General features: G+C 67.9%; 48 protein-coding genes and 1 pseudogene (1 of these 49 cut by a window edge). 15 read left to right on the forward strand and 34 right to left on the reverse strand.

Annotated features, from left to right (window positions below):
- Nucleotides 1–171: 171 nt before the first annotated feature.
- The 7 genes from BME24068_RS28065 to phnS are packed head-to-tail and all read right to left on the reverse strand — an operon-like array spanning nt 172 to nt 7,463.
- A complete protein-coding gene (locus tag BME24068_RS28065) occupies nt 172–723 on the reverse strand; it encodes a phosphonate degradation HD-domain oxygenase (RefSeq protein ID WP_174927993.1) in 552 nt (183 codons plus the stop codon).
- A gap of 4 nt (nt 724–727) precedes the next feature.
- Nucleotides 728–2,179 (reverse strand): phosphonoacetaldehyde dehydrogenase, encoded by a 1,452-nt coding sequence (phnY, locus tag BME24068_RS28070; protein ID WP_239008071.1) that lies wholly within the window; start codon nt 2,177–2,179, stop codon nt 728–730.
- Nucleotides 2,179–3,489: a phosphonoacetate hydrolase gene (gene phnA / locus BME24068_RS28075; RefSeq protein WP_096506642.1), complete on the reverse strand. Its 1,311-nt coding sequence runs from the start codon at nt 3,487–3,489 to the stop codon at nt 2,179–2,181. The genes phnY and phnA overlap by 1 nt, the downstream gene beginning before the upstream one ends.
- Nucleotides 3,486–4,346, reverse strand: a complete 861-nt coding sequence (phnV, locus tag BME24068_RS28080; RefSeq protein WP_174927995.1) for a 2-aminoethylphosphonate ABC transport system, membrane component PhnV — start codon at nt 4,344–4,346, stop codon at nt 3,486–3,488. Before phnV ends, phnA begins: the two co-directional genes overlap by 4 nt.
- Nucleotides 4,336–5,256 carry a 2-aminoethylphosphonate ABC transporter permease subunit gene (locus tag BME24068_RS28085; protein WP_174927996.1) on the reverse strand — a complete coding sequence of 307 codons (921 nt, stop codon included), beginning with the start codon at nt 5,254–5,256 and terminating at the stop codon, nt 4,336–4,338. The genes phnV and BME24068_RS28085 overlap by 11 nt, the downstream gene beginning before the upstream one ends.
- A complete protein-coding gene (phnT, locus tag BME24068_RS28090) occupies nt 5,234–6,337 on the reverse strand; it encodes a 2-aminoethylphosphonate ABC transport system ATP-binding subunit PhnT (protein ID WP_174927997.1) in 1,104 nt (367 codons plus the stop codon). Before phnT ends, BME24068_RS28085 begins: the two co-directional genes overlap by 23 nt.
- Nucleotides 6,338–6,371: 34 nt before the next feature.
- Nucleotides 6,372–7,463, reverse strand: a complete 1,092-nt coding sequence (gene phnS, locus BME24068_RS28095) for a 2-aminoethylphosphonate ABC transporter substrate-binding protein (protein ID WP_096506638.1) — start codon at nt 7,461–7,463, stop codon at nt 6,372–6,374.
- A gap of 253 nt (nt 7,464–7,716) precedes the next feature.
- Here phnS and BME24068_RS28100 point away from each other — a divergent pair, with 253 nt between their 5' ends.
- Nucleotides 7,717–8,826, forward strand: coding sequence for a 2-aminoethylphosphonate--pyruvate transaminase (locus tag BME24068_RS28100; protein ID WP_096506637.1), 1,110 nt, complete (start codon nt 7,717–7,719; stop codon nt 8,824–8,826).
- Nucleotides 8,827–8,914: 88 nt separating this feature from the next.
- Here the strand turns inward: BME24068_RS28100 and BME24068_RS28105 are convergent, their stop codons facing one another.
- The 3 genes from BME24068_RS28105 to aroQ are packed head-to-tail and all read right to left on the reverse strand — an operon-like array spanning nt 8,915 to nt 11,607.
- Nucleotides 8,915–10,264, reverse strand: a complete 1,350-nt coding sequence (locus tag BME24068_RS28105) for an MFS transporter (RefSeq protein WP_174927998.1) — start codon at nt 10,262–10,264, stop codon at nt 8,915–8,917.
- A gap of 36 nt (nt 10,265–10,300) precedes the next feature.
- Complete coding sequence (locus tag BME24068_RS28110; protein ID WP_174927999.1) at nt 10,301–11,155, reverse strand: shikimate dehydrogenase; 855 nt, start codon at nt 11,153–11,155, stop codon at nt 10,301–10,303.
- Nucleotides 11,152–11,607 carry a type II 3-dehydroquinate dehydratase gene (aroQ, locus tag BME24068_RS28115; RefSeq protein ID WP_174928000.1) on the reverse strand — a complete coding sequence of 152 codons (456 nt, stop codon included), beginning with the start codon at nt 11,605–11,607 and terminating at the stop codon, nt 11,152–11,154. Before aroQ ends, BME24068_RS28110 begins: the two co-directional genes overlap by 4 nt.
- Nucleotides 11,608–11,863: 256 nt before the next feature.
- Between aroQ and BME24068_RS28120 the strand changes: the two genes are divergently transcribed.
- Together BME24068_RS28120 and BME24068_RS28125 are read left to right on the forward strand one after the other, a co-directional pair.
- Nucleotides 11,864–13,756 carry a bifunctional sugar phosphate isomerase/epimerase/4-hydroxyphenylpyruvate dioxygenase family protein gene (locus tag BME24068_RS28120; RefSeq protein ID WP_174928001.1) on the forward strand — a complete coding sequence of 631 codons (1,893 nt, stop codon included), beginning with the start codon at nt 11,864–11,866 and terminating at the stop codon, nt 13,754–13,756.
- Nucleotides 13,757–14,040: 284 nt separating this feature from the next.
- On the forward strand, nt 14,041–14,304 hold the full coding sequence (locus BME24068_RS28125; protein WP_096506632.1) for a hypothetical protein: 264 nt from the start codon (nt 14,041–14,043) through the stop codon (nt 14,302–14,304).
- A gap of 69 nt (nt 14,305–14,373) precedes the next feature.
- Here the strand turns inward: BME24068_RS28125 and BME24068_RS28130 are convergent, their stop codons facing one another.
- Nucleotides 14,374–15,168: an AraC family transcriptional regulator gene (locus BME24068_RS28130; protein WP_174928002.1), complete on the reverse strand. Its 795-nt coding sequence runs from the start codon at nt 15,166–15,168 to the stop codon at nt 14,374–14,376.
- A 650-nt stretch (nt 15,169–15,818) separates the two neighbouring features.
- Here BME24068_RS28130 and BME24068_RS28135 point away from each other — a divergent pair.
- Together BME24068_RS28135 and BME24068_RS28140 are read left to right on the forward strand one after the other, a co-directional pair.
- The gene (locus BME24068_RS28135; protein ID WP_096506656.1) at nt 15,819–16,955 is read left to right on the forward strand and encodes a branched-chain amino acid ABC transporter substrate-binding protein; all 1,137 of its coding nucleotides are present in this window, start codon (nt 15,819–15,821) and stop codon (nt 16,953–16,955) included.
- 321 nt (nt 16,956–17,276) lie between these two features.
- Nucleotides 17,277–18,587 (forward strand): MFS transporter, encoded by a 1,311-nt coding sequence (locus BME24068_RS28140; protein ID WP_174928003.1) that lies wholly within the window; start codon nt 17,277–17,279, stop codon nt 18,585–18,587.
- Between the two features lie 101 nt (nt 18,588–18,688).
- On the opposite strand, the gene BME24068_RS28145 is transcribed toward BME24068_RS28140, so the two are convergent.
- From BME24068_RS28145 to BME24068_RS28165, 5 genes are all read right to left on the reverse strand, one after another.
- Entirely contained in the window at nt 18,689–19,126 is a 438-nt protein-coding gene (locus tag BME24068_RS28145) for a DoxX family protein (protein WP_096506655.1), read from the reverse strand.
- A 191-nt stretch (nt 19,127–19,317) separates the two neighbouring features.
- Nucleotides 19,318–19,773, reverse strand: coding sequence for an RbsD/FucU family protein (locus BME24068_RS28150; RefSeq protein WP_174928004.1), 456 nt, complete (start codon nt 19,771–19,773; stop codon nt 19,318–19,320).
- A gap of 79 nt (nt 19,774–19,852) precedes the next feature.
- Complete coding sequence (locus BME24068_RS28155) at nt 19,853–20,245, reverse strand: nuclear transport factor 2 family protein (protein ID WP_174928005.1); 393 nt, start codon at nt 20,243–20,245, stop codon at nt 19,853–19,855.
- A gap of 134 nt (nt 20,246–20,379) precedes the next feature.
- Nucleotides 20,380–21,870, reverse strand: a complete 1,491-nt coding sequence (locus BME24068_RS28160; RefSeq protein WP_174928006.1) for an aminotransferase class IV — start codon at nt 21,868–21,870, stop codon at nt 20,380–20,382.
- On the reverse strand, nt 21,867–22,997 hold the full coding sequence (locus BME24068_RS28165) for a branched-chain amino acid ABC transporter substrate-binding protein (protein WP_174928007.1): 1,131 nt from the start codon (nt 22,995–22,997) through the stop codon (nt 21,867–21,869). The genes BME24068_RS28160 and BME24068_RS28165 overlap by 4 nt, the downstream gene beginning before the upstream one ends.
- Before the next feature lie 126 nt (nt 22,998–23,123).
- On the opposite strand from BME24068_RS28165, the gene BME24068_RS28170 reads away from it, so the two are divergent.
- Nucleotides 23,124–23,606, forward strand: a complete 483-nt coding sequence (locus BME24068_RS28170) for an Lrp/AsnC family transcriptional regulator (protein ID WP_174928008.1) — start codon at nt 23,124–23,126, stop codon at nt 23,604–23,606.
- Between the two features lie 82 nt (nt 23,607–23,688).
- On the opposite strand, the gene garD is transcribed toward BME24068_RS28170, so the two are convergent.
- Nucleotides 23,689–25,242 (reverse strand): galactarate dehydratase, encoded by a 1,554-nt coding sequence (gene garD, locus BME24068_RS28175; RefSeq protein ID WP_174928009.1) that lies wholly within the window; start codon nt 25,240–25,242, stop codon nt 23,689–23,691.
- A gap of 229 nt (nt 25,243–25,471) precedes the next feature.
- Here garD and kdgD point away from each other — a divergent pair, with 229 nt between their 5' ends.
- Nucleotides 25,472–26,386 carry a 5-dehydro-4-deoxyglucarate dehydratase gene (gene kdgD, locus BME24068_RS28180; protein WP_096506625.1) on the forward strand — a complete coding sequence of 305 codons (915 nt, stop codon included), beginning with the start codon at nt 25,472–25,474 and terminating at the stop codon, nt 26,384–26,386.
- Nucleotides 26,387–26,522: 136 nt separating this feature from the next.
- Here the strand turns inward: kdgD and BME24068_RS28185 are convergent, their stop codons facing one another.
- Both BME24068_RS28185 and BME24068_RS28190 read right to left on the reverse strand, forming a co-directional pair.
- Nucleotides 26,523–27,074, reverse strand: a complete 552-nt coding sequence (locus BME24068_RS28185; RefSeq protein WP_096506624.1) for a hypothetical protein — start codon at nt 27,072–27,074, stop codon at nt 26,523–26,525.
- Between the two features lie 194 nt (nt 27,075–27,268).
- A complete protein-coding gene (locus tag BME24068_RS28190; RefSeq protein WP_174928010.1) occupies nt 27,269–28,846 on the reverse strand; it encodes an aldehyde dehydrogenase (NADP(+)) in 1,578 nt (525 codons plus the stop codon).
- Between the two features lie 248 nt (nt 28,847–29,094).
- Here BME24068_RS28190 and BME24068_RS28195 point away from each other — a divergent pair.
- Together BME24068_RS28195 and BME24068_RS28200 are read left to right on the forward strand one after the other, a co-directional pair.
- Nucleotides 29,095–30,413: pseudogene (locus BME24068_RS28195) on the forward strand (MFS transporter).
- 154 nt (nt 30,414–30,567) lie between these two features.
- Entirely contained in the window at nt 30,568–31,416 is an 849-nt protein-coding gene (locus tag BME24068_RS28200; RefSeq protein WP_174928050.1) for a helix-turn-helix domain-containing protein, read from the forward strand.
- Between the two features lie 60 nt (nt 31,417–31,476).
- Here BME24068_RS28200 and BME24068_RS28205 read toward each other — a convergent pair whose 3' ends face one another.
- From BME24068_RS28205 to zigA, 5 genes are read right to left on the reverse strand one after another with little or no spacing between them, the layout of a single operon-like run.
- Nucleotides 31,477–32,877, reverse strand: coding sequence for a dihydroorotase (locus tag BME24068_RS28205; RefSeq protein WP_096506620.1), 1,401 nt, complete (start codon nt 32,875–32,877; stop codon nt 31,477–31,479).
- Nucleotides 32,878–32,880: 3 nt separating this feature from the next.
- Nucleotides 32,881–33,441 carry a gamma carbonic anhydrase family protein gene (locus BME24068_RS28210; protein ID WP_096506619.1) on the reverse strand — a complete coding sequence of 187 codons (561 nt, stop codon included), beginning with the start codon at nt 33,439–33,441 and terminating at the stop codon, nt 32,881–32,883.
- Nucleotides 33,438–34,019, reverse strand: coding sequence for a 6-pyruvoyl trahydropterin synthase family protein (locus BME24068_RS28215; protein WP_174928011.1), 582 nt, complete (start codon nt 34,017–34,019; stop codon nt 33,438–33,440). Before BME24068_RS28215 ends, BME24068_RS28210 begins: the two co-directional genes overlap by 4 nt.
- Entirely contained in the window at nt 34,013–34,933 is a 921-nt protein-coding gene (gene folE2, locus BME24068_RS28220) for a GTP cyclohydrolase FolE2 (protein ID WP_174928012.1), read from the reverse strand. Before folE2 ends, BME24068_RS28215 begins: the two co-directional genes overlap by 7 nt.
- A gap of 58 nt (nt 34,934–34,991) precedes the next feature.
- Nucleotides 34,992–36,200: a zinc metallochaperone GTPase ZigA gene (zigA, locus tag BME24068_RS28225; RefSeq protein ID WP_174928013.1), complete on the reverse strand. Its 1,209-nt coding sequence runs from the start codon at nt 36,198–36,200 to the stop codon at nt 34,992–34,994.
- Nucleotides 36,201–36,406: 206 nt separating this feature from the next.
- On the opposite strand from zigA, the gene BME24068_RS28230 reads away from it, so the two are divergent.
- Nucleotides 36,407–37,222: a hypothetical protein gene (locus BME24068_RS28230; protein WP_174928014.1), complete on the forward strand. Its 816-nt coding sequence runs from the start codon at nt 36,407–36,409 to the stop codon at nt 37,220–37,222.
- Nucleotides 37,223–37,234: 12 nt separating this feature from the next.
- On the opposite strand, the gene BME24068_RS28235 is transcribed toward BME24068_RS28230, so the two are convergent.
- From BME24068_RS28235 to BME24068_RS28260, 6 genes are read right to left on the reverse strand one after another with little or no spacing between them, the layout of a single operon-like run.
- Nucleotides 37,235–38,446 (reverse strand): acyl-CoA dehydrogenase family protein, encoded by a 1,212-nt coding sequence (locus tag BME24068_RS28235; protein WP_096506615.1) that lies wholly within the window; start codon nt 38,444–38,446, stop codon nt 37,235–37,237.
- Entirely contained in the window at nt 38,443–39,300 is an 858-nt protein-coding gene (locus tag BME24068_RS28240) for a hypothetical protein (RefSeq protein WP_174928015.1), read from the reverse strand. Before BME24068_RS28240 ends, BME24068_RS28235 begins: the two co-directional genes overlap by 4 nt.
- A 54-nt stretch (nt 39,301–39,354) precedes the next feature.
- Nucleotides 39,355–40,011, reverse strand: a complete 657-nt coding sequence (locus BME24068_RS28245; protein ID WP_096506613.1) for a methionine ABC transporter permease — start codon at nt 40,009–40,011, stop codon at nt 39,355–39,357.
- On the reverse strand, nt 40,004–41,182 hold the full coding sequence (locus BME24068_RS28250) for a methionine ABC transporter ATP-binding protein (RefSeq protein WP_174928016.1): 1,179 nt from the start codon (nt 41,180–41,182) through the stop codon (nt 40,004–40,006). The genes BME24068_RS28245 and BME24068_RS28250 overlap by 8 nt, the downstream gene beginning before the upstream one ends.
- Nucleotides 41,183–41,200: 18 nt before the next feature.
- Nucleotides 41,201–42,619 (reverse strand): LLM class flavin-dependent oxidoreductase, encoded by a 1,419-nt coding sequence (locus BME24068_RS28255; RefSeq protein WP_174928017.1) that lies wholly within the window; start codon nt 42,617–42,619, stop codon nt 41,201–41,203.
- Between the two features lie 11 nt (nt 42,620–42,630).
- On the reverse strand, nt 42,631–43,491 hold the full coding sequence (locus BME24068_RS28260; RefSeq protein WP_096506610.1) for a MetQ/NlpA family ABC transporter substrate-binding protein: 861 nt from the start codon (nt 43,489–43,491) through the stop codon (nt 42,631–42,633).
- A gap of 445 nt (nt 43,492–43,936) precedes the next feature.
- Here BME24068_RS28260 and BME24068_RS28265 point away from each other — a divergent pair, with 445 nt between their 5' ends.
- The 5 genes from BME24068_RS28265 to BME24068_RS28285 all read left to right on the forward strand — a co-directional run bounded on the left by BME24068_RS28265 (nt 43,937) and on the right by BME24068_RS28285 (nt 50,152).
- The gene (locus BME24068_RS28265; RefSeq protein ID WP_096506609.1) at nt 43,937–45,301 is read left to right on the forward strand and encodes a 2-hydroxycarboxylate transporter family protein; all 1,365 of its coding nucleotides are present in this window, start codon (nt 43,937–43,939) and stop codon (nt 45,299–45,301) included.
- 136 nt (nt 45,302–45,437) lie between these two features.
- A complete protein-coding gene (locus BME24068_RS28270) occupies nt 45,438–47,324 on the forward strand; it encodes a sensor histidine kinase (protein ID WP_096506608.1) in 1,887 nt (628 codons plus the stop codon).
- Nucleotides 47,314–48,675, forward strand: coding sequence for a sigma-54-dependent transcriptional regulator (locus BME24068_RS28275; protein ID WP_174928018.1), 1,362 nt, complete (start codon nt 47,314–47,316; stop codon nt 48,673–48,675). The genes BME24068_RS28270 and BME24068_RS28275 overlap by 11 nt, the downstream gene beginning before the upstream one ends.
- Nucleotides 48,676–48,700: 25 nt before the next feature.
- Nucleotides 48,701–49,042 (forward strand): DUF3579 domain-containing protein, encoded by a 342-nt coding sequence (locus BME24068_RS28280; protein ID WP_174928019.1) that lies wholly within the window; start codon nt 48,701–48,703, stop codon nt 49,040–49,042.
- Between the two features lie 258 nt (nt 49,043–49,300).
- A complete protein-coding gene (locus BME24068_RS28285) occupies nt 49,301–50,152 on the forward strand; it encodes an alpha/beta fold hydrolase (RefSeq protein WP_174928020.1) in 852 nt (283 codons plus the stop codon).
- 227 nt (nt 50,153–50,379) lie between these two features.
- On the opposite strand, the gene opcM is transcribed toward BME24068_RS28285, so the two are convergent.
- The 4 genes in view from opcM to BME24068_RS28305 are tightly spaced (at most 46 nt apart) and all read right to left on the reverse strand, a layout consistent with a single transcriptional unit that may run on beyond the window.
- On the reverse strand, nt 50,380–51,921 hold the full coding sequence (gene opcM / locus BME24068_RS28290; protein ID WP_096506604.1) for a multidrug efflux transporter outer membrane subunit OpcM: 1,542 nt from the start codon (nt 51,919–51,921) through the stop codon (nt 50,380–50,382).
- A gap of 10 nt (nt 51,922–51,931) precedes the next feature.
- Nucleotides 51,932–55,132 carry a multidrug efflux RND transporter permease subunit CeoB gene (gene ceoB / locus BME24068_RS28295; RefSeq protein WP_096506603.1) on the reverse strand — a complete coding sequence of 1,067 codons (3,201 nt, stop codon included), beginning with the start codon at nt 55,130–55,132 and terminating at the stop codon, nt 51,932–51,934.
- Between the two features lie 46 nt (nt 55,133–55,178).
- A complete protein-coding gene (ceoA, locus tag BME24068_RS28300) occupies nt 55,179–56,396 on the reverse strand; it encodes a multidrug efflux RND transporter periplasmic adaptor subunit CeoA (protein ID WP_174928021.1) in 1,218 nt (405 codons plus the stop codon).
- A 31-nt stretch (nt 56,397–56,427) separates the two neighbouring features.
- A protein-coding gene (locus BME24068_RS28305; RefSeq protein WP_096506601.1) for an alpha/beta hydrolase crosses the window boundary here: on the reverse strand, nt 56,428–56,815 show its 3' end. Its footprint extends 473 nt past the window's final position; the window shows 388 of its 861 coding nt (coding positions 474–861); its start codon lies off the right edge, out of view — the gene reads right to left on this strand; it ends in the stop codon at nt 56,428–56,430.

The following is a 56,815-nucleotide window of genomic DNA, read 5'->3' on the forward strand; positions in this document are numbered from 1 at the left end:
CCTCAACAACACCGCTTCCCTTCCTTCCTCTCCCGCGCTGCGTTTCCGTTAGCGCGAAAGAGGCGTGATTCTAAGCAGTCGCCGCCGAGCGCGCAAGGGGTTTCTCGAAAAAATTCAAGGCCCCGCACGCTGCCGCGTGCGGGGCCTCGAAAAATAGAGATAACCGAATCGTCAGGCCACGCGAACCTGGCGCGCGACTATCTCCATATAGTGATCGAGACTCGGCGTCGCCTTGCCTGCTTCCTTGGCCGTATCGTCCCAGCGGCGCAGACGCAGCGCATCCTCCGCGAACGGGCGCTGCAGGAATGCCGCCGTCTCCTCTTCACTGAAGATGCCGCCCTGCAGCCCGAGACTGCGCACCGAGTCCGGCGACAAGCTCTCGAAGTAGCCGGCGTCCGTCCGGCACAGGCACCGCTTCGCATCGACGTGCAGCCGGATCGGCTCCAGCACCGCATCGGTGAACAACGGTCGCAGGAACGGCAGCACGTAATACTGATGTAGGTCGTCGATTCCGCGGGCGCTCGGCGTCTCGCCCTGCCGGTTCAGCAGATGCCCGAGGTCGTGCAGGAATGCCGCCGCGACCAGCGCTTCGTCGGCGCCCGCTTCTTCCGCCAGCAAGCCGCTCTGCAACGCATGTTCCAGCTGCGTGACCGGTTCGCCGCTATAGGCGACGTGGCCGTGCTCGCGATACAACCCGTGAATCTCTTCGACAGTCAATGCCATCCGCTTACTCCCAAGGCAGCGAAAACGTCTTCAGGTTCGTGAAGCTCTTCATCGCTTCCTGAACGCCTTCCTTATAACCAAGCCCCGAATCCTTGATCCCGCCGAACGGCGACAGCTCGATCCGGTATCCAGGCACTTCCCAGACGTTCACCGTGCCGACGTTCAGCTCGTTCACGAATCGCACGACCGCGGCCGTGCTGTCCGTGCAGAGCCCCGACGACAGCCCGAACGCCGTCCCGTTGCTGATCCGGATCGCGTCGTCGATCGTGTCGAACGCGATCACGGGCGATACCGGGCCAAAGGTCTCCTCGCGCACGATCGTCATCGACGGATCGACGTTGTCGAGCACGGTCGGCGCATAGAGCGCGCCGCGCCGCACGTTGCCGGTCAGCAGGCGCGCGCCCTGCGCGACCGCCTCGTTCACCCGCGCCTCGAACAGCCGCGCCGCCGCGGCGTCGATCACCGTGCCCATCTCGTTCGCGGGATCGAACGGATCGCCGTACGTCCAGGCGCGCGTCTTCTCGACGAGCAGCTCGGTGAATGCCGGCGCAATCGAGCGCTGCACCAGCATCCGCTTGACGGCCGTGCAGCGCTGGCCCGAATTCCGGTACGAACCGAACACGGCCAGCGACGTCGCCCGCTCGAGATCGGCATCGTCGAGCACGATCAGCGGATCGTTGCCGCCCAGCTCAAGCACGATGCGCCGGTAGCCGGCCCGAGCGGCGATCGCCTTGCCGATCGACACGCCGCCCGTAAAGGTAATCAGCGACGCATGCGGATGCGTGACGAGTTCGTCCGCGATTTCGCGCGGATCGCCGGTCAACACCTGCAGCATCGGCTCGGGCAAGCCGGCCTCGTAGAGCAGGTCCGCCAGATAGAACGCCGACAGCGGCACCTTCTCGGACGGCTTCACGATCACCCGGTTGTTGGTCGCGATCGCCGGCGCGATCTTGTGCGCAACCTGGTTCATCGGATGGTTGAACGGCGTGATCGCGACGATCACGCCGTCGAGCGGCTGCCGCTGCGAGAACACGCGGCGCGCCTTGCCGTGAGGCGTCAGGTCGCACGAGAAGCTCTGCGCGTCGTCGCGCAGCGCTTCGACCGACGCGAACTTCAGCACGTCGGCAACGCGGCCGATTTCGTAGCGCGAATCCCGTTTCGACAACCCCGATTCGAGCGTGATCAGATCCGATGCTTCCTCGGTACGCTCGCGCAGCAGCGCGGCCGCGCGCTCGAGGATCTGCGAACGTTCGTAGCGCGTGAGCGTCGGCCGGTACGCCATCGCGTAGTCGAACGCGGCGCGCACGTCGTCGACGCTCGCCAGCGGCGCCGTTCCGACACGCGTGCCGGTATACGGATCGGTGACGTCGAACACGCGCTCGCGCGTCGCGCGCGTGCCGCACCAGCGCAGCGCCTCGGCGCGAAACGCGGGGTGATCCTGTCGGGGATGAGCCATCACGATGGGATCCGGTTCAGCACGAAATCGAAAACGTCGAAGTTGCGCGGACGACGCGCAGGGTCGTCCCGCTCGATCCGGCGGTTGAACAGCAACGGCACTTCCTGCTCGGACACGCCGCCGTGCGAACGCAGCGGGACGGTCAGGCCGGACAGATCGTGTTCGCGCTCGCGCGTGCCGAGCGTCATGTCGCGCCGCGCGATCACGACGAGGTCGCCGATCCGGTCGGACGGCAACTCGAAGCGCGCGGCCGCTTCCGCGTTGTCGAGCACGAGTTCGACGCCGTCGAGCCCGCCCACGCGCCACATCGCGTCAGCCCGGTCGACGCCGGGCGCCAGGTACACGGTGGCGAACGAGCCAAGCGCGCCGTGGTGCACGACGTACGGGTCGGTGATCGGCAGGATCACGCGCGCGGCCTGCGCGCCATACCAGCCGTCGAACGCATCCTGCAGATAGATCACGTTCGGGCGGCCCGTCGCAGGATCGTGCTTCGCGTTCATCCCGTGATCGGCAGTCAGCCCGATCGCCCAGCCGAGCGCGTCGAGTTGCGCGAGGTAACCGTCCATCATCGCGTAGAACGCGTTCGCGCCGGCGCTGCCCGGTTCGCACTTGTGCTGCACGTAGTCGGTGGTCGACAGGTACATCAGATCGACCTGACGCGTCTGCGCGAGCCGCACGCCGGCCGCGAACACGAATTCCGACAACGCGGCGCTGTATACGTCCGGCGACGGCAGTCCGACCCAGTCGAGCACGTCGACGATCCCGTTTTCCGCGAGGTTCGCCTGCGCGGCCTTCTCCGCGGAGAAACAGATGCCTTTCATCTGCCAGCCGAGCAATCGGCGCAGCTTGTCCTTCGCGGTGACCACCGCGACCCGCGCACCGGCGCCGGACGCCGCCGCGAGCAGCGTGCCGGCCCGCAGGTAGGCCGGGTCGTTCATCATCACTTCGGCGCCGCGACCGCCGTCGGCGGCCGGATCCCAGAAGTAGTTGCCGCAGATCCCGTGGACCGACGGCGGCACGCCGCAGACGATCGACAGGTTGTTCGGGTTGGTGAAGGTCGGCACGACGCAGTCCGCGCGCCACGCGGTGCCTTCCGCGATCATCCGGCCGATGAACGGCGCGACGCCTGCTTCCACCGCACGTTCGAGATAGTCGTACTCGCAGCCGTCGACGCAGACGACGACGGTCGGTTCGACCGGCAGGCGGTAGCGCCGGCCGTTCACGTCGACGGAACGTCCCGCGAGATCCGTCGACGCCTTGCCCGTAGCGGCTTGCTCGCCGGGCTGCCGCAATGCGAACGCGGCGTTCATGATGCCGCCCGCTTGCCGCGCGGCACGCGCGCAGCGATCAGCAGCAGCGCCGCGAGCGACGCGCCGAGCATCAGCAGCGACAGCGCCGATGCGGGCAGGTAATAGCCGCGCTCCACCTGGCCGATCACGACGATCGGCACGGTCGCGAAACCGGGCGGATAAACGGTCAGCGTCGCACCGAGTTCGCCGAGCGACAGCGCGAAACCGAGCGCGAGGCTCGCGCGTAGCGCCGGCACGAGCTGCGGCAGCAGCACGCGGCGCAGCACCATCGCGGGCGGCGCACCGAGGCTCGCCGCGGCTTCGCGCAGCACGGTCAGCTCGGGACGCAGCGCGGCGGCCGCGCACCGATAGCAGAACGGCAGGATCAGCGCGAGCTGCACGAGCACGACGATCGCCGCCGAGCTCGACAGATCGAGCGGCTTCTGGTGATACGCGATCAGCACCGCGAGCCCGAGCACGACGCTCGGCACGCCGTTCGGCACCATCACGAGCGCGTCGACGACCGCACCGAGGCCGCGCCGGTCGCGCCCTTCGAGCGCAAGCGCGAGCCACAGCCCGAGGATCGTGCCGATCGCCGACACGCCGAAGCCGATTTCGAGGCTCGTCAGCAGCGCATCGTATTCCGGCGACCCGAGCCGTTCGAACCAGCGCAGGCTGTAGCCGGCCGGCAGGATCGTGCCCGACCATTGCGTCGATACGCTCGACAGCGCGACCACCACCACCGGCAGCACGAACAGCCAGAAGCACGCGAACGCGGCCAGCGCGAGCGCCGCACGCGACGCATGCTTGAGCAGCGTGTCGCCCCAGCCGATCTGGCGGCGCGGCACGGCTTGCCCGATACGGAATTCAGCGGACATCGTTCCCTCCCGTCGCACGCCGGTTCACCCGGCGATAAACCGCATACAGCGCCAGCGACAGCGCCAGCATCACGACCGCGCCAGCCGACGCGGTCGGCAGATCCAGGTCGACGGTCGCGCTGCTGTAGATCGCGACCGGCAGCGTCACGAGCCGCGCGCTGCCGAGCACGAGCAGGATCCCGAACTCGTTGAGCGTCAGCAGGAAGCACAGCACGGCGCCGGCGGCGATGCCCGGCCACGCGATCGGCAGCACGACGCGGCGCGCGAGCATCCAGCCGGACGCGCCGAGGCTGCGCGCCGCTTCGATCAGGCGCAGGTCGAGCGTCGCGAACGACGCGAGCGTCGGCCGCACGACGAACGGCGTGTAGAACACGGTCTGCGCGAGAATCACGCCGCCGATGCCGAACAGGAAGTCGAGCGGCGGATTCTCGAGATGGAACAGGTGCTGCAGCCCGATGCTGATCGAGCCTTGCGAGCCGTACAGGAAGATCAGCGTGAACGCGACGAGGAACGACGGGAACGCGACGTACAGTTCGAGGAAGCGCGTGACGAGCGACGCGCCCGGAAACGGCTTGAAGAACAGCAGCGCGGCGAGCAGCACGCCGAGCACCGACGCGGTGCCGGCGCTCGCGAACAGCACGCCGATCGTCGTCAGCAGCACGTTGCGCGTATCGGGATTGCCGAAGAACGTCCGGTACGCGGCGAAACTCAGCCCGTGATCGCCCGACACGCTCAGCAGCACGAGCCGGATCAGCGGATAGACGACGAGCGGGCCCAGCACGACGATCGCGAGTGCGGCCAGGTGCAGGTCGCCCATGCGCTTGCGGCGCCGCGCGACGGCGGCGTGCGCCGCGGCCGACGCGAGCACGTGCGGCGGCAGGCCGGCTTCAGGGCTCGATAAGGACGACATCGTCTGCCTCGCAATGCAGGGAAACGCGCGCACCGCGCTCGGGAGCCTCGCCGCGGCCGCGTTGCATCGTGACGCGCACGGGTTCGCCGGGCGCCGCGTCGATCACGACCGAGATCGACAGATCCGCGCCTTGCCACTCGACGGACGACACCGTGCCGTGCAGGCCGCCGGCCGCCGGCGGCATGACGGTCAGGCGCTCGGGGCGCACGCATGCCACCTTGTCGCGCACCTCGTGGCGCGGATCGCCGAGCGGGAAAATCACGCGCGGCGGCAACAGGTTGGCCGGGCCGAGATAGCGCGCGACGTAGCCGTCCTGAGGCGCGTCGTACAGCTGCTGCGGCGTGCCGAGCTGCGCGATGTGACCGTCGCGCATCAGCAGCGCGCGGTCGGACAGCACGAGCGCGTCGTCGCGATCGTGCGTCACGCAGACGACGGTCAGGTTCGGCAGGCGCTCGTGCAGCGCCTTCAGTTCGCTGCGCACGGATGCGCGCAGGTTGGCGTCGAGCGCCGACAGCGGCTCGTCGAGCAGCAGCACGTCCGGCTCGATCACGAGCGCGCGGGCCAGCGCAACGCGCTGCTGCATCCCGCCCGACAACTGCGCGGGCAGGTGGTGGCCGGCATCGCCGAGCTGCACGAGCTTCAGCGCGTCGGCGACGCGGCGCGTCACTTCCGACGAGGCCATGCCGCGGGCGCGCAGCCCGAAGGCGACGTTCTCGAACACCGACAGGTGCGGGAACAGCGCGTAATTCTGGAACAACAGACCGAGATTGCGCTTGTGCGGCGGCGCATAGGTCAGGTCGCGTCCGGCCACGGTCAGCGTGCCGGTCAGGCCGTCGGCCTTCACGAACCCGGCGATGAAGCGCAGCAGCGTGGTCTTGCCGCAGCCGCTCTTGCCGAGCACGGTCAAAAATTCACCGGCGCCGATCGACAGCGACAGATCTTCCAGCACCGTGCGTGCGCCGTAGCGCACGCTCAGGTGTTCGATCTGCACGCCGCCCGGCGCGCCGGACCGCAGCGTTGCATGCGGCTCGGCGGCGCCGAATGCGCCGGGATGGGTCAGGGTGGTTTCCACCGGGTTCATCCTCTCGCTCACTATTACAGGCGGCGTACGCCGATCACTTCGGCTTGACGACGTCGAGCTGCTTGCCCGAGCTGCCGATCACGTCCTTCTTCCAGCGCTCGATCCACTCCGGCTTCTTCGCCATCACCTGGTTCCAGTCGACCGGGATCAGCTTCACGCCCGCGATCGCCTTCTTCACCGCTTCGCCGTTCTTGCCGGTCAGCGGCACGTCGGTGCGGCCCGGGATGCCGTACATGTCCGGCACCTTCGACTGCACTTCCGTCGACATCAGGTAGTCGATCAGCTTCTTGCCGGCGTCCTGGTTCGGGCCGCTCTTGATCAGGCCGATGCCGTACGGCAGCTGGAACGTGGTCGGCTGGTCGCCGGCCTTCGCGGCCAGGAAGATCGGCTTGACGGACAGCGCGCCATGCTCGGCGTCGTCGAGGTCCATCTGCAGGTCGCCGTTCGCGACGCTGATCTCGTTACGCGACAGCAGCACGTTCAGGTAGCCGGTGCCCTTGGTGTGGAACTTCACGCTCTGCGAAAGCTTCGCGAGATAGTCGAACGCCTTGTCCTCGCCCATCAGCGTGGTCGTCAGGATCAGCACGGCCATCCCGTCGCCGGCGGTGGCCGGGTTCGAATACGCGACCTTGCCGGCATAGCTCGGCGACAGCAGGTCGGCGAACGTCTTCGGCTGGTTCTTCACGACGTCCGGGTTGATCGCGAACGAGAAATAGTTGTTCACGAACGTGGCCCACGTGCCGTCTTCCGCCTTCGCGATCGCCGGCACGTTCTTGTAGTTCACGCTCTGGTACGGCTGCAGCAGGCCCATCTGGCCGGCTTGCTGGATGAACGGCGGCAGCGTGACGATCACGTCCGCCTTCGGCGAATTCTTTTCGATGTTCGCGCGGTTGACGACTTCGCCGCTACCCGCCGTCACGATGTTGACCTTGACGCCTTCCTTCTTCTCGAATGCCGGCAGCACGTCGCGATACAGGTTCTCGAGACCGTCCGCCGTATACAGCACGACCGCGTTTGCCGCATGCGCGGGCATCGCCACGCCTTGCAGCAGACCGGCGGCGCAGGCGGCCAGCGCGAGCTTGCGGAACGCGCCGGCAGCGGCGCGCGAGGAATTCTGCAGTGTCATCTCACTTCTCCGTAGGCGGAACACCAAGCGGCCGGGGCACGATCCGGCTCTTTCAGTCGGGCAGGCCGACAACCGGCCGGCCTCGCTGCCGCGCTGCAGGTGGTTTCGCGCGGCAACCGAAGGATCACAGCGTTCGATGACAAACCCGTGACGAGTGCCACAATTTCCAAAAAATGACACATTTTGCCAATATCATGCAAGTCATTCAGAAATGCCGACCGGCGTTTCGTCCGACCATTGCTGGAGAAAAACCATGTCCGACCCGATTCTGCTCACGCCCGGCCCACTCACCACCTCCGCCACAACACGCCACGCAATGCAACATGACTGGGGCTCGTGGGACGCCTCGTTCAACGCGTTGACCGCCAGCGTCTGCGCGGATCTCGTCGCGATCGCGCGCGGCGGCGACGAGTACGCATGCGTACCGATGCAGGGCAGCGGCACGTTCTCGGTCGAAGCCGCGCTCGGCACGCTGGTGCCGCGCGACGGCGTCGTGCTCGTGCCCGACAACGGCGCGTATTGCGCGCGCATCCTGAAGATCCTCGGCCGGCTCGGCATCGACGCGATCGCGCTGCCGTTCGGCGAGGACGCGGCCGTCGACCCGGCGGCCGTCGAAGCGGCGTTCGCGCGCGAGCCGCGCATCACGCACGTCGCGCTCGTGCACCTGGAAACGAGCGCCGGAATCCTGAATCCGCTCGACGCGATCGCGGCCGTGTGCCGGCGGCACGGCAAGCGGCTGATCGTCGACGCGATGAGTTCGTTCGGCGCGCTGCCGATCGCGCTGGCGGACAGCGGGATCGACGCGCTGATTTCGGCAAGCGGCAAATGTCTGGAAGGCGTGCCGGGGATGGGGTTCGCGATCGTGCGGCGCGACGCGCTCGACGCCTGCGCAGGCAACTCGCCGTCGCTCGCGCTCGATCTTCACGACCAGTACGCGTATCTGCGCAAGACGGGCCAGTGGCGCTTCACGCCGCCGACGCACGTGATCGCCGCGCTGCGCGCCGCGCTCGACCAGTACCTCGCCGAAGGCGGCCAGCCGGCGCGCGGCGCGCGTTATGCGGAGAATTGCCGGACACTGGTCGAATCGATGCGCGCACTCGGCTTCGCGCCGTTCCTCGACGCGAGCGTGCAGGCGCCGGTGATCGTCACGTTCCACGCGCCCGACCATCCGGCCTACGATTTCCGCCGCTTCTACGACGCGGTGCGCGACGCGGGCTTCATCCTGTATCCGGGCAAGCTGACGCAACTCGAGACGTTCCGCGTCGGCTGCATCGGCGCGATCGATGCCGGCGACATCCGGCGCGCGGTGGCGGCGATCGCGCAGGCGGTCGAATCGCTCGGGATTGCCGTGCAGCGCGCGTGATGCTCGCGCCGGCCGGGCGCGCAAACAAAAAAGCCCGGCGGCCTTCGAGGCCGCCGGGCGAACGCACCGGGAGTGCGTGGAGCCGTGCTTACAGTTCGATCCGCCTGATGTCGCCGACGACGAAGATGTACGACAGCGCGCCGATCAGCGCGATCACGCCGATGAACACGAGCGCGCCGACGAACGACCCGGTCGATGCAACGATGAAGCCGACGGCGAGCGGCGTCACGATCCCCGCGAGGTTCGCCGCCAGGTTGAAGATGCCGCCCGTCACGCCGAGCAGGCCGTCCGGCGCGATGTCCGACACGAGGGTCCAGCCGAGCGCGGCCATCCCCTGCGCGAAGAAGGCGACCGACATGATCGCGATCACGGCCTCATTGCTCTGCACGTAGTTCGCGAGAATGATCGTCGAAGCCAGCAGCAGGCCCGCGATGATCGGCAGCTTGCGCGCGATGTTCGCCGACTTGCCGCGACGCAGCAGCCAGTCGGAGAAGATCCCGCCGAACATCACGCCGACCGACGCGGCGATGAACGGCATCACGGCGAAGAAGCCGATCTTCAGCCAGCCCATGTGGCGTTCGGTTGCAAGATAGGTCGGAAACCAGGTCAGGAAGAACACGAGCGTCGAGTTGCCGGCGAACTGGCCGAGGCAGATGCCCGCGAGCTGGCGCTTCTTCAGCAGCCGGCCGGCCATCGACCAGCTGAACTGCTTCTGCGCGCCCTTGCCGCCCTTTTCAGCCGCACCGCCCTTGCGTGCGCCGTGCACGAGACCGCCGCCCGCTTCGATGTACGCGAGCTCCTCGGCATTCGCGCCCGGATGGTTGCGCGGCTCGTGATAGAACTTCCACCAGACGAGGCCGAACACGATGCCGACCGCGCCAACGACCCAGAACAGCGAGCGCCAGCCGAACGCGCCCATCAGCGCGAACAGCACGGGGCTGAAGAACGCGAGGCCGATGTATTCGCCGACGGTATAGGTGCCCGTCGCCATCGCGCGCTCGCTCTGCGGAAACCACGTCGCGACGACGCGGCTGTTGGTCGGGAAGCACGGCGCCTCCGCGACGCCGAGGCCGAGCCGGCACGCGAGCAGCGTCCCGACGCCGGGCACGAAGCCCTGCAGGAACGTGCACAGCGACCACAGCGTCATCGACCAGTAATAGGTGACCTTGCTGCCCAGGCGGTCGAGAAAGAGACCGCCCGGCACCTGCGCCGCGACATACGTCCACGAGAACGCGGAGAACATGACGCCCATCACCGCCGCATTGATGCCGAGCTCCTTGGTGAGCTGCGGCGCAGCGACCCCCAGCACGGTCCGGTCGAGATAGTTGATCATCGTGCCGATCGCGAGCAGCGCGAGAATCTTGTAGCGCGCCGACGTTCGCCGGACCGTGCCGGCCGCCTGCGCGGGTGCGGCGTTCGTGGGAGTGGTGTGCTGCATGGTCGTCTCCTGGTCTCTTTTTGCGTATCGATGGGGTCAGCGCGCGACGAGCGACTGAAAGTGGTCGAACATCCGCTCGGCGTCCGGCGTGCGTCCGGTAAAGATCTCGAATGCGTCGACCGCCTGATACACGGCCATCCCGCCGCCCGGCAGCGTCGCGCAGCCGGCCGCGCGCGCGGCATGGATCAGTTCGGTTTCGAGCGGGAAATACACGATGTCGGCCACCCACATCCCCGCGTGGAGCAGCTCGGCCGGCAACGGCAGGCCGGGGTGCTTCGCCATGCCGGTCGGCGTCGCGTGGATCAGGCCCGTGGCCGCCTGCATCGCGGCCGCGAGATCGCCGCCCGGCGTGACGCGCGCCGCGGGAAAGCGCTGCTGCAGCTCGGCCGCGAGGCCGGCGGCGCGCGTACCGTCGACGTCGAAAACCGTCAGCTCGGCCGCGCCCATCTGCAGCGCGGCATGCGCGACGGCGGCACCCGCGCCGCCCGCGCCGAGCTGGACCACGCGTTCGAGCGACGCACCGGGCAGCCCGCGGCGGAACGATTTCGCGAAGCCCGACCAGTCGGTGTTGTAGCCGATCCGCTTGCCGTCCTTGAACAGCACGGTGTTCACCGCGCCGAGCGCGCGCGCGTCGTCCGACAGCGCGTCGAGGTGCTCGATCACGCGCTGCTTGCACGGATGCGTGATGTTCAGCCCGGTGTAACCCATCCGCTGCGCGGCATCGAGCAATTGCGGCAGTGCGTCGACGGTCAGGCCGAGCGCGTCGAGATCGATGCGCCGGTAGACGTAGCCGAATCCCTGGCGGAATCCTTCTTCCTCATGCATCGCGGGCGACAACGAGCCGCCGATACCCTGGCCGATCAGGCCGATCAGAAAGGACGGGCGGCTCATCGTGCGGCTCCTCGGGCAAACAGGGCCGACAGGCGCTGCAGCGCAAACAGGTAGCCGTCGGTACCGCAGCCGCAGATCACGGCTTCGGCGACCGCCGATACGTACGAGTGGTGACGGAACGCCTCGCGGCGATGCACGTTCGAGATATGCACCTCGATCACGGGCTTCGCGATCGCGGAAAGCGCGTCGGCCAGCGCGACCGACGTGTGCGTGTAGGCAGCCGGGTTGATCACGATGCCGTGGGTGCCGTGGCGCGCGGCATGCAGCCAGTCGATCAGCTGGTGCTCGGCGTTCGACTGGCGGAAGTCGACCTCCAGCCCGAGCCCCTCGGCCGCCGCATGGCAGCGCTGCTCGACGTCGGCCAGCGTTTCCGCGCCGTAGATATGGGGCTCGCGGGTCCCCAGAAGATTGAGGTTCGGGCCGTTCAGCACCAGCACCTTGTACTTGCTCATGACGATTCTGCTCCAAAAACAGGGGCCGAACATGATCGGCTCAACCCCGTGACATCGGGAAGTGGCGCTAGTGTGCGCCGGCACGCGTACGCTGTCTTTTCGGGTTTTCGCTAATTTGTACCATCTAGTTAGTTTGTATAATTCGCCTCACTTCCCTAGTAAATTCGGGATATGGCGCTCGCCCGGAACTCAACGACTGGTTCATTCTGATCCGATTCGGCCGGCGCCGTGCCCCGCTCATCCGCAGGATTCGCCCATGCAGCGCTCGATCGCCACCGTGTCACTGTCCGGCACGCTCGCCGAAAAGCTCGCCGCCATCCAGGCCGCCGGTTTCGACGGCGTCGAAATCTTCGAGAACGACCTCGTCTACTTCGACGGATCGCCCGCCGACGTCCGGCGCATGGCCGCCGATCTCGGCCTCGACATCGTGCTGTTCCAGCCGTTTCGCGACTTCGAAGGCGTGAGCGCCGCCCAGCTCGCCCGCAATCTGGACCGCGTCCGGCGCAAGTTCGACGTGATGCACGCGCTCGGCACCGACCGCATCCTGGTGTGCAGCAACGTGTCGCCCGACACGATCGCCGACGATGCGCTGCTGGCCGACCAGCTCGGCGCGCTTGCCGAAGCGGCGCGAGAAGCCGGCGTGATCGTCGCCTACGAGGCGCTCGCGTGGGGCCGCGTCGTGAACCGGTACAGCCATGCATGGCAGCTCGTGAACGCGGTGAACAGCCCGCACCTCGGGCTCGCGCTCGACAGCTTCCATACGTTGTCGCTCGACGATTCGCCCGACGCGATCGCCGACATCCCCGGCGACCGGATCGCGTTCGTTCAGATCGCCGACGCACCGAAACTGGCGATGGACGTGCTCGAATGGAGCCGCCACTACCGCTCGTTCCCCGGCCAGGGCGACTTCGACCTCGCGCGCTTTACGGCCCGCGTGATCGAGTCCGGCTATACGGGGCCGCTGTCGCTCGAGATCTTCAACGACGGTTTCCGCGCCGCACCGACCGCGATCACGGCCGCCGACGGCCATCGTTCGTTGCTCTATCTGGAAGAACTGACGCGTGCGCGGCTCGCACAGGACGGCCGTGCGCCGGCGGCCAGCCAGCCGCTGTTCGCGCCCCCGGCACCGGCCGCGCACGTCGGATTCCAGTTCATCGAATTCGCGGTGGACACGCAGGCGGCGGCCACCGTCGGCGAATGGCTCGGCCGGATGCGCTTCCGGCTCGCGGGCCGCCATCGGTCGAAGGACGTGACGCTGTTCCAGCACGGCGCCGCGTCGATCGTGCTGAACGCCGAGCGCGACTCGTTCGCCGACGCGTTCTTCCAGCAGCACGGGCTGTCGCTGTGCGCATCGGCGTTCCGCGTCGACAACGCGAAAGTGGCGTTCGAGCGCGCGGCCGGCTTCGGCTACGCGCCGTTTTCCGGGCGCGTCGGCCCGAACGAGCGCGTGCTGCCGAGCGTGCAGGCGCCGGACGGCAGCCTCGAATATTTCGTCGACGAAGCGCCGAACGCGCCGACGCTCTATGAATCGGATTTCGTGCTGACCGACATCGACGGCCCGAGCGAGGTCGGCCCGCTGACGGGTATCGACCACGTGTGCCTCGCGCTGCCAGCCGACGCGCTCGACACGTGGATCCTGTTCTTCAAGACGGCATTCGGCTTCGAAGCCGAGCGCAGCTGGCTGGTGCCCGACCCGTACGGGCTGATGCGCAGCCGCGCGGTGCGCAGCGCGGACGGCTCGGTGCGGATCGCGCTGAATGCGTCGGTCGACCGCCATACGGCCGTCGCCGAATCGCTCGACCGCTATCACGGCACGGGGCTGAATCACGTCGCGTTCCGGACCGACGACATCGTGAAGACGATCACCGCGTTCGCCGCCGACGGCGTGCCGTTCCTGCGGATTCCGGCGAACTACTACGACGATCTCGCCGCGCGCTACGCGCTGCCGGACGAACTGATCGACACGCTGAGCACCCACCACCTGCTGTACGACCGCGACGAGCACGGCGGCGAATTCCTGCACGCGTACACGGAACTGGTCGACAACCGCTTCTCGCTCGAAATCGTCGAGCGGCGCGGCGGCTACGACGGCTACGGCGCGGCGAACGCGGCCGTGCGGCTTGCCGCGCAGGCTCAGCGCAGGAAATAAGGGAAGGAATGGTGTGTCGTTTCGGCACCGAACCGGCTGAAAAACCGGTGCGGCCCGGTGACGCACGCCGCCTCGCGCACCATCATGGTGAATGCCGGGGTTTCGCCCGCCCGGCAAGGCGCCCCGCTTGCGGCCGGAGACGGCCGCCCGGCGGGGGTTACATCCGGTAACGCTCGCCGCGGTGCAGCATCCGCGGCAGCACCGCGGTTTTAAGAATCGCTTAAGTCTTCGTCGGCACCATCCGCAACCAGTACCCGATGGATATCCCGAAATGGAGGACAGCGATGAGCGCCGTAGAAGCACCCGCGGGCCGCCCGGCCGCACCCCCTGCGAAGAAGACGATGCTGCGTCGTCTCCTCAGCCATCATGAAATCGCGACGCTGCTCGTGCTGCTGCACGCGCCGATCAGTGCGAACGCCAAACCCGAATTGCCTGCGTTGCAGGAAGCCGGCCTCGTCGAGATGATCAAGCTCGACGCCGATACGGCACCGAGCTTCCGGCTCACCGAAGACGGCACGGCCATCCTGAAAGGGCTCGGCTACCGCTGAGCCGCCGCTTTCCCGTTCCAGCCCCACCCCGATCCTTCCGACATGCCGGCGCGCGGCCGGTGCGTCGCGTCATCCCGTCCGGTCCTGCAGCATCAGCCGGTATTCGGTCGGCGTCACGCCGACCGTCGCCTTGAACTGGCGCGTAAACGCGCTGTGATCCGTATAGCCGCATAACGCCGCGACGTCCGTCACCTTGTCGTGCGTGACGAGCAGCGCCGTGGCCGCGTCGAGCCGCGTTTTCAACAGCACCTGGCGCGGCGTCAGGTGAAACACCTTGTGGAAGTAGCGTTCCAGCTGCGCAACCGACATCCCGGCCATCTGCGCGAGCTGCTTCAGGTTCAGCGGCTGAACATAGTGATCCTGGATGTGCTGGACCACGTCGGCGAGCTTGCTGTACGCCGGATGCGACCCTTCGTGCGCCTTCAGGTCGCGCGAGATGCCCGCGAGCCCGACCACCTTGCCGGCCGCGTCGCGCAGCGGCTCCTTGCAGGTCAGGCACCAGCCCGGCTGACGCCCCGGATACAGGTGCAGCTCGAGCTGGTCCATCAGTTGCTGGCCGGCGTTGATCGTCGCCATGTCCTGCTCGAAATAGGTGCGGCCGAAGCGGCGCGGAAACGCTTCGTCGGTCGTCTTGCCGAGCAGGTCGCGCTTGTCCTTGTAGCCGCAGCGCATCGCGAGCGTGCGATTGACGAGCGCGTAGCGACCGTTCGCGTCCTTCACGAAGAACGCGACGTCGGGCAGCGCGTCGAACACCGGTTCGAGCAGGCGGAAGTGCGCGAGCATCGCGCCGAAATCGGCATTGTCGGGCTGGTAGCGCAATGTGTCGGACAGGCTCATGGGCGGTACGGCAAGCAAGGTCGTCATCCCGGCATCTGCAAAGCGAATGGCTGATGGCGTCGATTATAGAAGCGCCCCCTCGAACGCGTGGCGGCGATCCCGGGAGGCAGTGCAATCCGCGGGCACGGCGGATCGCGGTGGATAGTCGTCGGCTGGCGACGGCCGACGGGGCGGCGTGCCGCATGCGGTTGTGTGCGCAACGACTACGCCGCGTGTGTGCCGCGCTTTGACGCACGCTTCGCACATTCCGCACGTTTCGCCACGTCGCACCGCCGCCGCGATGCGATGCGCCGCGATGCCGGCGTACCGCATCGGCGCTCGGCCGCGCGCCCCCGAACCCGCCATCCTAAAAATGCCGGCGCATCGCGTCTTGGCGCGTTTGCGCATGGAGAATGACGATTTCAGCATATATCAGGGTATTCGACGATATGCCGAAATCGTCGCCGGCTGCGTACCGAACGCGCAAGACGCGCGTATTTTCGCTATCTAGACTTCGCTCAACGGTCACGAGACGACATCCCGCCGCCGCCCCGCACGCCGATTCCGGCACAGCGCGCGGCGTCCGGCGAGCCCGCACGGCTTTCATCCAGGCCGGCCAACCGATACGTCTCGCCCGGCTTACCGCACCGGCCAGCCAGCCGGCGGCGGCCCAACCACGCCATCAAGGGGAAGTGAAAGTGAAGCTGAAGGTATCGCACGTCGCGCTGGCTGCCGCCTGCGCACTGTCGGGCGCACACGCCATCGCCGCCGACGTCGTCAAGATCGGTTTCGCCGCACCGCTGACGGGGCCGCAGTCGAACTACGGCACCGACATGCAGAAGGGCGTGCAACTCGCGATCGCCGACTTCAACGCAACGCATCCGACGATCGGCGGCAAGCCGGTCACGTTCCAGCTCGACTCGCAGGACGACCAGGCCGATCCGCGCACCGGCACCACCGTCGCGCAGCGGCTGATCGACGACAACGTCAGCGGGATCATCGGCCACTTCAACTCGGGCACGAGCATTCCGGCGTCCGACCTGTACGATCGCGCGGGGCTGCCGCAGATCTCGATGGCGACGTCGCCGCAATACACGGCGCGCGGCTACAAGACGACCTTCCGGCTGCTGACGAGCGACGCGCAGGCCGGCCGCATCGTCGGCACATATGCGGTGAAGACGCTGCACTTCAAGCGCGTCGCGATCATCGACGACCGCACGGCCTACGGCCAGGGCATCGCCGACGAATTCGCGAAGGCCGTGCAGGCCGCGGGCGGCACGATCGTCAAGCGCGACTTCACGAACGACAAGGCGCTCGACTTCTCGGCGATCCTGACCAACCTGAAGGGCATCAACCCCGACGCGATCTTCTACGGCGGCGGCGATGCGCAATCGTCGCCGATGATCCGCAAGATGCGCCAGCTCGGCATGAAGTCGGCCTTCGTGACCGGCGAGATGTCGCGCTCGCCGACCTTCCTGAAGGTGGGCGGCGAAGCGGCCGAAGGCGCGATCGTCTACATGGGCGGGCTGCCGAAGGAGAAGATGCCGGGCTTCGCCGGCTACGCGGCACGCTACAAGGCACGCTTCAACGAAGACGTGATCACCTACTCGCCCTACTCGTACGACGGCACGATCGCGCTGCTCACCGCGATGAAGAACGCGAACTCGACCGACCCGAAAGTCTATACGCCGTATCTCGGCAAGGTGTCGGTCAAGGGCGTGTCGGCGCCGAGCATCGCGTACGACGCGAAGGGCGACCTGAAGGATGCGCCGGTCACGATCTACAAGGTCGAGCACGGCGCGTTCAAGCCGGTCGATACGATCGCCGGCAACTGATAACCCCGAACCTCCGTCCCGCGCGGCGCGGCAAGCGGTTCATCCGCCTGCCGCGCCGCGTGCATTTCACGCCCGGCGAAGTCCGAAGCGTTCCTCGGCGCAACCCCGCGCGCGCGTATTTCGCGCTCCTGTAGAATCCTCCCACCCGCTTTCACGCTTCGTCTGCGTTGCGCCCCATCCCGGTGCAATGGCGCGTGTCGCGCGCCCTATCCGGCGCCCGGCACACTTTCGACGATGCAGGCGCGCCTAGCCAGTCCAGCCAATAGCGGGCCCTGGAGACGCAGCACCGACAACAACATTCGAATACCGATCGTTCTGACCATGCAAGCATCCGAATTGAGCGGCGTGCCCCGCGCCGCCGAACGCGCGCTCACGCGCAGCGACTACAAAACCCTTGGCCTTGCCGCACTCGGCGGCGCGCTCGAGTTCTACGACTTCATCATCTTCGTGTTCTTCGCGCCCGCGATCGGGCAGCTGTTCTTCCCGCACGACATTCCCGACTGGCTGCGCCAGTTGCAGACGTTCGGCATCTTCGCGGCCGGCTATCTCGCGCGTCCGCTCGGCGGCGTGATCATGGCGCACTTCGGCGACCTGTTCGGCCGCAAGCGGATGTTCACGCTGAGCGTGCTGATGATGTCGGTGCCGACGCTGCTGATGGGCCTGCTGCCGACCTACGACACGGTCGGCATCCTCGCGCCGGTGTTGCTGCTGCTGTTCCGCGTGCTGCAGGGCGCGGCGGTCGGCGGCGAAGTGCCGGGCGCGTGGGTGTTCGTATCCGAACACGTGCCGTCGCGCCACATCGGTTATGCGTGCGGCACGCTGACCGCGGGCCTCACGGCCGGCATCCTGCTCGGCTCGCTCGTCGCGGCAGGCGTCAACAGCCGCTACTCGGGCGCCGAAGTCACCGCATTCGCGTGGCGCATTCCGTTCCTGCTCGGCGGCGTGTTCGGCCTGTTCTCCGTATACCTGCGCCGCTGGCTGCACGAGACGCCGGTGTTCGCCGAGATGAAGGCGAAGAAGGCGCTCGCGGCCGAGATCCCGCTGAAGGCCGTGCTGCGCGACCACGGCCGCGCGGTGATCGTGTCGATGCTGCTCACGTGGATGCTGTCGGCGGCGATCGTCGTCGTGATCCTGATGACGCCCGCGCTGCTGCAGAAGCAGTTCCACCTGGCGCCCGCGACCACGCTGTTCGCGAACAGCATCGCGACGCTGTGCCTGACGGCCGGCTGCATCACCGCCGGCTCGCTCGCGGGCCGGATCGGCGCGAAGCGCGTGCTCGGCATCGGCGGCATCGTGCTGGCCGCGTGCTATTACCTGCTGTTCGTGCAGGTCGCGGCCGACGCGTCGACGCTGCCGCTGTACTACGGGATCGCCGGCTTCATGGTCGGCACGATCGGCGCGGTGCCGTTCGTGATGGTGCGCAGCTTCCCGGCCGTCGTGCGCTTCTCGGGCATCTCGTTCTCGTACAACGTCGCGTATGCGATCTTCGGCGGCCTGACGCCCGTGATCGTGTCGCTGATGATGAAGTCGAATCCGCTCGCGCCGGTGGTGTACGTCGCCGTGATCTGCGTGCTCGGCGGGATCGCCGTGCAGTTCTCGAAGGATGCGAAGGACCTGAAGGACGCACGCTGAACGCCGGCGCGCACGCGCCGCGTCATGAACAAAGGGCCGAATCCCGCACGCCGCGGGATTCGGCCCTTTTGATTGGCTTCAGCGCGGCCGCGCGGGGCAGCTCAGCGCAGCACGCCGTACGACGAACTCGGACGGCGCAGCGCATCGATGCTCGCGCCACCCGCGCCCGTGACGAACAGCAGCAGGAAACCGCCGGAGATCGCGACGTTCTTCCAGAAGTGGATCACCATGTCGTGCTGGACGGCGGCGTTGGTCGCGTCCCAGAAATTGTGACCGACCATCGCGGTCGCGATCGTGTAGACCGCCATCAGCAGCGCGAGCGGCCGCACCTTGTAGCCGACGATCAGCAGCAGGCCGCCCAGCCCCTCGATCGCGACGACGATCGGTGCGACGACTTGCTGATAGGGCACGTTCAGCGCGTGCAGATACGCGACGAAGTCGCTGTAGCCGAGCAGCTTCATGATGCCGCCCCACAAGAACAACGCCGCCAGCGCCAGGCGTGCGAAAAAAATGACGCCGGAATCGACGGTACGCGTCATGCCTTTCTCCTCGTATGCAATTCGGCCGTCCGCACGGCGCGTGCCCGTGCGGTTCGGGCCGCGCAACCCTGCGGGGCCCGCGGCAAATGGGCCAGCATAGAGGGTCTTTCCGCGGTGTCCAAGCAAAAGGTTGTAGCAAATCTTTACACTGCGGCGGGCGTACCGGCCGGCCGGTACGACGAAAAAGGCGTTTAGCCCGCGTCGCTCAACAGCACGCCCTTCTTGAACAGGAAGCAGCCGTAGCCGCGCGACTCGCCGGTGACGATCACCGCATACGCATGCTGCGCGCGCTCGTAGAACGCGAACCGGTCGATGCCCGCGAGCGGCACCGCGCGCCCTTCCGCGCGATCGATCTCGGCCTGCACCTCGCGCTGCACGGGCGGCACCGCGGCCGGATCGCCGACGACTTCCATCCGCCATGCGGGCGTGTCGACGAACGTGTCGAGCGGCAGCACGGACAGCACCGCGCGCGCGACGCGCGCCGAGTCCGCGCCGTCGATGCGCAGCGCGCGGCCCACGACGGTGTGCTGCGCGACCGATTCGGCCGGAAAGTTCGCATCGCAGATCGCGACTTCATCTCCGTGGCCCATCGCGCGCAGCGCGTGCAGGATGTCGGCGTGCAACAGCGGATCGAGATTTTTCAGCATGTCGGCAAGTCTCCGGGATCGGGAACGAATCGCATAACGTTACCCGATCCCGGCGGCGGCCGGGCGTGCGTCGTTCGCGTCACGCCGCCGCGGCCGGCATTTCGTCGATGAAACCCGTGACCGATTGCAGACGGCCGGATGCATCGACGGTGCCGAAATCCGAGCCCTTCACGATCGCCGCGCCGTCGGGCGACACGAGCGCCCACGAAAACCGCAGGTGCTGGCCGAACCCGTCGACGTCGGTCGTGCGGTGAAAGCGGTACGCGGGGAAACGCGCCTGCACCGCGGCGATCATCGTGTCGATGCCGGCGTGGCCGTCGCCGGCCATCAGCGGATCGCGATAGGCCGCATCGCGCGCGTAGGTCGCATCGATCAACACGCGACGGCGCGCGACGTCGGATTCGTTCCATGCATCGAAGTAGCGGTCGATCAGGTCGGCGTGAGCGGACCGGGCGGTTTGGGCGGTATTCATGGCGAGGCTCCTTGTGTCGGTGAGAGACGATGTCGCGAACCTGTCGTGTCCGCGTGCCGCCATCGTCGCCGGCCTCGCGCGGACGGTCGATTACGTGCGAGGTAACGAAATCGCGCCCGCGCCGCCCGCCGCGTTCAGCCGTCCGCGTAATCGACTGCGAGGCTCCACGCCGGATCGCCGTGCTTCGCCCAGTACGCGTCGAACAGCCGGCGCGTGAGCGCGCCCGGTCGTCCATCGCCGATCGCCACGTCGTTCAGCCGCGTGACCGGCATGATCCCGCCCGCCGTCGACGTGATGAACACTTCGTCCGCGTCGCGCAACTGCGCCTCGTCGAGGCGGACGGCCTGCGCGTCGATGCCCATCGCCGCCGCCAGCTCGAACACGGTCTGTCGCGTGATGCCGTGCAGCACGCCGCGCTCGGGCGTGTACAGCCGGCTGTCGCGCACGACGAACACGTTGAATCCGGGCCCTTCCGCGATACTGCCGTCCGTGCACTTCAGCAGGACCGACTCCGCGCCCGCGTCATAGCCCTTCAGCAGCCCGGCGACGAGGTCGAGCCAATGGTAGTTCTTGATCTGCGGATCGACCGATTCGGGCGGAATCCGCCGCACGTCGTCGATCACGTGCAGGTGCAGCCCTTCGCGCAACTGCCGCTCGTTCGCGACCGAACCGTACGGCACCGCGAACGCGACGAACTGGTTCACGGCATCGCGCGGGTCGCGGCTGAAGGTGGGCGACACGCCGCGCGTACACAGCATCTCGACGTAGGCGTGGCGCAGCCCCGAGCGACGCACGCACTCGACGAGAATGTCGCGCAGCGCATCGTCGGTCAGCGTCACATTCAGCCGCAACCTCGCGAGCGAGCGCCTGAACCGCGCGATATGCCGGTCGAGCCGGAAGAACCGGCCGTTCCAGACGTGCACGGTGTCGTACGTGACGTCGGAATGCAGGAAGCCCCAGTCGAGCACCGATACGCGCGCATCGGCGATCGGGATGAAGCGGCCGTTCATGTAGGCGGCGCCCTGCGGAAACGCGGGCGCTTCGACGGACGGAATGCCATGCGGCGCCATGCGCGTCTCCTCGGGCGCGTGCGGCGTGTAGTCGACCTGCGCGGCGAACGACGCGCGATCGGCGTCGAACGCGCTGCGATGCACGACCGCATTCGACCCGGCCGCCCGATCGAACGACAGCGTGCCGTCAAGATGATCGATCTCGTGCTGCATCAGCTCCGATTCGGCGGGCGACAGCGCGTCGCGCCGATGCGGCTCACCATCGAGCGTGGTGTAGCGCACGCTCACCGATGCATGGCGCTCGACGCGCACGAACAGGTCCGGAAAGCACATGCAGTCGTCCCACAGTGTCATCCGCGCGTCGCTGCGCCACACGATCTCGGGGTTCACGATCACGTCGGGCCAGCCGTCCAGCGCGAGCGCGATCATCCGCTGCCCGATGCCGATCTGCGGCGCGGCGATTGCGCGACCGAAGCCGTGCTCGTCGCGAAATGCGCGCAGCGCAGCGCGCAATGCGCAGGCCGCGTCGTGCACGGCCGGCGCCGCAACGTCGTCGACCGGACGTGCGGTATCGCGCAGCGATGCCGTTCCCACCGGGAGAATCCGCGTACTCATTTGACCACCTCCGACAAAGTCACCTTGTTGCCTCCTTTGAACGTCGAAATCGTTGCCGCCGGGTTGCGCAGTTCGCCATGCGCATCGAATGCGATGCGGCCGGTCACGCCCTGGAAGTCGACACGATGCAGCGCATCGGCGATCTTCGCGGGATCGGTGGACTGGGCGAGCATCACCGCGTGATAGACGGCCATCATCGCGTCGTACGCATACGGCGCGTAGAGCTGCACGGGTGCGCCGTATTTTTGCGTGAAGCGCGCCGCGAACGCCGGGCCGCCCGGCATCTTCGCGAGGCTGCGGCCGCCGTCGGCGCACACGAGATTGCCATCGAGCGCATCGCCCGCGAGCGCCAGGATCTCGTGCGTGCACAGCCCGTCGCCGCCCAGCAGCGGCACGTCGATCCGCAGCTTCTTCATCTGCTTGAGCATCGGGCCGCCCTGCGTGTCCATCCCGCCGAAGAAGATCGCGTCGGGCGTCTTGCCCTTGAGCAGCGTCAGCGACGCGGCAAAGTCGAACGCCTTGTCGGTCGTGTATTCGCGCGCGACGACGGCCGAGCCCGACTTCGCGAGCCCGGCGACGAACACGTCCGCGATGCCTTGCCCGTAGGCCGTGCGATCGTCGACGACCCCGATCCGGCGCGCGTGCAGTTGCTCGACCGCGTAACGGGCGACGGCCTGCCCGAGAAAATCGTCGTTCGCGAGCAGCCGGAACGTGGTGCGGTAGCCGAGCCGGGTGAACGCCGGATTGGTGGCCGACGGCGTCAGCTCCGCGATGTTCGCCGTCGCATAGAGCCGCGCGACGGCGATCGACGTGCCCGAGTTCTGGTGCCCGATCACTGCGCTGACGTGCGTGTCGACGAAGCGCTGCGCAACCGTCGTCGCGACCTTCGGATCGGCCTGGTCGTCCTGTGCGTCGAGCGCGAACGTGACCGGATGCCCGGCGACGCTCGGATGCATTGCGTTGATTTCGTCGATCGCGAGCCGGATGCCGCGGGCGCTGTCCTCGCCGAAATGGGCCTGCGCGCCCGTGAGCGCACCGGCAAAACCCACGACCACCGTGTCCGCGCCGAACGCGGGAATGGCCAGTACAAGCGGCGCAAGCGCCAGCAGCAAACGTCGGGAACCCATGATGTTTTCCTCGCGGCTTCATCGTTGACGGATGCTACGATTATCGATATCCCTCACGAAATCCGATAAACATCGACCGGCTCGTTTCGTGAATTCGTTTCGTTTTTTCTTCCCGAAGGAAATCCGATGAACACCGCCGCCGCGCCGCTCGACGACTTCGACCTGCGCATCCTCGCCCGCCTCCAGCACGACAACCAGATCACCAACCAGGCGCTCGCCGCCGAGATCGGCCTGAGCCCGCCCGCGTGCCTGCGCCGCGTGAAGCGGCTGCGCGACGAGCGCTATATCCAGCAGGACGTGGCCGTCGTCGACCCGAACAAGGTCGGCCTGCCGTTGACGATGCTCGTGCTCGTGCAGGTCGAGCGCGAACGGGTCGACCTGCTCGACGAGTTCAAGCGGTTTCTGAAATCGCTGCCGGAAGTCATGCAGTGCTATGTGGTGACGGGCCGCGCCGATTTCGTGCTGATGATCGCGATGCGCGATATCGACCACTACGAGGAATTTTCCACGCGCGTATTCCGGCAGCACCACAACATCCGTCACTTCGAAACGATGGTCGTGATGTCGCGCGTGAAAGTCGGGCTGTCGCTGCCGATCGGCTGCGACTGACGCGCGCGGCCGTGACCGCGCGCCGCAACGAAAAACGGGCACCCGAAGGCGCCCGCATCGTCGGCCACGACCACCACGCGTATCAGGTCACCGGCGCCGGGTTGAACAGCGTCAGCGCGTTCGCGAGCTTCCATTGCTCGGCCCACGTGCGGCGCTTGCCGCTCGCGACGTCGAGCATCAGCCGGAACAGCTCCCAACCCACGTCCTCGATCGTGGCCGCGCCGGTCGCGATCTGCCCCGCGTCGAGATCCATCAGGTCGTGCCAGCGGCGCGCGAGATCGCTGCGCGTCGCGACCTTGATCACCGGCACCTGGGCGAGGCCGTACGGCGTGCCGCGGCCGGTCGTGAAAATGTGCAGGTTCATCCCGGCCGCGAGCTGCAGCGTGCCGCAGATGAAGTCGCTCGCGGGCGTCGCCGCGTACAGCAGCCCCTTGCGCCGCGCGCGGTCGCCCGGACGCACGACGCCGGCAATCGACGCGCTGCCCGACTTCACGATCGAGCCCATCGCCTTCTCGACGATGTTCGACAGCCCGCCCTTCTTGTTGCCGGGCGTCGTGTTCGCGCTGCGGTCGACGCGGCCGCGCTGCAGGTAGCGGTCGTACCAGTCCATCTCGCGGATGATCTCGCGGGCGACGTCCTCGTTCGCCGCGCGCGACGTGAGTTGCGCAACGCCGTCGCGCACTTCGGTCACTTCGGAGAACATGATCGTCGCGCCCGCGCGCACGAGCAGGTCGGCCGCGAAACCGACCGCCGGGTTCGCGGTGAGCCCGGAGAACGCATCGCTGCCGCCGCACTGCACGCCGACGACGAGCTCCGACGCCGGGCAGGTTTCGCGACGGCGGCGGTTCAGCCGCTCGAGATGCGATTCGGCCATCTTCATGATCGAGTCGATCATCGAATTGAAGCCGACGTGCGCGGCATCCTGCAGGCACACGACGCCGCCGTTGTCCGTCGCGCCGTCGGCCGCCACCGGAATCGCGCCGGGCGGCAGCAGGCGCTCGGGCTGCAGCTTCTCGCAGCCGAGGCTGACCGTCATCACCTCGCCGCCGAAGTTCGGGTTCAGGCTGATGTTGCGCAGCGTGCGGATCGGGATGTCGGCATCGGGCGCATCGATCGCGACGCCGCAGCCGTACGTATGTTCGAGCCCGACCACGTCGTCGACGTTCGGGTAGCGCGGCAGCAGTTCGTCCTTGATCCGCTTCACCGCATGCTCGACGACGCCCGACACGCATTGCACGGTCGTCGTGATCGCGAGGATGTTGCGCGTGCCGACGGAGCCGTCCGCATTGCGGAAGCCTTCGAACGTATAGCCTTCGAGCGGCGCGAGCGCCGGCGCGGCGCGCGTCGCGAGCGGCAGGTCGTCGAGCCCCGGCGGCTCGGGCATGCGCATCGTGCGTTCATTGACCCAGCTGCCGCGGCGCAGGTCGGTGAGCGCGTAGCCGATCACGACGTTGTAGCGGACGATCGGATCGCCGGCCGCGAGATCGGCGAGCGCCACCTTGTGCCCTTGCGGCACGCCTTCGCGCAGCGTGAGCCCGTCGGCGAACGTCGCGCCCTCGGGCAAGCCGCCGTCGTTGACGACGATGGCGACGTTGTCGTCCGGATGCACGCGGATATAGAGAGGAGAAGCAGTCATCGGAATTCCTGGAAGCTACCGGTGATATCGTTAGTCATCATACGACATTCAACGCGCATCCGGGATAGTACGTAAACCCTTATCCGGAAAGACCCTACCTACAATCTGAGAGCAAACCGCTTGCGTCACCCTTCCCCTCGTTGTACGATGACATACAACGACATCGCCAATGTGGCTCGTATGCCGTTCCCGACGAACCCAGCACTCGCGCTAGACGGACGACCCAACCATGACCTCACCGCAAGAACTCAAACAGATCATCTCCCACGGCCTGCTGTCGTTTCCGCTGACGGACTTCGACGCGGACGGCAGCTTCCGCCCGACCACCTACGCCGAGCGCCTCGAATGGCTGGCGCCGTACGGCGCGACCGCGCTGTTCGCAGCCGGCGGCACCGGTGAATTCTTCTCGCTCACGCAGCGCGAATACTCGGACGTGATCCGCGTCGCGACGGAAACCTGCAAGGGCAAGGTGCCGATCCTCGCCGGCGCGGGCGGTGCCACGCGCGTCGCCATCGAATATGCGCAGGAAGCCGAGCGCCTCGGCGCGAGCGGCGTGCTGCTGATGCCGCACTACCTGACCGAAGCGAGCCAGGAAGGGATCGCCGAGCACGTCGAGCAGGTCTGCCGTTCGCTGAAGATCGGTGTCGTGGTGTACAACCGCGCGAATTCGAAGCTGAACGCCGACATGCTCGAGCGGCTGGCCGACCGTTGCCCGAACCTGATCGGCTTCAAGGACGGCGTCGGCGAAATCGAGGGCATGGTCACGATCCGCCGCCGCCTGGGCGACCGCTTCGCGTACCTCGGCGGCCTGCCGACGGCCGAAGTCTACGCCGCCGCGTACAAGGCGCTCGGCGTGCCGGTGTACTCGTCGGCGGTGTTCAACTTCATCCCGAAGACGGCGATGGCATTCTACGAAGCGATCGCGAAGGACGACCACGCAACGGTCGGCCGCCTGATCGACGAGTTCTTCCTGCCGTACCTGCAGATCCGCAACCGCCGCGCGGGCTACGCGGTCAGCATCGTGAAGGCGGGCGCGAAGCTCGTCGGCCACGACGCGGGCCCGGTGCGCGCACCGCTCGTCGACCTGACCGACGCCGAAGTGGCCGAGCTGGACGTGCTGATCAAGAAGATGGGCCCGCAGTAAGCGGGGACGGCCGGCGCGGCGCCCTCTGCGGCGCGGCGGCCGGCTGGTTTGCCTGTTTTGCATCGCGGCCGGCTTTTGCCGGCCGCGGCCGTTTGCGGCGACAGCCGCGCGACGCACCCCGCCGCGCAGCGCGCCTTCACATCTGCGCGATGACGCCGATGATCCGGTGGCGCACGTTGCCGAGCTTGATCCGGGTCGCCTCGATCTGTCCCTGCGCACCCGCACGCGCGCGCGCGTTCGATTCGCCGCCGAGAATCTGCCCCAGCACGTCGCGGTCGACGACCGCATCGAAGAACCGGCCGACCGTGATCGTCGCGGACTGCTTCGCGGTGGTGAGCTGGCTGTTGGCCTGCATCAGCGCTTCGGTGCGCAGGTTCTGGTCGCGTTCGTCGATGCTGCGGCGATGCTCCAGCGCGAACACCAGCGCCTCCATGTCCTGCCTGAAACGGCGGACGGCCAGGCCGAACATGAGCGAATGCGCGTCCGAGTCCGTCACGGGCCGCCCCTGGTTGATCGTCACGTCGAATTCGCTGCCGCCCAGGTCGCGCTGGAATTCGAGCAGCGCATTCGCGAGCACGCGCCCTTCGCTGTACTGACCGATCCGGCTGCGCACGGAATGCGCGACGTCGCCGATCGCTTTCCACAATCCGGCGGCGAACAGGTGATCGCCGCGCTTGCTGATGTTCATCGGGTGGCTCCTTGTTGATCTTTTGCCGGGCTCTCAGGCTCGCCCGCGAGCCGGCCGGCCCGGGGCTTCGCTACTGTAGGAGAAATTCCGGCAACGCGGAAGCCGCCATGAAAAAAGCGGAGGCAGCCAGCCGGCCGCCCCCGCTTTCATTCGTCCGGCAAGCGGCCCGGGCTTGCGCCCCGCGCCACCGCCCCTTACTCCGCCTTGCCGTCCCGCAAACGCGGAATCGCGAGCAGATTGCTTTCCTGTAACCCTTCGGGCAGCAGATCGTCCGGGAAGTCCTGGTAGCACACCGGCCGCAGGAAACGGTCGATCGCGGTCGCGCCGACCGACGTGACGGCCGGGTTCGACGTGGCCGGGAACGGCCCGCCGTGCACCATCGCATCGCACACCTCGACGCCGGTCGGGTAGCCGTTGACGAGCAGGCGCCCGGCCTTGCGTTCGAGAATCGGCAGCAGGCGGCGCGCGAGCGGCTTGTCGTCGGCGTCCATCTGCAGCGTGGCCGTCAGCTGGCCTTCCAGCGCGTCGAGCACGCGCGCGACTTCGTCGAGATCGCGGCAGCGCACGATCAGCGATGCCGGCCCGAACACTTCGTGGCTGAACGCCGGCTCGGCCAGGAACGCCGGTGCGGCGACTTCGTACAGCGCGCCGCCCGCCTGGCATTCGGTCTGCGCAGCCTCGCCCGCGCCGATTTCACGCACGCCCGGCAGTTCGGCCAGCTTGCCGCGGCCGTTGCGGTACGCGTCGGCGATGCCGCGCGTGAGCATCACGCCGGCCGGCTTCTTCGCGAGCGCCTGCGCGGCGACGGACTCGAAGCGGTCGAGATCGGGGCCGTCGATCGCCAGCACGAGGCCGGGGTTCGTACAGAACTGGCCGACGCCGAGCGTCAGCGAATCGACGAAGCCCGTCGCGATCGCGTCGCCGCGCGCGGCCAGCGCGGACGGGAACAGCACGACCGGGTTGATGCTGCTCATTTCCGCATAGACGGGAATCGGCTGCGGGCGCGCGTTCGCGAGCTGCACGAGCGCCATGCCGCCCTGGCGCGACCCGGTGAAGCCGACGGCCTGGATCGCCGGGTGGCTGACGAGCGCCGCGCCGATCACGCGGCCGGGGCCCATCAGCAGCGAAAACACGCCGGCCGGCATCCCGCATTTCGCGACGGCGGCGCGGATCGCGCGTCCGACCAGTTCGGACGTGCCGAGGTGCGCTTCGTGCGCCTTGACGATCACCGGGCAACCGGCCGCCAGCGCCGACGCGGTATCGCCGCCGGCCACCGAAAACGCGAGCGGGAAGTTGCTCGCGCCGAACACGACGACGGGCCCGAGCCCGACTTTCTGCAGCCGCAGGTCCGAGCGCGGCAGCGGCGTGCGCGCCGGCTGCGCCGGATCGATCGACGCGGCGAGGAAACGCCCGTCGCGCACGACGCGCGCGAACAGCCGGAGCTGGCCGACGGTGCGGCCGCGCTCGCCCTGCAGGCGTGCGACGGGCAGGCCCGTTTCGGCGTGTGCGCGTTCGATCAGCGCATCGCCGAGCGCGACGATTTCGTCGGCGATCGCTTCGAGAAACGCCGCGCGGGCCGCGAGCGGCTGCGCGCGGTACGCGTCGAAGGCGTCGCGCGCGAGTTCGCACGCGCGCTCGACGTCGGCCTGCGTCCCGACGCCGAACGCCGGCGCATCGATCGGCGCGCCCTTCGTCGGGTCGAACGCGCGCAAGGTACCGGCCGAGCCGGCCACCGCGTCGGCGCCGATCAGCATCTCTCCAGTCAGTTGCATGGGGTGTGCTCCGTGGTTCGGGAATGATGGGCTCATTGTAGCGCAACAGATACGATGTCTGCCGACGCCATTTCAATATTCGCATGGCGTGCCGAACCTGCCATCACCATCGCGGAAGCCTTATGCATCTAGTGTACCCGCGTGTTTCTTACCTTTTCACGTCATCTTTCAAAGGGAAAACCCGAGGTTTCTGCTGCCTGTCATTACTCATAAAATTCCGTCCATGTCATACGACGACGTACATTAAAGTGCCTAATCAGACCACTTCTCGCGATCTCCCGATCGATCTCGCCGGCGCCGCGCGACGCTGTCGATCACCGGCACGCCGATCCGCAAGGCATTCGGCATCGATCCGGTGACGATGGGCTACATCTTCTCGGCGTTCAGCTGGGCATACGTGCTCGCGCAGTTGCCGAGCGGCTGGCTGCTCGACCGCTTCGGCGCGCGGCGCGTGTATGCGACGAGCATCTTTCTGTGGTCGGCGTTCACGCTGCTGCAGAGCACGATCGGTCTCGGCGGCAGCGCGGCATTCGCGGTGACGGCGCTGTTCGTGATGCGCTTCGCGGTCGGCATCGCCGAAGCGCCCGCGTTTCCCGCGAATGCGAAGGTCGTCGCGAGCTGGTTCCCGACCGCCGAGCGCGGCACGGCATCGGCGATCTTCAACGCCGCGCAGTATTTCGCGGCGGTGGTGTTCTCGCCGCTGATGGCGTGGCTCACGCATGCGTACGGCTGGCATCAGGTGTATCTGTGGCTCGGCCTCGCCGGCATCGCGCTCGCATTCCTGTGGCTGCGCGTGATGAAGGATCCGGCCGACCATCCGGCGGTGAATCGCGCGGAACTCGAGCATATCGAGCAGGGCGGCGGCCTCGTGCGCACGACGCGCCGGCCGACCGGGGTGCGCGGCAACGGCACGGCGTTTGCCGGCAATCGCGTCGCGGGCTGGTACTACGTGCGCCAGCTGCTGTCGAACCGGATGCTGCTCGGCGTCTATCTCGGCCAGTACTGCGTGAACGTGCTCACCTACTTCTTCCTCACGTGGTTCCCGATCTACCTCGTGCAGGCGCGAGGAATGTCGCTGCTGAAGGCCGGTTTCATGACGTCGCTGCCGGCGATCTGCGGGTTCCTCGGCGGCGTGCTCGGCGGGATGCTGTCGGATACGCTGATCCGTCGCGGCGTGTCGCTGACGCTCGCGCGCAAGATTCCGATCGTCGGCGGGATGCTGCTGTCGATGGTCATCATCGGCTGCAATTACGTCGACAGCGAAGCGCTCGTGATCGTGCTGATGGCCGTGTCGTTCTTCGGCAAGGGGATCGGCTCGCTCGGCTGGGCGGTCATCGCGGACACCGCGCCGAAGGAAGCGATCGGCCTGTCGGGCAGCCTGTTCAACATGTTCGGCAACACGGCCGGCATCGTCGCGCCGATCGCGATCGGCTACCTGGTCGGCGCGAGCGGCTCGTTCAACGGCGCGCTCGTGTTCGTCGGGCTGAACGCGCTCGTCACGGTGTTCAGCTATCTCGTGATCGTGAAGGACATCAAGCGCGTCGAGCTGCGTCATCGCGACGCCTGACCGCACTGCGGCGACGCATCCGCCGTCCACCGCCTGGAACCGGCGATGAAGGCGCGCCGCGGGCGCCGGCGCGCAGTCGGCGCTGCCGGCCGCCCCGGAATGCTTACCTCGCAGGTAATGCCCGACGCGCGCAGGATTGCCTATCATCGTGGGCATGAACCCGACCGCCACCCTTCATTCGCTCCCCCCGTCCGCCGGCCGCGCGTCCGGCATCGGCCCGCTGCTGCGCACGTGGCGTCAACGCCGGCGCCTGAGCCAGATGGCGCTCGCGCTCGAAGCGGAGGTGTCGGCGCGGCACCTGAGCTTCGTCGAATCGGGGCGTGCGCAGCCGAGCCGCGACATGGTGCTGCATCTCGCGGAGCGCCTCGACGTGCCGCTGCGCGAGCGCAATGCGCTGCTCGTCGCGGCCGGCTATGCGCCGCTCTTTCGCGAGCGGCCGTTTTCGGATCCGCAGCTCGATGCGGCGCGCGGCGCGGTCGAAGCAGTGCTGCGCGGCCACGAGCCGTATCCGGCGCTCGCGGTAGATCGTCACTGGACCTTGCTCGCCGCGAACCGGATGCTCGGCGCGCTGGTCGCGCAGGCCGATCCGGCGCTGCTGCAGCCGCCCGTCAACGTGCTGCGCCTGAGCCTGCATCCGGACGGCCTTGCGTCGCAGATCGTCAACTGGCACGAATGGCGCGCGCATATCCTGCATCGGCTGCAACGGCAGATCGACGCGAGCGGCGACCGCACGCTGCATACGCTGCGCGACGAACTCGCCGCGTACCCGGCGCCGGCCGGCCAGCCCGACGACCCGGCCGCGCGCGCCGACTACGCGGACATCGCGGTGCCGCTGCGGCTGCGCACGGCGGCCGGCGAGCTGACCTTCTTCAGCACGACGACGGTGTTCGGCACGCCGGTCGACGTCACGCTGTCGGAGCTGGCGATCGAGGCGTTCTTCCCGGCGAATCCGCAGACGGTGGAGGCAATGCGCGCGCTGGCGGACGCGTTGCCGGCGCGGTGAGCACGCTCACGCAAATCGACGGTGTGCACGCCGCCGAAACCGGGATTCCGCCGAAACGCGTCAAGCCGGCGGCGCATCCGCATCCAGAAACGCAACCGGCCGCCCCGCCGGCTGCCCGTTCAGCGCACCGTCGCGCACGGCAACCTGCCCGCGCACGACGGTATGCACGGGCCAGCCGGTAACCGCGCAACCGTCGTAAGGCGTCCAGCCGCTCACGCTCGCGATCCATTCATTGCGGACGATCCGGCGCGCACGCAGGTCGACGATGCTGAAGTCGGCGTCGTAGCCGAGTGCAATCCGCCCCTTGCCTTCGATGCCGAAGATCCGCGCCGGGCCCGCACTCGTGAGATCGACGAGCCGTTCGAGGCTCAGGCGGCCGGCATGCACGTGGTCGAGCATCAGCGGCAGCAGCGTCTGCACGCCGGTCATCCCGCTCGGCGACTGCGGATACGGGCGGCCCTTTTCTTCGCGCGTATGCGGCGCGTGATCGCTGCCGATCACGTCGACCAGGCCGTCGCGAACGGCCTGCCACAGCGCGTACTGATGATGCCGCTCGCGCACGGGCGGATTCATCTGCGCGAACGTGCCCAGCCGCTCGTAGCAGTCGGGCGCATGCAGGCTCAGGTGGTGCGGCGTGACTTCGACCGTCACGCGCCGCCGATGCCGCGCGAGAAACGCCATTTCCTGTGCGGTGGAGACATGCAGCACGTGCAGACGCCGCCCCGCCTGCGCAGCCAGCCCGACGATGCGCCGCGTCGCGATCAGCGCGCTTTCGTCGTCGCGCCAGCGCGGATGGTCGCGCACGTCGCCGCTCGCTTCGACGATCGCCTTGCGCGCGCGCAGCCGCGCTTCGTCCTCGGCGTGCACGGCCATGCGCCGGCGGCCGTGCCGCAGGATGCGGCGCAATACGGTGTCGTCGTCGGCCAGCAGGTCGCCGAACGAACTGCCCATGAACACCTTCACGCCCGCGCAGCCGGGCAGGCTTTCGAGCGACGGCAACCGTTCCGCGTTCACGGCAGACCCGCCGACGTAGAACGCGTAATCGCACCACGCCCGGCCGCGCGCAAGATCCAGCTTCGCACGCAGAGCGTGTTCGTCCAGCGTCAGCGGCTGCGTATTGGGCATCTCGAAGACGGCCGTGACGCCGCCGAGCACCGCGCCGCGCGTGCCGGCCTCGAACGTCTCCTTGTGCATCAGGCCCGGTTCGCGGAAATGCACCTGACTGTCGACGACACCCGGCAGCACGTGCAGTCCGCCGGCATCGAGCAACACGTCGGCATGCCAGCTTCCGCGCAATGCGCCCAGCGCAACCACGCGGCCGCCCGCACACGCCACGTCGATCCGCTCGGCGCCGCCGGGCGTCATCACCGTGCCGCCGTGCACGAGCAGATCCGCATGACGCCGCGCTGCCGCGTCGAATGCGTCACCGTCGCCGGCTGGCTGTCGCATGCGTTCGGTCATCGGTCAGAACTCGTTCTGGATGTGCTTGTAGCCAAGCACCAGCGCATTGTTCGTGCGCGCGACGTCCTCGGAGAAGTCGCTCGCATCGGCGCTGACCTGCGGCAACGCCGCGAGGTCGGTTTCCGGCCCGATGCGCTCGGTCGAGCGCACGTAGAAGCCCGGCGGCAGACGGCAGCCGTCGACGACCGCGTTGTAGCGCACGACGCAACCGTCGTCGATCGTGCAGTTGAACAGCACGCTGTTGAACCCGACGAACACGCCGTCGCCGACCTTGCATGGCCCGTGCACGATCGCGCGATGCGCGATCGACGTATGCCGGCCGATGGTGACGCTCGCGCCCGACTTCGAATGGATCACGACACCGTCCTGGATGTTCGAATGCGCGCCGATCACGATCGGCGCGATCTCGCCGTCGGCGTCCGTTTCGTCGGCGCGGATCACCGCGTACGGGCCGATGAACACGTTCTCCTCGACGATCACGCGGCCGCACAGAATGGCGGTCGGATCGACGAACGCGTTCGGGTGGATCCGCGGCAGGTCGCCGCGCGGGTTCTTTCTGATCATCGGGATTCCTGCATAGATGGGACGCGATCGCGCGCGAGCCGGTCGAACAGGCCGGGATCGCGCCACTGCGCGGCGATGGCCGGCGAGAACACGATCGCGTCGAGATCGATGCGGCCCATGCGCGGATTGAACGCATCGTCGCGGAAACACTGCGCGTAGCCGGTCTCGGTTTCGTGAACGATCACCGAATGCAGATGTACGTCGGCCTCGCCGTTCGACATCGCGGTGCCGGACAGCACCGCGTCGACGAGACGAAACAGCACGCGCGAGAACTGCTCGGCACTCGGCGAAACGGGCAGCAGCACCCAGCGCTCCGAGTGCCGGCGCATGCTGTCGACGTAGTCGCGATCGTCGCCGGACCACAGCGTCACCGCATGGTCGAACGCGTCGATCAGGTCGCGCACGTCGCCTTTGAGCAGCCCGAAGTCGTACACCATCTGCCCGTTGTCGAGCGCATGCGCTTCGAGCAGCAGTTCGACCTTGTACGAGTGACCGTGGATCGAATGCGAGCAGCGCCGCGTGCTGCAGCCGCGCACGATGTGCGCGTTCTCGAACCGGAACAGCTTGCGGATCAGCATGCGGGAAACGCGTCACGCGCCGGCGCCGCCCACGCGACCGCATCGTGCGGATGCAGGCTTTCCAGATGACGCACGTGAACGCGCGGATTCGCATAGGCCCCGTCCAGCGCCGCCTGGACGCGCCGCGCGGCATCCTCGACGAACATCAGGTTCTCGCCGTTCAGCACCGCGAACGCCTGTTCGTCCGCGCGCTTCACGGCGGTCTGCACCGGCGTGCCGAGCGCATGCTCGACGCGATCGATCAGCGCGATCAGCCCGAGGGGCGCGTGGCCGGCGGCAAGCCCGACGTCGACGACCGCTTCGCTGCGCTGACTGTGCGGCGTCGCGGCGGTCGCGTGTCGCTGCAGCCATGCGGCGACGGCGGCCGGTTCCACGCGATCGTCGCGGCCGAACACGGCGAGAAACGCCTGTTCGACCCAGTGCCGCGACAGTGCGGCCGAGCACGGGCACGTCGACGCATAGACGATCGTCACCTGCGCGTGCAGCGCGAACAGGTCGCCCGTCAGCGTCGCGTCGAGCCGCACCGGATACGACTTCCAGCCGGCCAGCCCTGCGGTGACGAGCGCCGGACGGCGCGCCAGCAGGTCGAAATGCAGCCGCAGCCGTGCGCTGCGCGTGCCGCAGTCGCGATGGCTGTCGACCATCTCGTGCAGCAAGCGCCGCAGGCCGGCCGCCGACAGCGCGTCGCCGTCGCCCAGCGTGTCGAGCAGCCGGTACAGCCGCGACATGTGGATGCCTTTCACGTGCGGCGCGGGCAGATCGACCTGGATGTCGGCGCGCGCATGCACGTCGCGCCGGCAGCCGGGTTCGGCCACCGCAACGGGCAGGTCGATGCCCTGCATGCCGACCCAGTCGAGCGGGCGGTGCCGCGGCGCGGCGTCGGTCACGGAAATATCGGGAAGCGGTGCATTCATGCTCGGAGTCCGGTGGAGCGCCTTCTCCATCCGGTTCGATGCAGGAAGCGCATTCGGGTCAGGCCCAGTCGTGAAACGGGTTGTCCCACGTGATCCAGTGTTCAGGGCCTGCGGCCATCTCGGCGTCGGTCAACAGACACGCATCGAAGCGCGCGCGCAGCGCCGGCTCGTCCATGTCCATGCCGATCAGCACGAGCTCCTGCCGCGCGTCGCCGACGCGCTCGTCCCACCGCGCGCGAATCTGCGCGATGGCCTCCGGGTCCTGCGGCCAGCGCTCGGGCGGCACGGCCGCCCACCAGTGACCGGCCGGCCCGTGCCGCGCGACCGCGCCGGCCTGCGACCACGAACCGGCGAGGGTCGGATGCGTGGCCATCCAGAAGAAGCCCTTCGAGCGAACGACGCCCGGCCATTCGCTTTCGACGAGATCGAAGAAGCGCCGCGGATGAAACGGCCGCCGCGCCCGATAGACGAAGCTGCGGATCCCGTATTCGTCGGTCTCGGGCGTGTGCGTGCCGCGCATTTCCCGCAGCCAGCCCGGCGCGAGCGACGCCGCATCGAAATCGAACAGCCCGGTGTCGAGCACGCGCTCGAGCGGCACCTTGCCGAATTCGGCGATCTCGATCCGCGCGCGCGGATTCAGGCCGCGCAGCAGCGCGATCAGCCGCTCGCGGGCCGGCGCGTCGATCAGGTCGATCTTGTTGACCACGATCACGTCGCAGAACTCGATCTGGTCGATCAGCAGATCGACGACCGTGCGCGCATCCTCGTCGCCCATCGATTCGCCGCGCGCCTGCAGGCTGTCGCGCGACGCGTAGTCGCGCAGGAAGTTGAACGCGTCGACCACCGTCACCATCGTGTCGAGCCGCGCGACTTCGCCGAGGCTGCGGCCGTCCTCGCCTTCGAACGTGAACGTCTCGGCCACCGGCAGCGGCTCGGAGATGCCGGTCGACTCGATCACGAGCTGGTCGAAGCGCCCTTCGCGCGCGAGCCGGTCGACCTCGATCAGCAGATCCTCGCGCAGCGTGCAGCAGATGCAGCCGTTGCTCATCTCGACCAGCTTCTCGTCGGTGCGCGACAGCCCGGCGCCGCCGTCGCGGACGAGCGCGGCGTCGATGTTGACCTCGGACATGTCGTTGACGATCACCGCGACGCGGCGGCCTTCGCGGTTATTGAGGATGTGGTTGAGCAGCGTGGTCTTGCCCGCGCCGAGAAAGCCGGACAGGACGGTCACGGGAAGCCGCGCGGACGGCGGGTGGGCGGTGTTCATCGGGCGATTCCGGAAGCGGGACGTTGGACAGGGGATGATATATTGTATCGCTACGATATAACATATCATTTCAGACGTCCAGCACGACGGCAATGTGGCAACGCGTCAACGAACGCACGGTCGCGGCGGCGGCGTACGCGTCATGCCGTTTGAAAGGTGGGGTTGATAAGCTGCCCGGCGAGACCGTCGGCCCCCCTCCAGACACCATGAAAAACAACACGCTTGCCACGCTGTTACTGTGCGCTGCCGTCCCCGGCGTCGCACTCGCACAATCGGTCGCGGCGCCCGCGCTGAAGCCGGGCGATACCTGGACCTACATCGACACGGTCGAAATCGGCCCGAACGGCTGGCGCCAGACGCGCGACCAGATTTCCGTGCAGCGCACCACGTCGGATCACATCTACGTCGAAACCCGGCAGAGCGGCACGACGCAGGCGCCGCGCGAGTTGATCGTCGACGCGGACTGGAGCCGTTCGCGCAACGTCAACGGCACCGAAACCGTGGTGAACCGGCCGCTTGCGTTTCCGCTGACGGCCGGCAAGACGTGGACGGTCAAATACAGCGAGGCGCACCCGAATCCGCAGCACGCGTCGGAAGCGTACGACACGCATTACAAGGTGGTCGGCCCCGATACCGTCACCGTGGCCGGCGGCAAGTTCGATGCGATCAAGATCGAGGCCGAAGGGACGTGGAACGCGCAAACCGCGCCGGGACAGTCGATCACGTCCGGCGTGTCCCGCAACGCCGGCGGCTCGACGATCGTGATGCAGAGCCGCAACAACGGGACGGTGGCACAGACCGGCAAGACCTACAAGGCGTTCTGGTACGTGCCGTCGGTGGGCCGATGGGTCAAGTCGGTCGAGGAGTACTACGACGTGAACGGCGTGCGGACCGCGCGCTATTCGAACGAACTGGCGTCGTACCAGCGCGCCGGGACGGCCAGCGGCAGCGGCGCGCCGTTGGCCGGCGGGCCCGCGACCGTGACCGCGTCGCCGGAAGGCCCGCCGCCCGGCGATCAATGACGTAGCGCTCCGTTACGTATAAAGCGACGCCGGCGGCAACTCCCCCGTCAGCGCAAACCGGCCGACATCGCGCAGCCGATAGTCGAGCGGATCGTGCAGCGTATGCGTGCGGGCATTCCGCCAGAAGCGGTCGAGGCCGAGCGTCGCGGCCGTCGCACGCGCGCCGCACGCATCGAACAGCGCCTCGCCGTTCTCGAGCGCCGCGCGCTGCGCGACGATCTTCGCTTCCGACACGGCGAGCGCCGCTTCCGCGCGTTCGTCGGCCGTCAACGCGTGACGACGCGTCCACGCGCGCTGCAGTTCGACGGCCGCGCGATCGGCCAGCGACGCGGCGGCAACGGCCTGCACGCGCATGTCGCCGAAGCGCTGCAGCGTATAGGGATCGTCGCTCGCCTGTGCGACGCCCGAGTGTATCCACGGCCGGCCCTGTTGCTGCACGTAGTCGCGCGCCTCGGCGAGCGCGCCTTCCGCGAGCCCGACGAACAGGTTCGTCAGCACGAGCTGCGACACGAGCGTGCGCAGCGTCGCGCGCGGCGTCGGCGGCGCTTCGGAGCGATGCAGCACTTCGTCGGGCGCGAGCGTCACGCCGTCGAAGCGCACGCTGCCGCTGTCGGTCTGGCGCTGGCCGATCGGATCCCAGTCTTCGTTGACGGCAATCCCGTCGCGATCGGTCGGCACCACGCCGAACACGGCGCGGCCGGTTGCCGGATCGTGCGCGGACACCGTCATCCGCTGCGAACCGCGTGTGCCGGAGCAGAAGCCCTTCACGCCGTCGAGCCGGTAGCCGCCGTCCGGCGTCGCGGTGGCCACGAGACGCGTGTCGAGCGGATTGACCGCATTGCCCCACCACCAACGGTGCTCGACCGTGCCGCGCAGATAGCGTTCGCGCTGTGCCGCGCTGCCCCACACGTCGACGCTCACCACCTGCAGGATCTGGAACCCGACCAGATGCGCGAGCGCGCTGTCGACGCGCGCGATCCGCCGGATCGTGTCGTAGACCTCGGGCCACGCGGCTTCCTGTCCGCCGAATTCGCGCGGCACAGCGAGCGTCAGCAGGCCCGCGTCGGCGAGCCACTGCTTCTCGTCCGCCGCGTGCCCGCCCGCGCGATCGCGCGCGGCGGCCGTCGCGCGCAGCGCGTCGATGGCACGCGTCAGCGCAGCGGCGTCGACGCCGTGCGCCCCGGTATCCGGCGCAAGCGCTGCCGGGCCACGTGGATCGTTCATGCAACAGCTTCCTGTTCAATGGTTTCGAGCGCAACGGCCGCATCCGACAACGGCACGAGCGCGTCGAGGCGGCGGCCGGTCAGCCGCGCCAGGATCTCGCGCCGCCAGTCGTCGTAGATCGCGCGATATTCGGCGATATCCGCGCCGAACACATGCGCAGTATGCGCGTATTCGTCGTGCAGATAGCCGTCGAGCCGCGCCTGCGTTTCCTCGTCGGCGGCGATCACGCGATCGATCAGCGCATCGCGCTCCGCGGCCGGCAACGCGTTCAACGTGTCGAACCACCACTGGACGATCTGCACGCGGTGCCACTCCTCGTCCGGCCGGATCCGGTTCTCGCCATGCTCGCGCATCGCGCCGTCGGCGATGCCGCCGGTCTTGCGCTGGATCCACAGCTTCGCGAGGATGTGCAGCTCGTAATGCCATTCGAACGCGAGGAAGCCGGCCACGTCGCGCACCGCGATATCGCCGATGCGTTCCCAGTGCGCGGCGACCAGCTGCTCGACTTCCGGCAGCGGATCGCGGCCCGTCAGTTCGGTCACGCGCTCGCGGCCGATCGCCGCGTGCGCGCCGTCGTCGCCGAGCTGGCGCGACAGGATCAGCTGAAAATGCGGATCGTCGCGAAACAGCGTGTCGATCGCTTTCGCGACGACCTGCACGATGAACAGGTCGTGCGACGCCATCTTCGTGTAGTAGTCGGCGACGGCGGCCCGTTCGTCGTCGTTGCGCGGTTCGCGCGGCGGCGTTGCCAGCTTGTCCGGAAAGCCGGGACGATGGCGTCGCGCGACCGCCAGAAACAGCGCTTCCTCGAATTGTCCGTTCCACTCGCGCGGCGCGCCGATGGGTAGGGTCATGGGTATCGTTCTCTCAGGGTCTTCGATGAAAAGAGCCGGCGCTCGTGGCGCCGCTCAGGTACGCCGGGTCACGTGTCGGACCAGGCGGTCGCCGGTGATTTGCACGGCGGAAACGAGGGCGATCAGGATCACGATCACGGTCGCCATGACAGTGGTGTCGAAACGCTGGTAGCCGTAGCGGATCGCGAGATCGCCGAGCCCGCCCGCGCCGACGGCGCCCGCCATCGCGGTCGAGCCGATCAGCGCGACGACGGTGATCGTGAAGCCGCCGAGCATGCCGGGCAGCGCTTCGGGCAGCAGCACGTGCCACACGATATGGCGGCGCTTCGCGCCCATCGCGAGCGCGGCCTCGATCAGCCCGCGATCGACTTCGCGCAGGCTCACTTCGGCGATCCGCGCGAAGAACGGAATCGCGGCGATCGACAGCGGCACGACGGCCGCCCAGACGCCGATGGTCGTGCCGATCAGCACGCGCGTGAACGGCAGCAGCGCGACGAGCAGGATGATGAACGGCGTCGAGCGGAACACGTTGACGAGCGCGCCGAGCACCGCGTTCACGCCGCGCCGCGCGTAGATGCCGCCGGGCGCGGTCGTCACGAGGATCACCGCGAGCGGGATGCCGATCAGCGCGGCGATCGCGGCCGATGCGGCGACCATCGACAGGGTGTCGCGAATCGCGTCGAGCAGCTCGGGCCACCAGAGATCAAACATACCCGAGCACCTCCGCGTGATTCGCGTGGCGACGCGCCCGTTCGAGCAGCGCGGCGACCGCGCCGCCACGTGCCGACGACGGGCCCGCTTCGTCCGCGCGCGGCAACGCCGCGATCACGAGACGCCCCTGCGCATGCCCCTGGATGCGTTCGATCCCGCCGTGCAGGAAACGCACCGAGCCGCCGAGCGCCGCCGCGAGCGCGCCGACGTCCGGCTCGCCGCCGCTTTCGCCCGTATAGCGGACGTCGAGCACGACCTGCGCGCCGTCGGGAAGCGCGGCCAGCTCGGGCAACGGCTGCACGCGCGCGGCCAGTTCGGCCGGCAGGTCGTGCACCAGCGTGCTGAGCAGCGCGCGCGTCGCGCCATGCCGCGGCGCGCCGAACACGCGCCACACGGGGCCGGTTTCGACGACCTCGCCCTGTTCGATCACCGCGACCGTGTCGCACACCGCACGGATCACTTCCATCTCGTGCGTGATCAGCACGATCGTCAGGCCGAGGCGGCGATTGATGTCGGCGAGCAGTGCGAGGATCGACTGCGTCGTCTCGGGATCGAGCGCCGACGTCGCCTCGTCGCACAGCAGCACCTCCGGATCGTGCACCAGCGCCCGCGCGATGCCGACGCGCTGCTTCTGGCCGCCCGACAGGCTCGCCGGATACGCGTCGCGCTTCGCGGCGAGCCCGACGAGTTCGAGCAAGGCATCGACCTTGCGCACGCGCTCGGCCTTCGGCACGCCGGCGATCTTCAGCGGCAGCGCGACGTTCTCGAACACCGTCTTCGCCGACAGCAGGTTGAAATGCTGGAACACCATCCCGGTGCGGCGGCGCAGCGCGACGAGCCCGTCCTCGTCGAGCGCGCCGACGTCGACGCCCTGCACGCGCACGCTGCCCGAGCTCGGGCGTTCGAGCCCGTTCACGAGCCGCAGCAGCGTCGACTTGCCGGCGCCGCTGCGGCCGATGATGCCGAACACCTCGCCGCGCCGCACGTCGAGCGTCACGTCGCGCAGCGCGGCGGCCTGGCCGCGCGGCGTCGCGAACACCTTGCCGACGTGCGCGAGCGACACGGCCGCGCCGCCGGCCGACGCAACCGCTTCTTCATGAGCGGCCGGACCGGCGCCGGCCCGCACGGCCGATGCCTCGATGAAACCCAGCGTATCGAACAATTGCGTCATCGCTTCGCTCCGTCACGTTCATGCATGCGCGGGATGCGCCGGTTCGGCGTGCGGCGCGGCAGCCGTCCGGTACTGCGCGCCGGTATGCCACGCGGGCAGTCGCGCGCCGCCGCCGAACAGCTTCTCGCGCAGCGTCGGCGCGGGATCGTAGTCTTCCTTGTAGACGCCGCGGCTCTGCAGCTCGGGCACGACCCAGTCGACGAAATCCTCGAACGACTCGGGCATCACCGTGCGCGTCAGATTGAAGCCGTCGATGCCGGTCTCGTCGATCCACGACTGCAGTTCGTCCGCGACCTGCGACGGCGAACCGACGATCGGCGCATAGCGGCCGCCGAGCGACATCTGTTCGAGCATCCGGCGCACGGTCCACGTGCCGGTCGTGCTCTTGCGCGAGATCGCGTCGACGGCCGACTGGATCGAATCGGTCTTCACGTACGAGATCGGTTCGTCGAGGCCGTACTTCGCGAAGTCGATGCCGGTCGAACTCGCGAAGTGCGCCAGGCCGGCTTCCGGGCTCGCGTAGCGCCGGTATTCGTCGAACTTCTCGCGAGCGAGCAATTCGGTCTCGGCCGTCACGACGCTCACGCCGGCAAAGATCTTGATCGACGCCGGATCGCGGCCCTGCCGCGCGGCAGCCGCACGAATGTCGAGCGCGGCCGCACGCGCGGCGGCCTTGCTCTGGCCGTTCACGAACACGCACTCCGCGTGCCGCCCCGCGAACTGCACGCCGCGCGCCGACGAACCGGCCTGGTACAGCACCGGCGTGCGCTGCAGCGACGGCTCGCTCAGATGGATCGCGTCGACCGAATAGAACGGCCCGTCGTGCTTCACGCGCCGCACCTTGCCCGGCTGCGCGAACACGCGCGCGTGCGCGTCGCGGATCACCGCGTCGTCGTCCCAGCTCTGCTCCCACAGCTTGTAGACGACGTCCATGTAGTCGTCCGCGCGCTCGTAGCGGTCGTCGTGGCCGATCTGCTGCGCGAGGCCCATCCCGCGCGCGGCGCTGTCGAGATAGCCGGTCACGATGTTCCAGCCCACCCGCCCCTTGGTCAGGTGATCGAGCGTCGACATCCGGCGCGCGAACAGATACGGCGGCTCGTAGGTCAGGTTCGCGGTCACGCCGAAGCCGAGATGCCGCGTGACCTGCGCCATCGCCGGCACGAGCAGCAGCGGATCGTTGACGGGCACCTGCACCGATTCGCGCAGCGCGGTGTCGGGGCTGCCGCCGAACACGTCGTACACGCCGACGATGTCCGCGAGAAAGATCCCGTCGAACTTGCCGCGTTCGAGCGTCTTCGCGAGATCGGCCCAGTAGTCGAGATCGGTGTAGTGCGCTGAGCGGTCGCGCGGATGGGTCCACAGCCCGTGGTTGATGTGCCCGACGCAGTTCATGTTGAACGCGTTGAGCAGGATCTTCTTGCGGTTCGCCGTCGTCATGGTCGCCTCCGTCACCACGCGATCGCGTACAGCGAGCCGAACGCGTTGTCGAGCGCACGGCGCACCGCCGGCGAGTGCTGGTAGATCGCGATGAACTTGCGGATGCGCGGATCGTTCACGCTGTCGGGCCGCACGACCCACTGGATCGCGAAACGCTTGTTCTCGGTGCCGTCGAACAGCAGCGCGCTGTTCGGGTCGGTCGTGCCGGCGAGCTTGATGAAGCTCGGGTAGCCCTGCGCGAGATCGACGTCGTCGAGCGAGCGTGCGAGCTGCGACGCTTCGAGCGGAATGATCTTCAGGTGCTTCGGGTTCGACACGATGTCGTGCGTGGTCGCGCGGTAGTCGGTGCCCGGCTTCAGCGTGATGAGGCCCGCGCGCTGCAGCAGCAACAGCCCGCGCCCGCCGTTGACCGGATCGTTCGCGATCGCGACGCGCGCGCCGTCCTTCAGCTCGGCGAAGCTTTTCACCTTCTTCGAATAGAGGCCGATCTTCATGATCGTGCCGGGCGCGATCGACACGAAATCGTAGCCGCCCTGCTTCTTCGCGTTCTCGAGAAACGGGATGTGCTGGAAGTAGTTGACGTCGATGTCCTTGTTCGCGAGCGCCGCGTTCGGCGTATTCCAGTCGGTGAACTCGACGATCTTCACGTCGAGCCCCTGCGCCTTCGCCTCCTTCGCGGCGATCTTCAGCGCTTCGATCTGCGGGCTGGTCGAGATGCCGACCTTCAGCGGCGCGGTATCGGCGCGCGCGCCGTTCGGCAGCACGAGGCCGAGCGACACCGCGAGCCATGCGGCCGCGAGCAGACGGGCCGGGCGGATCAGCCGCGCGATGCGGCCGGAGGAAAAGCGGGCGGGAAAAACGGGATGCAGCATGGGAACCACTCTCCTGTCCAAAGACGGTATCGACGGATGAGCGATGCCGCGGCGAACGCGCGGGCGTTCTCCGGGCAGTCGTCGTCGCGTCGGAAAAGATCAGCCGATGATAGAGAGCGGCGGGAGGGTGGTCTACGAAGCGATTGTGCGAAGAAAATCGCGCGCGGCGATATGGCGCGCAAATCGGGACGCAACCGGCGCGCGCCCCGGGTCCGGGCGGGCACCCGGCCGGCCACCTGGCCGAAATCTCGGCCCGGGCGCCGGGCCGATTCCGAGATTTCGGCCAGCCTGTCGCGGCAACCCTTTCCGCAGACGAAATAAATCCCTTATGAATCAATGCATTAAAAATATTCCGGCAGGCCGGACTTCTGGCACGGGGGTTGCGTAATAGACGGCACACAATGCCGCGAAGCGATGCAGGCATTCCAACATCAGGAGACACGTCTTGCAGACCTCTATCCATACCCAATCCCGTCCGGAGCCGATGTCCGAAGCCGGTCCCGCCACGCGCGAACGCTTCTGGCCGGAAGGCTGGTGGAAGCTGATGGAAATCCGCATCGGCATCATTCCGCTGCCGGTCTACGTGATCCTGTTCGCGCTGATCGTCGGGTTCGTGGTGACGGGCAAGGTGCCCGGCGAGATTTCGATGGCGATCGCCGTGCTCGCGTTCTTCGGCTTCACCTGCGCCGAACTCGGCAAGCGCCTGCCGCTCCTGCGCAACATCGGCGCGGCCGCGATCTTCGCGACCTTCGTGCCGTCGGCGCTCACGTACTACCACGTGCTGCCGAAGCCGGTGCTGAACATGACGGTCGAGTTCACGAAGTCGACCAACTTCCTGTACCTGTTCATCGCGTCGATCATCGTCGGCAGCATCCTGAGCATGGATCGCCGCGTGCTGATCCAGGGCTTCGTGAAGATCTTCATCCCGCTCGCGGCCGGCTCGGTCGCCGCCGCGATCGTCGGCACGGCCGTCGGCACCGCGCTCGGCCTCGGCGCACGCCACACGCTGCTGTACATCGTCGTGCCGATCATGGCGGGCGGTGTCGGCGAAGGCGCGATTCCGCTGTCGATCGGCTATTCGGAACTGATGCACCTGCCGCAAGGTGAAATGTTCGCGATGGTGTTGCCGCCGGTGATGCTCGGCAGCCTGACCGCGATCATCCTGTCGGGCGCGCTGGACATGCTCGGCAAGCGCATGCCGCACCTGACCGGCAACGGCCGCCTGCAAGTCGGCGAAAGCGGCGACATGACGCCGGAAAGCGAAGAGATCCGCGGCCACGTCGACGTCACGCACATCGCGGGCGCCGGCATCACCGCCATCACGCTGTATCTCGTCGGCCTGATGGCGCACAAGCTGTTCGGCCTGCCCGCGCCGGTCGCGATGCTGTTCCTCGCGGTGCTGGTGAAGCTCGCCCGCGCGGTGTCGCCGCCGCTGCAGGAAGGCGCGTTCGTCGTCTACAAGTTCTTCTCGACCGCCGTCACGTATCCGCTGCTGTTCGCGATCGGCGTGGCGATGACGCCGTGGGACAAGCTGACCGCCGCCTTCACCCTCGTCAACGTCGTGACGATCGTGTCGACCGTCGCGACGCTGATGGGCACCGGTTTCGTGGTCGGCCGCCTGCTGAAGATGTACCCTATCGACACCGCAATCGTGAACGCCTGCCACAGCGGGCAAGGCGGCACCGGCGACGTCGCGATCCTCACTGCCGCGAACCGGATGCAACTGATGCCGTTCGCGCAGATCGCCACCCGCATCGGCGGTGCGATCGTCGTCACGGTGACGCTGATCCTGGTCGCGCACTTCGGATGATGCGCGGCCGCGCGCACCGTCGCGCAGGCTGCCTCGCACGCGCCACCGCCGGCTCCGCCGGCGCGCGGCGCGCGTCGTTCCGGGCCCGGGCCTGTTCACGCCGACCGCTGACAACAGGCCCTGGCGGCGGGCTTCGATGAGGACGAACGTGCAGAAGAGCTTCAAGGGAATCCCGTGGTGGGGCTGGGCGTCGGCCGCCGTGCTGTATGTCGGCGTGACGGGCGCGGCCGTCGATTTCGCGTGGGAACGCGCGATCGACGCGCTCGAGGAAACCGGCGCGCACCGGCTCGACCTGTATGCGTCGAGCCTGAAGAGCGAACTCGGCCGCTTCGAGATCCTGCCGGGCCTCGTCGCACGCCAGGACAGCGTGCGCGCGATGCTGAAGGCCGCGCCGCACGATGCGCCCCCGCTCGTGCGCACCGTCGACACCTACCTCGAAGCCGTGAACCGCGACGCGGGCAGCGGCGCGGTCGACGTGATCGACCTGCAGGGCGAAGTGATCGCCGCCAGCAACTGGAACGAAACGATCAGCTTCGTCGGCACCAACGTGTCGTACCGGCCGTACTTCAAGGATGCCCTCGCGCACGGCAGCGGCCGCTTCTTCGGGATCGGCACCAACACCGGCGTGCCGGGCGTCTACTTCGCGAGCGCGGTGCGCGACGACGGCGTGCCGATCGGCGCGGCCGCGGTGAAGATCAGCGTGGACTCGCTCGAATCCGCGTGGCGCGCGCCGGGCGTCGCCGCGATGGTGGTCGACAGCAACGGCGTGGTCGTGATCTCGACCGAACCGGCGTGGAAATTCACCGCGCTGCGCCCGATCACCGCGCAGCAGCAGCGCGACATCCAGGCGTCGCGCCAGTACGCGGGCCGCACGGTCGACGCGCTGCCGTACCGCCGCATCGGCGATCGCAGCACGGCCGCGTGGTTCGGCACGTTTCCCGACCCGCACCACGCCGGCCGCAACACGCGCTATCTCGTGATGTCGCGCCCCGCGCCGCAGGCCGGCGATTCGCTGATGGTGCTGCTCGATATCGCCGGCGCGCGCCGCCAGCAGCAGACCGCGTTCGTGTTCGTCACCGGCGCGTTCCTGATCGCCGCGCTGCTCGCCGGCTATGCGATCCAGCGGCGCCGGGCGATCGCCGCGCGATTGAGCGCGCAGGATGCGCTGCGCCGCGCGAACGACCGGCTGGAGCAGACGGTCGCGCAGCGCACGGCCGCGCTGACGGCCGCGAACGAACAGATGCAGCGCGAGATCGTCGAGCGCGAGCGCACCGAACAGCGGCTGCGCGATTCGCAGCAGGAAGTCGTGCACGCGGGCAAGCTCGCCGTGCTCGGGCAGATGGCCGCGGGCCTCACGCACGAGCTGAACCAGCCGCTCGTCGCGATCCGCACGCTGTGCGACAACGCGCGCACGTTCTTCGAGCGTGGCCAGCCGGCGCCGGCGTATGCCAATCTCGAACGGATCGGCAAGCTCGTCGACAGCATGGCCGTGCTCACCGGCGAGCTGAAGACCTTCGCGCGCAAGCCCGACGTCGAGCGCGTCGCCGTGTCGCTGAACGAGGCCGTCGCGCATGCGCGGCTCATCTACGATGCGCGGATCCGCGACGAAGGCGTGCAGCTCGACGTGAACATCGCGCCCGGCACGGCCGTGTCCGCCGAATCGAGCCAGTTGCAGCAGGTGATCGTGAACCTGCTCGGCAACGCGCTCGACGCCGTGCACGACGCGCCGGTGCGCCGCATCGTCATCGACGCCGCCGGGCCGGACGACGACGGCCGCGTGCGCGTCACGGTCGCCGACAGCGGCGCGGGCATCGCGCCCGAGGTGCTGCCGCACCTGTTCGAGCCGTTCGTCACCACCAAGCCGCGCGGCCAGGGCCTCGGGCTCGGCCTCGCGATCACGTCGCGCATCGTCGAGGCGTTCGGCGCGAAGATCGCCGCGACGAACCGCGACGCTGGCGGCGCGCAGTTCACCATCGAATTCGCGGCGGCAACGCCGCAACAAAGGACAGAGCATGGAAGATGAGATTCGGGTGCTGGTCGTCGAGGACGATGAAAACGTCCGGATCGGCGTCGAGCAGGCGGTCGCGCTCGCCGGGTTCCCGGTCGATGCCTTCGCGTCGGCGGCCGACGCGCTCGCGCACGTCGCGCCCGGCGCCCCCGTCGTGATCGTGTCGGACGTGCGGATGCCGGGCATCGACGGGCTGCAGCTGCTCGCACGCGTGATGGCCGTCGATGCGCAGATTCCGGTCGTGCTGATCAGCGGCCACGCCGACATTTCGACGGCTGTCGGCGCGATGCAGGACGGCGCGTACGACTTCATCGAGAAGCCGTTTTCGTCGGACGTGATCGCCGGGCGTGTCGCGCGCGCGGTCGAGAAGCGGCGCCTCACGCTCGAGGTGCAGGGCTTGCGCGCGGCGCTGAACAACTGGCACGGCATCGAGGCGTTCGTGCTCGGCAAGTCGCCCGCGATGGCCGACGTGCGCAAGAAGATCCTGCGCCTCGCCGACACGTCGGTGTCGGTGCTGATCACCGGCGAGACGGGCACCGGCAAGGAGCTGATCGCGCGCAGCCTGCACGACTTCGGCGGGCGGCGCGATGCGCATTTCGTCGCGCTGAACTGCGGCGGCCTGCCCGAGCAGATCTTCGAGAGCGAGCTGTTCGGACATGAAGCCGGCGCATTCACCGGCGCGATCAAGAAACGCATCGGCAAGATCGAATGGGCGCACGGCGGCACGCTGTTCCTCGACGAGATCGAGACGATGCCGATTCCGCTGCAGATCAAGATGCTTCGCGTGCTGCAGGAGCGCGTGGTCGAACGGCTCGGCGCGAACGAGCTGATTCCGGTCGACTGCCGCGTGATCGCCGCGTCGAAGGCCGATCTCGCGGAACTCGCGGCCGACGGACGCTTCCGCGCGGACTTGCTGTATCGCCTGAACGTCGCGCAGATCGAGCTGCCGCCGCTGCGCGAACGGCGCGAGGACGTGCCGCTGCTGTTCGAGCATTTCGTGCTCGCGGCCGCGCGGCGCTTCGGGCAACCGGCACCGGTCGTCACCGCCGCGCAGGTATCCGAACTGATGACGCATGCATGGCCCGGCAACGTGCGCGAACTGCAGAACGTCGCGGACCGCTTCGTGCTCGGCCTGACCGGCGACAGCCTGCTGTCGTCCGGCGGCGCGGCCACGGCGGGCGGCACGCTCGCCGAACAGCTCGCGTATTTCGAGCGGATGCTGATCGAGGACATGCTGCGGCGTCACAACGGCAACGTTGCGGACGCAAGCGAAGCGCTCGGCATGCCGAAGAAAACGCTTTATCACAAGCTGCGCAACCTGCGGATTCCCGCGCGCGGCGACGCGGCGGCCGACGGCGGCGAATGACGCGAACGAGGATACGCACAACAGCATGGATCGCATCGATATCGCCGCCCACGGCCGCGTCACGGGCCCGCCCCGCGGCCACCTGATCCGCGGCGTCACCCGCGCACAGAAAACCTTCCGCCCGAGCGACTGGCCCGAGCGGCTCGCGGGCGTCATCACGCTGTTCGTCGGCGAGCGGCGGCCCGGCTATCCGTGCGCGCTGTCGCGGCTCGCGATGCCGGTCGTCAACGGCGGCGTCAAATGCCTGTTCGTGTCGGACGAATTGCGCGACGTGTGCACCGACGCATTCGACTTCGCGATGCAGTTCGCCGCCGACAACGACCTGCCCGTCGAGCTTCAAGGCGCGCCCGCACCGGCGGCGCGCTGACGCACAGGCCGCGTCCGGCGGCCTTTTTCCCTCTTTTCCCGCTGCGATGCGCGCGTGCGCAGGCGCTCGCACATGCTTTCGATTCCCAAACAAACCGTCAGACGATTGAAGGCTTCGACATGGCGACCACGCTGCGACAAGGGTTTTCGGCCGAACCATCAATAAAATTGATCGTCACGATGAAAATTATGCGTTTTCCTTGCAGCTCGCCATGATGCATAGTTGCGTCGAGTTGACGCACCTTTGAGTCTTTTAGTCATGAACATGCGAATCGAGCCGTCCGTGCTCGCGAACCCCGACCTGCAATTTGCGACGCTTTCGTCGGGCATCAGCCTGCCGTATGTCGAGCGGGGCAGCGGCGCGCCGATGGTCTTCGTACACGGATCGTTGTGCGACTACCGTTACTGGGATCCGCAACTCGCATCGCTGTCGTCCCACTACCGCTGCATTGCGCCGAGCCTCAGCCACTACTGGCCGGCCGTCGAGGCAGGCATTCAAGGCGACTTCAACTGGCAGAACCACGTCGACGAGCTCGCCGAATTCATCGACGCGCTCGATCTCGGCCCCGTGCATCTCGTCGGCCACTCGCGCGGCGGCAGCGTCGCGTTCAACGTCGCGCGCCAGCATCCGCATCTCGTCGACACGCTCACGCTCGCCGATCCGGGCGGCCCGCTGCAACAGCCGGGCGTGCGCGAAGCCGCGCTGCCGGCCGCCGCGATCGCGCTGCGCACGCAGGCCGTGAACCTGATCGATCGAGGCGACACCGAAGCCGGCCTCGAAATGTTCGTCGATTCGGTGAGCCTGCCCGGCGCATGGAAGAAGAGCACGTCGCGCTTTCGCACGATGGCGATCGACAACGCGAGCACGCTGCCGAAGCAGTTGCGCGATCCGCTGCCCGCGTATTCGGCGCACGCCGCGTCGGATGTCGCATGCCGCACGCTGCTGATCGACGGCCAGCGCAGCCCGAAGATGTTCCGCAACAACGTCGACACGCTGTCGCAGTGGATCGGCAATACGCAACGCCAGACCGTCGCCGGCGCATCGCACGGCATGAACGCGGCGAACCCCGCGGCGTTCAACCGTTACGTGCACGACTTCATCGCAGCGTAACGCGCGCGGGCGGCATGCGTGCCGCCCGGTCTTCCCTTCTCCATCAAAACGAAACGATGCGGTCGTCTCGCATCGCATCGCCGATGCCGTCTGCCGCTACGCGGTGGTGCTCGCCGAGCGGCCGGATGTGCGGCCGGAGCCTCGGTAACGCGCATAAAAAAACCGATCCGCGTTACCACGGACCGGTTTCCCCTTCGATCAAGCCACGACTTCGATGCGTGTGAGTCTCACCGCACAGCGACTTCCTGCGTCCCCGTCGCCGCCTCGCCCACCGCCGTCGGCGCCGGCGCATTCCCCCACCCGCCACCCAACGCACGGATCAGGTTGACGGTCGACACCGCCTGCGCCCCCGTCAGCTGGTTCGCCTGCAATTGCGACTGCAGCACCGACCGCTCGCTGTCGATCACGTCGAGATACGCGACCTCGCCTTCCTGGTATTGCGTGCGCGATAGCGTCGCCGCGCGACGCGACGCATTGACGGCCGCATCCTGCGCGCGGATCTGGTCGTCGAGCAGACGCAGATCGGCGAGATTGTCCTCGACCTCGCGGAACGCGACGAGCACCTGCTGCCGGTAGTTCGCGACCTGTTCGTCGTACTGCGCGCGCGCCTGCTGCACGCCGGCCGCCCGCCGCCCGCCGTCGAACAGCGGCAGCGTCAGCGCGGTGCCGGCGAACGGTCCGAGCAGGAACGTGCGGCTCGACCACAGGAACAGATTGCCCAGCGTCGACGCCTCATAGCCGAACGCGCCCGTGATATCGAGCTTCGGAAAGTACGCCGACTTCGCGAGACCGATCCGCGCGTTCGCCGCCGCCATCGCACGCTCGGCCGCCGACACGTCCGGCCGGCGTTCGAGCAGCGCCGACGGCAGGCCCGGCGGAATCTTCACCGCGACCGGCACGATCGGCGTTTCCTTGAACGCGAAGTCCGCGGGCGCCTTGCCGAGCAGGATCGCGAGCGCATGCTCGGACGCCGCGCGCCGGCGCGCGACGCCAACCGCATCGGCCTGCGCGCTCGCCAGTTCGTTCTTCGCGCGCGACACGTCGAGCTCGCTGATGTCGCCTTCGTTGAAGCGACGCTGCACGAGCTTCAGCGCCTGATCGCGCAGTTCGACGGTGCGGCGGTACAGGTCCTGGTCCGAGTCGAGCTGGCGCAGTTCGAAGTAGTTCTGCGCGACGTCCGCCTGCAGCGCGAGCTGCACCGAACGGAACAGCGCTTCGCTCTGCGCCTGGTCGGCACGCGACGCCTCGACGTTGCGGCCCACGCGACCGAACAGGTCGGCCTCGTAGGACACCGTGCCCTGCGCACGCCACAGCGTCGCGTTGGTCGGGCCGGTGCCCTGCGGCTGGAACTGCGACGCCGACGACAGCCCTTCGCGCGTCGGCCCGAAACCGGCGCCGATCTGCGGGAACCATTGCGAACGCGCGGTGCGGGTCGCCGCGCGCGCTTCCTCGACGCGCGCCGCCGCGGCCTTCAGGTTCTGGTTCGCGGCGAGCGCCTGCGACTCGAGCGCGTCGAGCACCGGATCGCCGAACGCCTTCCACCATTCGCCGCGATGCTCGCCGTCCGCCGGTTCGGCGGTCTTCCACGTGCCGGCCTGCTCGCCGGCCGTGAGCGTCGGCGCTTCCTTGAACGCCGCGGGCGTCGACACGTCCGGGCGCTTGTAGTCGGGCCCCACCGCGCACGCGGCGAGCAGCGTCGCGAGCAGGGTGCTCGCGGCCGCCACCTTCGCGAAACGCATCAGGCCATTCGAGTTGTGCATGTTGTCCATCTTCCTATCCTCAAGCATCGGTAGCCGACGCACCCGACGGCGGCACGCCGTAGCCCGTCGAGTCCTTGCCCGCGACGTGAATCTTGCCGCCCGCGAGCGTGCGCAGCACGACATAGAACACCGGCGTGAGCATCAGCCCGAACAGCGTCACGCCGAGCATCCCGAAGAACACCGCGACACCCATCGCGTGCCGCATCTCCGAGCCCGCGCCCGTCGACGTGACGAGCGGCACGACGCCCATGATGAAAGCGATCGACGTCATCAGGATCGGACGCAGCCGCAGCCGGCTCGCCTCGATCGCGGCCTCGAGCGGCGTCCTGCCGTCATGCTCGAGTTCGCGCGCGAATTCGACGATCAGGATCGCGTTCTTCGCCGACAGCCCCACCAGCACCATCAAGCCGATCTGCGTGAAGATGTTGTTGTCGCCCTGCGTGAGCCACACGCCCGTCAGCGCCGACAGAATGCTCATCGGCACGATCAGGATCACCGCGAGCGGCAGCGTCAGGCTTTCGTACAGCGCCGCGAGCACGAGGAACACGAGCAGCACGCTGATCGGGAACACATACATCGCCGAATCGCCCGCCAGAATCTGCTGGTACGTGAGGTCGGTCCATTCGAACCGCACGCCGCGCGGCAGCGTCTCATGCGCGATGCGCTCGATCGCGGCCTGCGCCTGCCCCGACGAGAAGCCCGGCGCCGGGCCGCCGTTGATGTCGGCCGCCGTGTAGCCGTTGTAGCGCACGACCATTTCCGGGCCGAACGTCGGCGTCACCGTGACGAGCGACGACAGCGGCACCATCTCGCCACGGTCGTTGCGGGTCTTCAACTGCAGGATGTCGTCCGGACGCTGACGGAACGGCGCATCGGCCTGCACGCGCACCTGGTACACGCGCCCGAAGCGGTTGAAGTCGTTCACGTACAGCGAGCCGAGATACACCTGCATCGTGTTGAACACGTCGGTGACCGGCACGCCGAGCTGCTTCGCCTTCACACGGTCGAGATCGACGTTGAGCTGCGGCACGTTGATCTGGTAGCTCGTGAACAACGGGCCGAGTTCAGGCGCCTGCTGCGCGCGCTTGATGAAATCGTTGGTCGCATCCGCGAGCCGTGCATAGCCGACCGCGCCGCGATCCTCGATCTGCATCTTGAACCCGCCGAGCGTACCGAGGCCAAGCACCGGCGGCGGCGGGAACACGGCGACGAACGAGTCCTTCATCGCGCTGTACTGCTGGTTCAGCGCACCCGCGATCGCGCCGGCCGACAGCGCCTTGCCATGCCGTTCCGAGAACGGCTTCAGCGTGACGAACACGATGCCCGCGCTCGAGCTGTTGGTGAAGCCGTTCACCGACAGCCCCGGGAACGCGACCGCGCTCTCGACGCCCGGCTGCTTCAGCGCGATCGAGCCCATGTCGCGAATCACCTTCTCGGTGCGGTCGAGCGATGCACCGTTCGGCAGTTGCGCGAACGCGATCAGGTATTCCTTGTCCTGCGCGGGCACGAAGCCGCCCGGCACGACCTTCGACACGAGCACGGTCGCGCCCACCAGCACGAGGTACACGCCGAGCATCAGCGTCTTGCGCGACAGCACGCCGCGCACGCCGCGGCCGTAGTTCTCCGCGCCGCGATGGAACACCTTGTTGAACCCGCGGAAGAAGCCGCCGAGCACGCGGTTCATCACGCGCGTGAGCCAGTCTTCCTTGTCGCCATGCCCCTTCAGCAGGATCGCGGACAGCGCCGGCGACAGCGTCAGCGAATTGAACGCCGAGATCACCGTCGAGATCGCAATGGTCATCGCGAACTGCTTGTAGAACTGGCCGGTCAGGCCCGACATGAACGCGAGCGGCACGAACACGGCGACGAGCGTCAGCGCGATCGCGATGATCGGCCCGCTCACTTCCTGCATCGCCTTGTAGGTCGCCTGCCGCGCGTTCATCCCGCTTTCGATGTTGCGCTCGACGTTCTCGACCACCACGATCGCATCGTCGACCACGATCCCGATCGCGAGCACCATCCCGAACAACGACAACGCGTTGATCGAATACCCGAACGCCAGCAGCAGCGAGAACGTGCCGATGATCGACACCGGCACCGCGATCAGCGGAATCAGCGATGCGCGCCAGGTCTGCAGGAACACGATCACGACGATCACGACCAGCGCGATCGCTTCGAGCAGCGTGTGCACGACGGCCTTGATCGACGAGCGCACGAACTGCGTCGGGTCATAGACGATCTTGTAGTCGACGCCGGCCGGCATGTCCTGCTTCAGCTCGGCCATCGTCTTGCGCACCTCGTCGGAGATCTGCAGCGAGTTCGCGCCCGGCGACTGGTTGATCGCCATCGCGACGGCCGGCTTGTTGTCGAGCAGCGAGCGCAGCCCGTACTCGGACGCATCCAGCTCGATCCGCGCGATGTCGCGCAGGCGCGTGACGCCGCCGTCCGGCGTCGTCTTCACGACGATGTCGCCGAATTCGTCCTCCGTCTGCAGACGGCCGCGCGCGTTCACCGACAACTGCAGCGGCGTGCCGGGCAGCGACGGCGACGCGCCGATCACGCCGGCCGCGACCTGCACGTTCTGCTCGCGGATCGCCTGCACGACGTCCTCGGCGGACAGCCCGCGCTGCGCGACCTTCTGCGGATCGAGCCACACGCGCATCGCGTAGTCGCCCGAGCCCCACAGCTGCACCTGGCCGACGCCCTGGATCCGCGACAGGCGATCCTTCACGTTGATCAGCGCGTAGTTGCGCAGGTAGGTCATGTCGTAGCGGTTGTCCGGCGAGATCAGGTGGACCACCATCGTCAGCGTCGGCGAGCTCTTCACCGTCGTGATGCCGAGCCGCTGCACGTCTTCCGGCAAGCGCGGCAACGCCTGGTTCACGCGGTTCTGCACGAGCTGCGTGGCCTTGTCCGGATCGGTGCCGAGCTTGAACGTGACGGTGATCGTCATGTTGCCGTCGCTGTTCGCCTGCGACTGCATGTACAGCATGTCCTCGACGCCGTTGATCTGTTCCTCGAGCGGCGACGCGACCGTCTCGGCGATCACCTTCGGGTTCGCGCCCGGGTACTGCGCCTTCACGATCACGGAAGGCGGCACGACTTCCGGATATTCCGAAATCGGCAGCAGGAACATCGCGATCACCCCGCCGAGCAGGATGATGACTGATAGGACTCCTGCAAAGATCGGCCGGTCGATAAAGAATTTTGAGATGTTCATGGGTTGCTCTGTCTGGTTGAACGCGGAAAACGTAGCGGCGTTCCGCTTACGATTCCGCCTTCGCCGGTGCGGCCGGCTTCGCGTTGTTCGCGAGCGGCGCGGACGGCGCATCGCCGCCCGTCATCGGGACCATGTGCGGCTTCACCTGCTCGCCCGGCCGCACGCGCTGCGTGCCGTTCACGATCACGCGATCGCCGGCCGACAAGCCGCTCACGATCACGCGCCGGTTGCCGTGCTGGTTGCCCTGCTGCACTTCGCGGTACGACACGCGGCCCTGCTGGTCGACGACGAACACGAACTTCTTGTCCTGGTCGGTGTTGATCGCCACGTCGTCGACGAGCAGCGCCTGGTGCGGCGCGCTGCCGCCGACCTTCACGCGCGCATAGAGGCCCGGGACGAGTTCGCCGTCCGCGTTGTCGAAGCGCGCGCGCACGCGGATCGTGCCCGATGACGTGTCGAGCCGGTTGTCGACCGAATCGATCACGCCGCTGCGCGAGTAGCCCGTCTCGTTCGCCAGGCCGAGCTCGACCGGCACCTTGCGGCCGTCGCGCGCGCCGTTGATGTATTGCAGGTAGGTCTGCTCGTCCGCATCGAACGACGCGTAGATCGGCGACACCGATACCAGCGTCGTCAGCGGCGCGGCCGACGCGCCGGCCGACACGACGTTGCCGACCGTGATCTCCGCGCGCGACACGCGGCCCGCTACCGGCGCCGTGATCCGCGTATAGCCGAGATTGATGCGCGCCGTTTCCAGCGCGGCTTCGGCGGCCTTCAGGTTCGCGTGCGCTTCGCGCGCGGCGTTCTGCTTCTCGTCGTAGTCGCGCTTGGCGATCGCGTTGTCGCCGATCAGCCGCTGCGCGCGCTGCCAGTCGCTCTGCGCGTAGCCGTCACGCGCCTGCGCGGCCGCGAGCTGAGCGGCCGCCCGGTCGGTGTCCGCCTGGTACGGGCGCGGGTCGATCACGAACAGCACGTCGCCTTTCTTCACGAGCGCGCCGTCCTTGAAGTTCACCGCGACGATCGTGCCCGACACCTGCGGGCGCACGTCGACTTTCTCGACGGCTTCGAGGCGGCCCGAATAGCTTTGCCAGTCGGTGACGGTCTGCGGCACCACGGTCGCGACGTCGACTTCGGGCAGCGGCGCCGCCGCTTTCTCGGGCGCGTTCGCATTCACGCGCATCGCGCCGAACGTGCCGAGACCGACGACGGCGAGCGTCACGATCGCCGCGGTCGCGATTCGGGAACGAGAGGTACGTAGGATGGCCATGTGGATCTCCAATAAGCGTGGATTGGTCTGGTTATTCGGAACGGTTCGGCTGGCGCGCCTGGAAGCGGCACTGGAAGAAGCGCACGGCTTCCTCCAGCGCGGCTTCATGCGTCGCGAGCGCCGCGTGCGAGACGTCCGGGTAGCGGATCACCTGCGTGAGCACGCCCGACGAAATCAGGCAGCCCGCATATTTCTCCGCTTCGACGTGCAGCACGTCGTTCTGCGCGGTGACGACGAGCGTCGGCGGCAGGCCCGCGAGGCGCACCGATTCGAGCGGCGCCGCGTACGGGTGCATGCGCTGCGCCGCCTGCGGCAGATACGCGCGATAACAGGCCGCGCATTCGCGCGCGGTAATGTCCGACGACAGGCGTTCGGCGTCGCCGATGCGCGTCATGCTCGGATCGAGCATCGGCCCGAAC

The organism is Burkholderia anthina, from assembly GCF_902498995.1.
Classification (GTDB): domain Bacteria; phylum Pseudomonadota; class Gammaproteobacteria; order Burkholderiales; family Burkholderiaceae; genus Burkholderia; species Burkholderia anthina.

Excerpts from the sequence above, each read along its gene's own strand:
- BME24068_RS28065 (WP_174927993.1), bottom strand. The coding sequence starts at position 723 with ATGGCATTGACTGTCGAAGAGATTCACGGGTTGTATCGCGAGCACGGC.
- BME24068_RS28140 (WP_174928003.1), top strand. The coding sequence starts at position 17,277 with ATGCAAGCATCCGAATTGAGCGGCGTGCCCCGCGCCGCCGAACGCGCG.
- BME24068_RS28250 (WP_174928016.1), bottom strand. The coding sequence starts at position 41,182 with ATGACGCAATTGTTCGATACGCTGGGTTTCATCGAGGCATCGGCCGTG.
- BME24068_RS28235 (WP_096506615.1), bottom strand. The coding sequence starts at position 38,446 with ATGAACGATCCACGTGGCCCGGCAGCGCTTGCGCCGGATACCGGGGCG.
- BME24068_RS28255 (WP_174928017.1), bottom strand. The coding sequence starts at position 42,619 with ATGACGACGGCGAACCGCAAGAAGATCCTGCTCAACGCGTTCAACATG.
- BME24068_RS28230 (WP_174928014.1), top strand. The coding sequence starts at position 36,407 with ATGAAAAACAACACGCTTGCCACGCTGTTACTGTGCGCTGCCGTCCCC.
- phnA (WP_096506642.1), bottom strand. The coding sequence starts at position 3,489 with ATGAACGCCGCGTTCGCATTGCGGCAGCCCGGCGAGCAAGCCGCTACG.
- BME24068_RS28085 (WP_174927996.1), bottom strand. The coding sequence starts at position 5,256 with ATGTCGTCCTTATCGAGCCCTGAAGCCGGCCTGCCGCCGCACGTGCTC.
- BME24068_RS28130 (WP_174928002.1), bottom strand. The coding sequence starts at position 15,168 with ATGACGACCTTGCTTGCCGTACCGCCCATGAGCCTGTCCGACACATTG.
- BME24068_RS28160 (WP_174928006.1), bottom strand. The coding sequence starts at position 21,870 with ATGAGTACGCGGATTCTCCCGGTGGGAACGGCATCGCTGCGCGATACC.
- ceoB (WP_096506603.1), bottom strand. The coding sequence starts at position 55,132 with ATGAACATCTCAAAATTCTTTATCGACCGGCCGATCTTTGCAGGAGTC.
- zigA (WP_174928013.1), bottom strand. The coding sequence starts at position 36,200 with ATGAACACCGCCCACCCGCCGTCCGCGCGGCTTCCCGTGACCGTCCTG.
- BME24068_RS28145 (WP_096506655.1), bottom strand. The coding sequence starts at position 19,126 with ATGACGCGTACCGTCGATTCCGGCGTCATTTTTTTCGCACGCCTGGCG.
- phnV (WP_174927995.1), bottom strand. The coding sequence starts at position 4,346 with ATGTCCGCTGAATTCCGTATCGGGCAAGCCGTGCCGCGCCGCCAGATC.
- BME24068_RS28105 (WP_174927998.1), bottom strand. The coding sequence starts at position 10,264 with ATGCAGCACACCACTCCCACGAACGCCGCACCCGCGCAGGCGGCCGGC.
- phnY (WP_239008071.1), bottom strand. The coding sequence starts at position 2,179 with ATGGCTCATCCCCGACAGGATCACCCCGCGTTTCGCGCCGAGGCGCTG.
- BME24068_RS28165 (WP_174928007.1), bottom strand. The coding sequence starts at position 22,997 with ATGGGTTCCCGACGTTTGCTGCTGGCGCTTGCGCCGCTTGTACTGGCC.
- BME24068_RS28275 (WP_174928018.1), top strand. The coding sequence starts at position 47,314 with ATGGAAGATGAGATTCGGGTGCTGGTCGTCGAGGACGATGAAAACGTC.
- BME24068_RS28170 (WP_174928008.1), top strand. The coding sequence starts at position 23,124 with ATGAACACCGCCGCCGCGCCGCTCGACGACTTCGACCTGCGCATCCTC.
- BME24068_RS28215 (WP_174928011.1), bottom strand. The coding sequence starts at position 34,019 with ATGCTGATCCGCAAGCTGTTCCGGTTCGAGAACGCGCACATCGTGCGC.
- BME24068_RS28280 (WP_174928019.1), top strand. The coding sequence starts at position 48,701 with ATGGATCGCATCGATATCGCCGCCCACGGCCGCGTCACGGGCCCGCCC.
- garD (WP_174928009.1), bottom strand. The coding sequence starts at position 25,242 with ATGACTGCTTCTCCTCTCTATATCCGCGTGCATCCGGACGACAACGTC.
- BME24068_RS28240 (WP_174928015.1), bottom strand. The coding sequence starts at position 39,300 with ATGACCCTACCCATCGGCGCGCCGCGCGAGTGGAACGGACAATTCGAG.
- phnS (WP_096506638.1), bottom strand. The coding sequence starts at position 7,463 with ATGACACTGCAGAATTCCTCGCGCGCCGCTGCCGGCGCGTTCCGCAAG.
- BME24068_RS28185 (WP_096506624.1), bottom strand. The coding sequence starts at position 27,074 with ATGAACATCAGCAAGCGCGGCGATCACCTGTTCGCCGCCGGATTGTGG.
- BME24068_RS28125 (WP_096506632.1), top strand. The coding sequence starts at position 14,041 with ATGAGCGCCGTAGAAGCACCCGCGGGCCGCCCGGCCGCACCCCCTGCG.
- opcM (WP_096506604.1), bottom strand. The coding sequence starts at position 51,921 with ATGGACAACATGCACAACTCGAATGGCCTGATGCGTTTCGCGAAGGTG.
- BME24068_RS28260 (WP_096506610.1), bottom strand. The coding sequence starts at position 43,491 with ATGCTGCATCCCGTTTTTCCCGCCCGCTTTTCCTCCGGCCGCATCGCG.
- folE2 (WP_174928012.1), bottom strand. The coding sequence starts at position 34,933 with ATGAATGCACCGCTTCCCGATATTTCCGTGACCGACGCCGCGCCGCGG.
- BME24068_RS28110 (WP_174927999.1), bottom strand. The coding sequence starts at position 11,155 with ATGAGCCGCCCGTCCTTTCTGATCGGCCTGATCGGCCAGGGTATCGGC.
- BME24068_RS28285 (WP_174928020.1), top strand. The coding sequence starts at position 49,301 with ATGAACATGCGAATCGAGCCGTCCGTGCTCGCGAACCCCGACCTGCAA.
- BME24068_RS28150 (WP_174928004.1), bottom strand. The coding sequence starts at position 19,773 with ATGCTGAAAAATCTCGATCCGCTGTTGCACGCCGACATCCTGCACGCG.
- BME24068_RS28245 (WP_096506613.1), bottom strand. The coding sequence starts at position 40,011 with ATGTTTGATCTCTGGTGGCCCGAGCTGCTCGACGCGATTCGCGACACC.
- BME24068_RS28205 (WP_096506620.1), bottom strand. The coding sequence starts at position 32,877 with ATGACCGAACGCATGCGACAGCCAGCCGGCGACGGTGACGCATTCGAC.
- aroQ (WP_174928000.1), bottom strand. The coding sequence starts at position 11,607 with ATGAGCAAGTACAAGGTGCTGGTGCTGAACGGCCCGAACCTCAATCTT.
- BME24068_RS28270 (WP_096506608.1), top strand. The coding sequence starts at position 45,438 with ATGAGGACGAACGTGCAGAAGAGCTTCAAGGGAATCCCGTGGTGGGGC.
- kdgD (WP_096506625.1), top strand. The coding sequence starts at position 25,472 with ATGACCTCACCGCAAGAACTCAAACAGATCATCTCCCACGGCCTGCTG.
- phnT (WP_174927997.1), bottom strand. The coding sequence starts at position 6,337 with ATGAACCCGGTGGAAACCACCCTGACCCATCCCGGCGCATTCGGCGCC.
- BME24068_RS28210 (WP_096506619.1), bottom strand. The coding sequence starts at position 33,441 with ATGATCAGAAAGAACCCGCGCGGCGACCTGCCGCGGATCCACCCGAAC.
- BME24068_RS28190 (WP_174928010.1), bottom strand. The coding sequence starts at position 28,846 with ATGCAACTGACTGGAGAGATGCTGATCGGCGCCGACGCGGTGGCCGGC.
- BME24068_RS28120 (WP_174928001.1), top strand. The coding sequence starts at position 11,864 with ATGCAGCGCTCGATCGCCACCGTGTCACTGTCCGGCACGCTCGCCGAA.
- BME24068_RS28155 (WP_174928005.1), bottom strand. The coding sequence starts at position 20,245 with ATGAATACCGCCCAAACCGCCCGGTCCGCTCACGCCGACCTGATCGAC.
- BME24068_RS28100 (WP_096506637.1), top strand. The coding sequence starts at position 7,717 with ATGTCCGACCCGATTCTGCTCACGCCCGGCCCACTCACCACCTCCGCC.
- ceoA (WP_174928021.1), bottom strand. The coding sequence starts at position 56,396 with ATGGCCATCCTACGTACCTCTCGTTCCCGAATCGCGACCGCGGCGATC.
- BME24068_RS28200 (WP_174928050.1), top strand. The coding sequence starts at position 30,568 with ATGAACCCGACCGCCACCCTTCATTCGCTCCCCCCGTCCGCCGGCCGC.